Raw genomic sequence first — 56921 nt, forward strand, 5'->3', positions numbered from 1 at the left:
TTCAGGCAAAATTAGCTGCCGATTCTAAAGCCAAAGCTGATGCAGAAGCTCTTCAGGCAAAACTAGATGCGGATGCTAAAGCGAAAGCCGATATGCAAGCTGCACAAGCTAAGTTATTGGCAGATCAAAGAGCAAAAGCGGATGCCGAAGCTACAGAAAGATTACAAGCTGAAGAAGAAACAAGACAATTGAGATTAGCAGAAGAAGCGCGTGAAGCAAAATTATTGGCCGATGCCAAAGCGAAAGCGGATGCCGAAGCACTTCAGGCAAAATTAGCCGCAGATGCAATTGCAAAAGCAGCTTCAGCTCCAAAAGACGATACAGCAAAAGCGATAGATGATTTAACACAATCTATCGAGAATTCGGTTAAAAATCAAAAAGATTTATTGTCTCAGTTCAATACCACTGTGGCTAATAAACAAAGAGATTTGAATGACTTAAAAGAAGAGAATGATTTAAGTGAAAAAGGAATCTATAAAGAGCCAAAACCTTTCAAAAGTGTTGCGGCCGAAAACAGCCAGTTAGAGGCTTTAAAAACACAACTTGCGGATGCTAACAGAATCCAAAAAGATGAAATCGCTAAGCTGACTAATTTATATAACGAAAGACTTAAAAAATTCCCGAATAAAAATGATGCTTTAAATAAGGCATATCTGGATAAGATCAACCAGTTGAAAGCAGCACAATTAAAAATGGAAGAAGACAGTGCCACTTTACTTTCGAATTTAGAACGTATTAAAGCTGAAACTGAAATTGAGAAAAAACGTAGAATCAAACGTGCAGCGTACGAAAATGATCAGGGAAGATATGCGCAGGACGTTGCCGCTCTTAAACGCATTAAAGAAACGACTAAGATAAGCAGTACACCATTAACCGCAAGTGATTTTGATTTTGGTGAAGACCAGTCGAATATGCAGATTATCAAGAATATTAAAAATTCTGATAGCGGTTATTATTTAATTATTGCAGTTCACAATAGTGTAGAAAAACGTGATCAGTTCCTTGCAAAAGCAGTTGCAGCAGGACGTTCAGATGTTAATTTCTTTTACAATGTAACAACAAGTAAATATTATATCTATTACGAGAAATTCGAAGGTTTATCTGAAGCAACTAAGGCATTAGAAGCAAAAGGAACCAAGCCATATAACGGGAAAATGGCCATCGTAAAAGTGGAGAATTAATTGAAAATATATAATTAAAAATTTCAGTCCTTCTGAATTTTCAGAAGGACAGTAAAATAAATGTTTAGAACGCTTTAATTTATTTTTTAATGCCCCTTAAAAAATTTCAGGACAAGCAAAACAAAATGAAGACTATGAAAAAACCTACTATTTTTAAAGTATTTATTGCAGCGGTACTTGTATTGCTAAGTATCTCTTCTCACGCCCAGTTAAGAAAGGGTTTTACTCCAAGAAAAACAACCAGTTTAAATGGAGATATTTTAGTTATTGGAAACAATATTCTCAATAGAGATAATGGAAATGGTGAGCGTCCTAAAGATCCTTACGATGTAATTGGTGAAGACAGTAAGTTAAATGACGATTTCACTATGAAATATATTGATATTGATAATAATACTGATACATATAATTCAAGTTCTGCAAAATTAACAATTCCGCAAGCTAGTAAAACTTGTTATGAAATTGTGTATGCTGCTTTATATTGGGGCGGAACTTATCGTGGTACGGATAGGAGTAAGATTAATCAAGTCAAATTTAAGAGTCCCACAGCAGCTTATAAAACTATCACAGGAGAATTGCTTTTTGATGAAGGTGGTGCTGGTGTATCAAATCCATACGTAGCCAAACCATATGCTTGTTTTAAAGAAATTACAAATGAAGTTATTGCTGCTAAAGAGGGAGATTATACTGTAGGAGATATAGTTTGTACTGAAGGGAAATTTGCTCCGGGAGCCAGTGCAGCAGGTTGGTCTATTTTTATAATCTATAAAGATCCTTTACTGCCTAATAAATATATTACTAGTTTTGATGGTTTTAGTATTATTAGAAGTAGTGATGGTCCATTAGATATTCCTATTTCAGGTTTTAGAACGAATCCTTTTGGAGATGTAAATGTAAAATTAGCTTTTAGCGCTTTAGAGGGCGATAACCCATTAGAGGGCGACGGTCTGGAAATTAAAGGAGCAAAATCTGCTGCATTTGGAGCTATATCATCACTGGTAAGACCAATTAGAGTTACAACCGGAAGAAATCCTAAGTCTATACCGAACTTTTTTAATAGTAGTATTTCAGATGGAGATACTTATATGATGGATCGTAATCCTAAAAGTATAAATACACTTGGTTATGATGCTGGTGTTGTAAAAATAGATAACAAAAATAATTCAATAATACAGAACGACGAAACTAATGCAACTCTTAGAATTAGTACTTCTTCAGATTCTTATTATATGTTTTTTAATGCGTTAGCAGTAGAGATTATTGCTCCAAAAATAGTACTTAGGAAGAATGTGCTAGATAAAGACAATAAGAATATTAATGGGAAGCCTGTAACACTAAGTCAGGATCTACAATACGAGATTAATTTTAGGAATGAAGGAAATGATGATGCTAAAAATTTTACAATTACAGACAACCTTCCTAAAAATGTAATTTTCGGAGGTCTTAATAGTATTACGATGGACTCCAGAATTACCGCAGCTTATGACCCTGTGGCAAGAAGACTCGTTTTTACTATACCTGATGCGTTGGTTGTTGCAAATGGTCCACTAATACCTTACTCAATTAAATTTAAAGTAAAAGTGGTAGATGATTGTAATGAGCTGATTGATGCTTGTGCCAACAAAATTGAAAATATAGCATTTTCTAAATATTATGGTGTAAAAAATACCACTCCTGAAGGATTTGGAGAAGGAAGTTACTCTACGATTTCGGAATGTAATGTTGGAGAACCAACAGCAACAAACTTTTTAGTAGGTATAGATAAATGTTTGTTTAGTAGAGATGTTTCGCTTTGTGGTACCACAACTTTAACGGCTGCTTTGGGCTATAATACTTATGTATGGAAAGATCCAAACGGAGTTGTTTTTGGTGGTAACAACAGAACAGTTACAATTAACAAACCTGGAAAGTATACGGTTGACAATAGTGGCGCAGCCAATTGTGAGCCAATACAACAAACATTTAATGTAACAGATTATCTTGCTTCAACTATTAAAAATCCGATCAAAGGAGACAATATTGATCCGGCTACAGGAGAAGCTTTCACATGTGTTAGGGATAAAAAACCGTTTCCTAAAATTTTCTTATGTGGACTTAATGACAAGAGAGACATTGATACACAGATTACCGGAGCTACAAAAGTAACGTGGCAGGAAACAACAGATGTGCCTTCAAAAGATGAGCCTAATCCGGAGAGCTGTCCTTATGAAGGAGCAACAAATTGGACAACAATTGTTGAAAATAGTACTAAATTTACTGCTGACAGACCGGGAGTTTTTAGAGTTGTTGTAAATTATGGGAACACTTGTGTGGTGACACATTATTTTAATGTTTACCAAAACAAACTGGATTCTAAAGCTGAAAAGCAAGATATCATTTGTAATACCAAAGGATGGATTAAAGTTACAAATCCACCTGAAAATACAGGTTATAATTATAGCCTTGATGGGGTTAATTATCAACCTGAAAGTACTTTCTATAATGTTCCGAAAGGAAGTTATAAAGTTCAGATTAGACAGACTGTATTAATAGATGGTCAAATCTCAGCATGTCCTTTCTTTGTGGATGTTAATGTTGAAGAACTTGAATTTAAAACAGATCTTAAAGCCACTAACCCAATTTGTACAGGAGATTTAGGAACTATAACTGCAACTATAAGTAATGTTCCAGGAAATTATAAATTTATTCTTAGAAAAAAAGGAACTACAGCTGAAATTCAAAATACAGGATTAATAACAGATAATTACAAGGTATTTACTGGTGTTGAACCAGGTTTTGTATATGAGGTAATTATGTCTACTGCCAATAATGGCTGTAGTGTAATTAAAGAAGTAGAAGTTTTTGATTATCGTTTAACAGCTGAAGCTAAAGTTACTAAAACACTATCAGAATGTGGTGCGGGAGAAATTCTGGTAACGGTAAAAGGAGGAACTCCAAGACCGGGACCACCACCATATTATATGTATTATATAAACGGGAATGTTAATTATGTTACAAATCCTAAAATAGTTGTTACAGCGGAAACTTTACCTGCAGATGGTATCTTCAATATAGAGGTTGTCGATGACAAAGGATGTAAAGTTATGGCGCTTCCGGTAAAAATGGTTATGGTTCCAAAACCTACTATTACAGTTACACCTAGTAATGTTGATTGTTACGGAACTAACGGAGGTCAGATTAAAATTGATGTTTCACCTGCAGACTCTGGTTATGCCGTTTCATACAGCCTTAATAACGGAGCGTTTAATTCTATTTCACCAATAACTAATCTTGCACCGGGAAGTTATTCACTTGTTGTAAAATATGTTTATGAGGGTGCAGAATGTTTAGATGAGCCAAGAATAATAAAAATTACAGGTCCAGAAAATGCATTAAGTGCTTCTGCAGGAGTCTCTGAACTGGCTGGTTGTGGTCTGCCAGGATTTGAACATCAGGGAAAAATCAGAATTACAAATGTACAAGGAGGAACACCTCTTTATACTTATAGTTTTGATGATCAAAAAACCTGGATAAATGAGAACGAAGCTTTTGTGGATCCGGGAAAATATACTGTATACGTTAAAGACAGTAAAGATTGTGTTTACGCAATGAAAGATATTGTTTTAGATCCTAAACCAGCAGATCCTTCTATTGAGCCAAACCCTAAAGTAGTTTACAATTGCAACGGAACCGGAAATGCAACTATTGTAGTAAACAATACAGGTGGAGCAAATTATACTTATGAGTACTATATTGATACCAAACCAAATACCCCTATTACCAGCAATGTATTTAATAATGTTCCTGTAGGGAAACATGTAATATCAGTAAAATACAAAGCTGTTTCGGCAGCAACATATAGTAACTTATTACAAGAAGATTTTGGACAAGGAGGATATACTACAACTCCTGGAATCAGCCCGAAATATTGTTTTGAAGATGAAACGACTCCACATCCGGCAACTTTTCCATCGATATGTGGTAACATCAATGATTATCAGATAAACGATGGTAAATATGCTGTTGCAAGTAGTATAAAAACAACTTTTGGAGGTACTTGGGTAGTTGCAAAAGATCACACTTTACCTGCTGATAAATTTGGAAGATTTTTATGTGTTAATATCGGAAGTTCAGCTGGAGTTGGAGGTATTATTTACAGTAAACCTATTAAAGATGTTATTGTAGATCAACCTGTAATTATTTCATTATGGGCAGAAAATTTAATGAAGAGTACTACTGGATCCAATTATTACGATCCTGAATTAACTATACAATTAGTTAATGACCTGGGCGGACCAGGAGAAACTATCGTTGCAACAACCGATACGGCAAATCCTTGGAAAGTACCAAGAAATGAAATTTGGAATTATAAAGAATTGTCTTTAAATCCTGGTGCATACAATAATCTTAGTTTTGTAATTCGTTCTTATAATAATAAATTCAGCGGAAATGATTTACTTGTAGATGATATTTGGGTTCGTCAATTACCTAAATCTTGTATAACAGAGAAGAAATTTGATGTTATTATCGAAACCAACAAAGCATTTAAAGTTTCAGAACCTGTAATTGACAATGCCACTTGTAGTGATAAAAACGATGGTAAGATCACACTTACTGTTGAAAATTTTGATGCAAAAGATGGATTTAAATATTCTCTTGATAATGGTGGAACCTGGAATACAGCAACAACCTCACCATTTACCATTTCTGGATTAGCCAAAGGAAATTATAAAATTATCGTTAAGAATGATGATGCTGGATTATGTCAAAGTTCTTTCGAAAAAGAAATAACAGCGCCAACAACGATTACCACAACAGCAAGTGTTACAAAACCTTCTACATGTATTTTGGGAGCGTCAATTACGGCTATTCCGGTAGGAGGTTCGCCTAAATATACTTACGAACTTTATCATGCAAATGGTACGATTTACAGAACCAGTGACAAAGCTACATTTGATGATGTACCAGAGGGATCCTATTTTGTAGTAGTTAAAGATAAAAACTCTTGTGCTTCTTCAGCTTCAGATCCTGTAGAAGTAAAAGATCCGACTAAACCAAAAATAACCTTGGACGAGTCTTCTGACTTATGTTATGATGCTGCCAATAAAGCCACTATTGTTGTTAAAGTAGAGGGAGGAATAGCGCCTTTCTATTACAGCTTGAACGGAGCAACAGCTCAAAAAGATAATAATAAATTTGAAGTTGGGCCAGGAACATACTCAGTTGTAGTAACAGACGGTAACGGATGTATTGCTGATGCAATTACAGGAATTCAAATTGGAAAACAAATTATTGCAAGTCCTCGTATAACTAAATTAATAGACTGTACATTAACACCGGAAGCTGAAATCACAATTGTTGCTTCAGAAGGAATTGCGCCTTATACTTATAAAGTATCAGAAGACGGTGGAACTACTTTTGCTGATATGACTAGTAATATCTATAAAACATCTAAAGTAGGTAGTTATGTATTTAAAGTTACAGATTCAAAAGGATGTTCTGTAGTTACTGCTGCTGCAAAAGTAGATACAAAACTAACTCCAACAGCTTCAATAGCAAGCCAGACAAATCCAAAATGTAATAATGACTCAAATGGTTCATTTACAGTTTTACCAGCAGGAGGATCAGGGCCAACTTACCAATTTAAATTTAATGGTGGTAGTTATGGTACATCTGCTACGTATTCAAACTTAAATGCGTTTGTAGGTGCAGTAAATACCAGAAAATATACGTATCAGGTAAAAGACAGCAAAGGTTGTGAATCAATAGTTTATGAAGTTACTTTAACTAACCCGACAAAAGTTGCAGTTAAAGGTAGTTTCCCGGCTAATACAACTTGCAGCACCAGCACGGTAATCACTATTATCGGTGAAGGTGGAGCAGGCGGTTACAAATATAATTTTGATGGTGGCACAAGTTATAATGATGTAACTACCAAAACAGTTACAAATACAACTTCTGAGCAAACGATTAAATTTTATGTAAAAGATGCTAACGGATGTACAGCCGAAAATGAAATTAAAGTTCCGGCATTTAATCCGCCAACTTTAATTAATTTTTCTGTACCGGCAGCAATTACTTGTAATAAAAACAACACAAGTCTAACGCTTACAACAACTGGCGGAATTGCTCCAATTACTTATGAAGTAACAGGAGGACCAACTTCACCACCTTCAAACACTACAGGTATTTTTACAGGATTAGTGGCAGGTGAGTATTCATTTAAAGCAACAGATGCGAGAGGATGTAGTGTAAATGATAAGAAAACTATTGACCAAGCAGTTAAAATTAAAGCTGAAGGTTCAAAAGTAGATGAAGTATGTTATGATGCTAAAAATGGTAAAGCTTCATTTACAGTGTCTGACATAAGCAGTACAGGTAACTTTAGCTATACTTTTTCTCCAAATACTGGTACTCCAAACGTCAACGGAAATGTAGTAACCTATACTAATTTAGCTCCGGGAACCTATACTTTTGTTGCAACTGATCTTGCAACAGGATGTAGTTCAGATAGCAAACAGGTAACTGTGGGTACTGCAACTGCAATTAATTTTACTGTTAATGCATCAAAAATTAGTTGTAATAATAAATTTGCAACTCTTACAATAACAGGTATATCAGGAGGTAGCGGTAACTATACTTATGCTTATGCAAAAAGTCCGTCTACTGCTCCAAGTACCCCTTACGGAACAATTTTAACAGTTGATACAGCTGTTTTAACAACTAGTATAGATGTTTATGTAAAAGATGTAAATAATTGTGCGGTTAAGAAAACAATTGCAATACTAACAGAAGATCTTCCAACTATCAATCCTATTGCAGCGCAATGTTATCCGGGAAGTCCTGTTTCTGTAACAATTACAGGAACTTTTGCAACACCGGCAACATTTAGTAAAAATGGTACTGATTTTGGAGACTCAGCTACATTTAGCTTAACTCCTGGAAATTATAAATTAACAGTAAAAGATAAATTTGGCTGTGAAGCTTTTATCAATTATAAAGTTGCTGATCAGTTAACAATTACCCCAACAGTTGTACCAGATGTTTCTTGTACAACAGAAACGAAAATTAGTTTAACTTCTGCCGGTGGTACCGGAACTCATACTTACGCAGTTTCAACAGACGGTGGAAATACTTATGCAACAACTACAAGTCCTTATACCGCTACTGCATCTGGAACTTACAGATTTAGAGTTAGTGATAGTGCAACCCCAGTTTGTTACGCATATACAGTAGATATTCCTGTAACGCTTAAACCAATTGTGTTAACACTTAGCACAGGTAAGACTAATGTTAAATGTAATGGGGGGGCTACAGGATCTATTTCTATTACAGCAACATCTGGTAAAGCTCCTTTTACATACAGTGTAACTAAAGGAGGGGTAGCAGCTTCAGTAACAGTTTCTGCAACGACTACGAGCGCTTCAGCTACTGGCTTGTCGGCTGGAATTTATGATATTGTTCTTAAAGATATTCTAGGTTGCGAAGGTACCGCGCAAGTGACTATTGCTGAGCCAACTAAATTAGTAGCATCAGCATCGGCGACTAAATTTTCATGTAATGCTGCGAATACTAAACAATCTGCATTAGTAACAATAAATCCTGTAACTACGGGAACTGGACCTGATTATCAATATAGTTTTAATGGAGGTTCTTTTACTGGTACAAATACATTTCCTGTTACTGATAACGGATCAGATCAAACGATCAAGTACATAGTTATGGATAGTAACGGTTGTACTACACCTGAACAATCAATAACATTATTAAAATTAAATCCACCACAGGTACTTTCTGTTAGTGCAAGCCCTATTTATTGTGCACCAGCTGTAACATCAAGTGATGTTAGTATTAAAATAAAACCATTAACAGGTGTTGCTCCTCTTAAATATGAAATTTTTTCAGGTCCAACAACAACAAATACTTCGGGAGCAGCTGATGGAAATTTCAAAGGATTGCCAGCTGGTAACTATGTTTTTAAAATTACAGATGATAATGGTTGTTATGTATATGCCAATAAAACAATCCAGAATGTAGTGCCAATGACAGCAATTGCAACAAAAGTAAATGATGCATATTGTCATAATGGAGCTACAGGTAATATCAGCTATGAAGTAAATGGATTTGTTTCTACATACAGCTATACTGTAAATGGAGTAAGTACTGTGAGCGGACAAACTGCAAACACTTTTACACTGCCTAATCTTGCAGCTGGTGTTTACAAAGTTGACTTTATTGATGAAACTTCATTATGTACCGTTTCTACATCAATCACAATTACAGAACCAATAGCAGATTTAACTTTAGGCTTAGTTTCTAATGTGAATGCGAACTGCGGAAAACCTTCCTCTACTGTTACAGTGTTAGGTGCTGGTGGTACACAAAATGCAACCCCTACGAAATATGAGTATGCCATTTTAGATGCTGACAACCCAACAGGAACACCATTGTATGGTCCAAGTCCTATATTTAACATAAATTCTAACGGAGGAGCTGATAAAAATTGGACTATCTTTGTAAAAGATGCAAAAGGTTGTACTGCAACTTTACCAGTAACAATTGATACTGATCCAATTCCAACAGTAAGCGCTTCGGTTACGAATCAATGTAGTGCTTCTGGAAGTTCATTCACAATTAAAGCTACTGGTAATGGAGGAGTTGGTCCTTATACCTATACAATAAATACAGGTGTGGCTCCTAGCCCTGCCGATACATTTACAGTGGCAGCAGGAAATTATACGATTACGGTTACAGATGCTAATAATTGTACCAATATAACATCAGTTGTTGTAAGTGATGCATTAAATCCACTAGCGGTTTTAACTAATGATATATGTCCTGCAGTTCTTCCTGCTTTACCAACTCCGGCGAAAATCACATTTACAATTAATGGAGGAAAATCGCCTTATGGTTATAGAGTAAAAGTGGGAGCGGGATCTTATAGCGGTTTACCAATTGCTTTTACAACACCTCCATTTGAATATCAAACATTAACACCAGGTGTTTATCAATTTGAGATTTCAGATGCTAATGGTTGTACTAAAGAGACAAACCCAATAACAGTAACAAATGTTGGTGTTACCTCTTCTTATGATCCAATAAGCCCAACCTGTAACGGAGACACTGATGGTTCAGTAACCATTAAAGCACTTACAGGAGTGGCGCCATTTACTTATAACTTTAATAATAAGGGATTTAGCAACATTACTGTTTATGGTGGTTTAGCTGCGGGAACTTATCCTTATAGGGTAAAAGACAGTAGAGGTTGTGTGCAAAATGGAACAATTGTTATTGCGCCAACACCTAAAATCGATGTTAAAATTGGAGTGAATGGAATTACTTGTAATTCTACACAACCAGGTAGCTTAGATCTTAGTGTATTGTCTGGAGGTACTGCACCATATACTTATTATGTTTATGATAATAAAATGAATCAAGTACCGGGTTCACCATTTACGGAAACTTCTAATGCTCCAACTGCGGTAATTAATGTCCCAAATTTAGCTTTCGGTGATTATTATGTTACGGTAGTAGATTCTAAAGGCTGTAAATTTGAAAGTACCGCACTAAGAATAGCACCACCTCCATATTTAGAATTTGGAGTTGAAGTTATAGGAAAGACTTGTGCTGATGGTATTTCTATTGAAATAAAAGTTAAACCATTAACGGGTACTCCTAATTTTACTTATTCTATCTATGGTACTAGTACAACATCAGGATCTATTCCTGATTACTCTTATATTTTTAAGAACTTAGACCAAAATACGCACTACATTTTTGAAGTAATAGATTCTAAGGGTTGTCCAACGTATTTAGATTATACTACCCCTACCATTTCGCCTATTACAATTACAGCAAAAACAACAGATGTTACTTGTTTTGGTTCTGCAAATGGTAAGATTGATTTTGAAGTGACAGGTTATGACGGTTTGGTTACGCAAATTGATTATGAATTAAGAGATAACCTGACGAATCAACCAGTGCCACCTGGTAATATTAGTGGTCCTTTAACTTATAAAGCAACACCTGCTCCTCATTTTGAAGGAGCAATTACAAGCTTAAAACCGGGTAATTATACGTTGTATGTAAAAGAAGTAGATGGAACACAGTGTTCAACTTCGTTTGTTTTCCAAATCAAACAACCAGCTTCTGCACTTCAGGCGAAAATAAGCAAAGTGTTAAATGCAAATTGTCACAGAGGTGCTTTGGTAACTATTACTGCTGGTGGTGGTACAGGTCCTTTTAAATATGTAGCATATCCTACTGGAGATCCGGTACCAGCTTTTGTTGATGAAAACGTACTAGAACTGGATCCTGCAAAAGGAAACGACTGGAGTTTTATTGTTAGAGATGCGAAAGGCTGTGAAGTTCCTTTAGGTCAAATTATTACTACTGATCCAAGTCCGCTTCTTGATCCTTTGACGATAGTGAATAAATGCGTTGCCGAAAATACTTTTGGAATTATTGTTTCTGGTGTAAAAGGAACAGGTGCTCCGGTAACGGGTGCTGTTTCTATCAGTGTTGACAGTGACAATGCTTATACATCTATTTCGACTTGGCCTTATACAGTAACCGGTCTTAGTTCTGGTCTACATACTATTTATATAAAAGACGCTAACGATTGTATTGATTCAAAAACAGTTACCATTGCTAAGCCTCTTAGTTTAACAATCGATCCGGTTATACAACCTAGCTGTATCGTTAACGATGGTTCAGTTACATTAAATCCAAAAGGTGGTTCAGGTACTTACAGCTATACTATCTCGCCAACTTATATTGGTCAGGTAATTTCAGGAAATACCATAACAGGTCTTAAAGCAGGTACTCATACCGTTACTATAACTGATGGTGGAGCTGCAGGAACGCAGTGTACAACTACGGCTGAATTTACATTGAAAGTGGGAACTCCGGTTGATTTTGATGTTGAAATTACTAATATATTGTGTAGTAGTTTTAATGTTGGAGATCTTGTCGATAACGATAATAGTGGTAAACTTGTGGTTGTATTGAAACCAGGAAGTGATAATCCAAATTATACCTATACGCTTACAGGAACTGAAACTTTTGGTAACGTTGCTGTTAGCAGACCAGCTCAGCCAACACCTGAGTTTACAAATCTTAAAGCAGGAGTTTATGATATTTTAGTAACTTCAGGAAAAGGTTGTTTCCTTAAAAAGACAAACTTTACCATTACGAAACCAACAAAATTAACAACTACAGCTAAAGTTACAGAATTTACATGTAACCCATCTACTAATATAGTTCAAGCAGTAGTTGTGACTATCGATGTGCCAACTACAGGTACATCTCCTTACCAATATAATTTTGATGGTTCGTCAACATATAACGACGACAATAAATTAACAGTATATAACAATACAGTTCCATTAGTGGGACGTGATATTTCGTACTATGTAATTGATAAAAACGGATGTAAATTTACTGGTACTGTTCATGTTGATCCATATAAAGAGCTTACAGATATTAAATTTGTGGCAACAGCACCGGTTTGTCCAACCAATGTTTCTGATGTTACTTTAAATGTAATTGGCGGCTATACAACAGCGGCAAGTGGAAATACATTAATGGCAAAATATGAGATTATTTCTCCTTTTACTTTAAATAATGGCCCTTCAAATGTGTTTCCAGGTTTAGCACCGGGTACTTATACATTTAGAGCTACTGATGACCACGGTTGTTCTATCGAGAGAGATTTGATCATAGATGATGTTGTTCCAATTGATATCAAATTGACGTCTTCAACTAATATTACTTGTAATGCTGCAAATGGTCTTACAAATAATGGTAAAGCTATTTTCCAGGTTTCTGACTTTAGCGCATCTGGAAATTATACAATTGCAGTAACAAGCGTACCACCAAGTGTACCGGCTGTAGTAGTTCCAACTCCTGTTGCTGATGTTATTACATTGCAAAATTTACAAGCAGGAACTCATACGATAACAGTTACAGACAATACAACAAATTGTTCTAAATCTGCTGTAGTGACTATTACTGTGCCAAATCCAATAACATTTACTGCATCGGCAACTAATGTAAATTGTAATTTGGAAGAATCTACAATTACGGTTGCAAATGTAGCTGGCGGAACTGGACTAATAGGAAATTATACTTATGCAGCTGTTCCGGCACTTTCGGGTACTACACCAAGTTTTGGCAGCAATCCTATAAAAGTTGATACTAATCTAACCATTCTTTCTTGGGATGTGTATGTAAAAGATGCTAATGGTTGTATTTCTGCTAAAGTGAATGTTCCGGTTATCCGTGATGCAGCTCCAGTTCTTAATCAACCAGCACAGCAGTGTTTTGTAGATGCAGCGATTACAATTAATTTTGCTGCCCCTGCAATATCTACAACTTACAATGGTAACAAAACATTTACTGTAAATGGTTTACCAACAACTAATAACATAACATTTACAAAAGCAGGAAAATACAAGATTGTATTAACTGATGATCACGGATGTACTGATGAAATAGAGTACATTATAGAAGAGCGTTTAATAGCTAACGCAACACTAGAGAAAGATCTTTACTGTGAAGTAGGTAATGAAGCTGCAAAAATCGTTGTTGAGGTTAAAGGTGGTAAGACAACTCCAGCTCCAAATTATACATACCAAATGTATTTGGACGGAACTCCAGTTAATGGTCCAAAACCAACTACGGGTAATTTTACAGAATTTGTAACTGCCGAAGGAGATTATACTTTCTTGATCTCAGATAGTAATGTACCATGTACATTTACAACCGCTGCTGTAACAGTTAAAAAACCTGGGACAATTGTTCTTACACCATCAAAAACTGATGTGATCTGTTGGAATGAAAGCAATGGAAGTTTAACAGTTGTACCAAGTGGAGGTGTTGCTCCTTATAAATTTGTGCTTTCAGGAGCAACTAATACAACAGGAGATAAAAGCGGTATTTATACTAGTTTAGCCCAAGGTGATTATACAGTTACAGTAACAGATGCTAAAGGTTGTTCAACTACTTCAGCTAATATTACAATTACTCAGCCACCTTTATTAGAGGCAGATCATTCAGTTACACCAAATACATCTTGTAGCACATTTACAGAAATAGTGGTAGAAGGTAAAGGTGGTACTGGAACAGGAACATATCAGTATAACTTTGATGGTAAAGGATATGATTCAGTAGATCGTATTTCGGTAAGTAATGATGGTTCAATTGCATCAGTTACCTATACAGTTAGAGATGCTAATGGATGTGAAACAAGTCCGGTAACAGTTCCGATTGTTCCGTTAAACAAGCCAAGTGCTTTAACATTCTCACCAACAGCTATTACTTGTGCTGCTGTAAATAGTAATGTTACAGTGAAAGCTACAAATGGTGTAGGTGCATTAGAATTTAAAATTATAGAATTCAATGGAGTACCAACAACACTTTATGCACCAATCACAACATCAGGAAGTGCGGTTCCGGCTGTATTCAGCGGATTACCATTTGGTGATTATAAATTTGAGGTAACTGATAATAATAAGTGTTCATTCAGTGATGTATTAACTATAAAAGATGTAGTTAGAATCATTGTAGATGGTGAGTCTTTCGCTAAGACTTGTATTGGTAATAATGATGGTAAAGCAATATTTACGGTTTCTAATTTCAAAGGAACTTATACTTATACAATAACTAAAGACACTGATGCTCCTTCGGCACCAGTTACAACTTCTAATGCTGTAGTTACTTTATCTAACTTAGCTACGGGATCTTACAAAATTGATATCCTTGATGATATCACAAGTTGTCCAACAACTTTCACAGTTGTTATAAACGATCCTGTTGTTGTTACAGTTACAGAAGAAGATAATGATAATGCTAATTGTACAACTGGAGCTCTTGTTACAGTTGCAGGTCACGGTGGAACACCTGATTATACCTATTCATTTGTTCCTGTAAGTCCAACAGCAACACCTGGAGTATTCTTGCCAGATGCTACAAGAGAGTTAGATCCTGCAACACCAGCATGGTATGTTTATGCAAAAGATCAAAACGGATGTATTTCTGTTCCGATAATTGTAAACATTCAAAAAGATCCGTTACCAGCAGGATTTACTGCTAGTGTAACATCACAATGTGCTGATGCTTTAGGAAATTATGAAATTGTAATAGATGATTCTGCTGCAGTTGGAGTAGGACCATTTACTTACAGTGTTGGAGACGGATTCCAATCTGGTTTGAAGTTCAGTGTAAAAGCGGCTAAAACTTATGACATAGTTGTAAGAGATAAATTTGGTTGCGAAACTACATTCCCGGCATTGATCACTATTTTACAACCTGTAATTTTAGAGGTGAAAAAAGATATCTACCCAACATGTGCAGACGGTGACGGACAAGTTACTGCAAGTGCAACTGGAGGATCAGGTAACTTTAGTTTTACTATTGATGGGGTTAGAACAATAACAGGAACACCTGCAGTATTTGATAAGTTATTTGCTGGTTCACATACTATTATTGTTACTGATTTAGGAACACCAAGTAATTGCACAGATGAAGTTGTATTTGTTTTAGATGCAGCAACAAAAGTTACCGGATTTGATGCAATTCCTACTATGGTTTCTTGTAATGGTGGAAATGATGGAACAATTACAGCAAGTCTTGCTCCAACAAGTCCTGGAGTAAACGATAACCCTAAATACATGTACAGTCTAAATGGTGGAACACCACAAGAGAGTCCTGTATTTAAAGGATTAATAGCAGGAACATATACAGTTTCTGTACTTTCAGGAAGAGGTTGTCCTGCTGATAAAACTGTTGAAGTGAAGCAACCATTGGAAATTAAGGTACCAAACCCAGTTGTAACTCCTTATGGTTGTACTACTGATAACATTAGTAACTATGCAACTATAACGGTTAATGGTGTTACAGGTGGTACAGGAGAGTATACTTATGAGTTTATAAATGGTGTAACACAGGTTTATAAAGGACCAAGAAATGTCTTTATAGAAAAAGACTACAAAGGTGGTTCTTATACAATAAACGTTTATGATGAAAACGAATGTATTGGTACTGCGGTTGGAACATATGAAATCGTTCCATTTACTGCAATGGATAATGTGGTTATCAAAGTTGATAATGCGATTACTTGCGTAGACAATGAAGATATCACAGTAACAGTAAAATCAGTAACAGGAGCTGTTATTACCGGATTAAACTATAGTTTAAGCGGAACAAACGGAACTGTTTATGGTCCGACTCCTAGTACAGACGGAATCTTTACAGATTTAGGAATTGGTAATTATATCGTGACAGTAACGAATCCTGCTACAAATTGTACGATTCAGGCAGTTCACTTTATCAATAATCCAAACACATTCGATATCATCGCTAAACCTGAAAATGAGAATATTTGTTTTGGAACAACTACAAGAGTACAATTAACTTTCGTAGACAATCAGTTAATTCCAGATAATGATGCAGGTCCGTTCGAGTATACAATTACGGGTGGAGTTTTACCAATCACAGGTACAACAACAAGTGCAGGTCCAATTTGGGTTGATAACCTGGCAGCAGGTCAGTACAAAATTGTAGCTAAACTGGTAAACAAACCAGAATGTACAGTTGAGACAACATTTACAATCAACCAGCCAACAGCTGCATTAACGGTTACTAAAACGCAGTCAGAAATTACTTGTATTAAAGATAATAATGATGGTGTAATCGTTGCTACAGCAACTGGAGGATGGCCAGGTGAGTACTTATACGAATTAAGATCAGGTACAACTATTATTAAAGCATATAGCGACTCGCCAATTTTTGACAAGTTAACAGCTGGAGATTACAGAATATATGCTAAAGATGCCCTGGGTTGTGAAAGTTTTGTTGATGCTAAATTAGAAAACCCAACACCAATTAGTATTACAATTAGCGCTACACCAATGCTTACTTGTTTCGACAATGAAGATGGCGTAATAACGATTAATACAATTAACGGAGGTTCAGGAAACTATAGCTATACATTACATGGTGTATTAACTGACGGAACTGTTACAGTTGAGCAATCACAAGGAGGAAACCAGTTTAGAGGTCTAAAAGCAGGAACATATTATGTTACTGTAAATGATACCTGGACTTGTACAAGTGACTCTAATAAAGTGACAATTGATCAGCCAGAAATTGTAAAAGCAAATTTAGAAATTCAAAAAACTGAAAGTTGTAAACAAGTTCCGGTTGTGAGGTTAACAGCTACTGGAGGAAATGCTCCGTACTATTATAGTGCAGATGGAATTAATTACACAGGACCATTTAACTCTTTTGTAGATATTACATTACCTGTAACAACAGCAAAAACGGAATACAAATATTTTGTAAAAGATGCTAACGATTGTAAGAGCTACGTGTCTAATACTAGTGAATTCTCACCAGTTCCTGCATTAGGATTTGAGCGCTCTAGCGAAATTGATATTAAGTGTAAAGGTGGCGCTACGGGTTCTATCAGTGTGTTAGCAAATGGAGGTTTAGGAAACTATGTTTATACCTTACAAAATGCTGCAGGTGTTGATATTACTCCAGCTCCGGCACAGGTTATTCCAGGTACATTTACACAATTGCCAATTGGAACTTATATCGTAAAAATTACAAGCTTAGATTGTGATACAGTATCTACTTTGTTCGAGTTAACAGAACCGGATACTTCATTGACAGCTGATGCTATTGCAACACCTTTAACTTGTAATGGTTATAACAATGGTAAAATTACTGTAAACGCAACTGGTGGTGTAGGAGCATATAAATATGCAATCGAACCAGAATTTAAACAGTTCTTTGACAAAAATGTATTCGAAAACCTTAAACCAGGTTTCTACGATGTATTAGTTCAGGATGAAAACGAATGTTATGTATTCCTTAAAGACGTAGAAGTAAAAGAACCAGCACCGCTTTCGGCCGTGGAGATTCCAAATTCTATGATTCCAGAGGTTTGTGTAGGAGACAAAAATGGTGTATTTGCGATTCAGATTATTGGAGGAACAGCGCCTTATACAGCAAGTCTTGATAATGACAAAGGTCCATTCCTTCCGGTTGATGGAGATACAGAAGATTATAATGGATTATCAGGAGGTAAGCATATAGTTTACATTATCGATAACAGCGGATGTATGACTGAAGTTACAATCGATATGCCGGAACCAGTAATGCTTGATCCAACTGTAGAGGTAAATTACGATTGTGTAAACAATTCACAATCTAATATGGTTACAGTAACAGTTGATGAGAGTAATACAGATCTTACACAAGTAGATTATGCACTTGATAGTGATGTAGGTCCTTTCCAGCCAGGTAACATCTTTACAAATGTTGCTCCTGGAAAACACTTTATCGTGGCAAGACATACTAACGGATGTAAAGTGCCAACGGCTAGTTTTGATATCAAAGCATACGATCCGTTAACACTTATAAAAACTCCAGGTCAGGAAGAAATGAATATCCTTTCAGTTACTGCCGCTGGTGGAGCTCCTGGTTACGAGTATAGCTTCAACGGAGAGCCGTTTACATCTTCAAACAAATACAAATACTACAAAACTGCAGATTATGTTGTAATTGTGAGAGATAGAAACGGATGTACAGCGACCATAACTCTTCCTGGAATTTACACAGACGTTTGTCTTGATAATTACTTTACTCCTGGTGGTGCTACAAACACAACATGGGGTCCTGGTTGTACGAATATTTACAACAACCTTGAGTTCTCTATCTTCGACAGATACGGTCGTGTAATTGCTAAGTATCACTACGGTCAAAAATGGGATGGTAGATACAACGGTGCCGAATTACCTTCAGGAGATTACTGGTATGTTCTTAAACTGAACGATGCTAAAGATGACAGAGAGTTTGTAGGACATTTCACTTTATACAGATAACAAAATAAGAGCCCCTAATGATGTTGTCTAAAAAATTAATTACAATGAAAAAGTTTATTTTATCTTTAGTACTCATGGCTGTAACAACAAGTTACAGCCAAGAGTTAAACCTACCAGTATTTACACAATATTTAGCAGACAATCCTTTTGTTATTTCACCTGCCTTTGCCGGTATCGGGGATAACCTTAGAATTAGAGCCAACGGTCTTACACAATGGGTGGGTATTAAAGATGCACCGCAAAACCAGTCACTTTATGCTGATTTTAGAATTCTCGATCGTTCCGGAGTGGGTATTTCGCTTTATAATGACAGAAACGGTTATACGCGTCAAACGGGAGCTAAAGTTTCCTTTGCGCACCATATCATTTTAGATTATTATTCAAAGCAATATCTTTCTTTTGGACTTTCATACAACTTCAATACATTTCGTATCGATACAGACGAGTTCAATACTACAATCGAGCATCCGGTTATAGATCCATCTGTAACAGACAATCGTTATAATGCCAATAACAACTTTGATATTAGTGCTTTGTATCGTAATAAAAGCTTCTATATAAGTTTTAATGCCAATAACGTTTTAAAGAAAAACACCGATAAATACAGAGGAGTAGAACCTAATTTACTTTCAAACTATCAGGTATATACCGGATATGTTTTTAGAGATGGAGAAAACAGCCGAATCGAATATGAACCATCTGTTTACTACCAGTATTTTGCAAGTGATAAACGTTCTACAACCGATTTTAACTTCAAGTACAGACGTTACAACCGTTACGAAGATTACTATTGGGTAGGAGTTTCATATCGCTTCTTAAACGACCAGTTCCCAAAACCATTATCAGTTGGGCCAATGGTAGGTTTCATGAAATCTAAATTTTACTTTGGGTATTCGTATCAGGTAATGTTCAACGATTTAGGAAACTATAACACAGGAACGCACTCGGTAACTATTGGTTTCGATTTCTTACAATCCATCAGTAACTGTCCTTGTACGCAAAGTCCGGTTCACGATTAAGGAGTATTTTTATCATTTTAGAGGCAAATTTGTTTTTTTTCTTAACTTATAACGTTTTCGCTGTTATAGATAGGTTATTTTTATATTTATGATACTTTAAAAGTTCTATATTTGTTTTTCTTTCAAAAAAAACTAAAAAACTATATAATGAAAACTTTAAACGATTTCGATTTTAAGAATAAAAAAGCAATTATCCGTGTTGACTTTAATGTACCATTGGATGAAAATTTTAATGTAACTGATGCTACACGTATCGAAGCTGCAAAACCAACAATTGATGCTATTTTAGCACAAGGCGGAAGTGTAATTTTGATGTCGCATTTAGGAAGACCAAAAGGAGTAGAAGAAAAATATTCTTTAAAACATATTTTAAAAACAGCTTCAGAAATTTTAGGACTTAAGGTTAAGTTTGCCGAAAACTGTGTTGGAGAAGTTGCTCAGGCTGCAGCCCAAGATTTAAAACCAGGAGAAGTTTTATTGCTTGAAAATTTACGTTTTCATGCTGAAGAAGAAGCAGGAGAAGTTGCTTTTGCAAAAGAATTAGCATCACTTGCAGACATCTATGTAAACGATGCTTTTGGTACTGCTCACAGAGCACATGCTTCAACAACTATTATTGCACAATTCTTTCCAACAGAAAAATGTTTCGGAACATTGTTGGCAAAAGAAATAGAAAGCTTAAACAAAGTACTTAAAAATAGCGAAAAACCGGTAACAGCAGTTCTTGGAGGATCTAAGGTATCATCTAAAATTACCGTTATCGAAAATATCTTAGACAAAGTAGATCACATGATCATTGGAGGCGGAATGACTTTTACATTCATTAAAGCACAAGGTGGTAAAATTGGAGATTCTATTTGCGAGGATGACAAACAAGAATTAGCACTTGAAATTTTAAGATTGGCGAAAGAAAAAGGAGTTCAGATTCATATTCCGGTTGATGTAATTGCTGCAGATGATTTCTCAAACACAGCAAATACTAAAGTGGTAGATGTAAGAGAAATTCCTGACGGATGGCAAGGTCTTGATGCAGGTCCTAAATCTTTAGAGAACTTCAAAAAAGTAATTTTAGAGTCAAAAACTATTTTATGGAATGGTCCATTAGGAGTTTTCGAAATGGAATCATTCGCAAAAGGAACAATTGCTTTAGGTGATTATATCGCCGAAGCTACAGAAAATGGAGCGTTTTCATTAGTAGGTGGTGGAGATTCAGTTGCTGCTGTAAAACAATTCGGATTCGAAGATAAAATGAGTTATGTATCCACTGGTGGTGGGGCTATGCTTGAAATGTTAGAAGGAAAAGTTTTGCCTGGAATCGCTGCGATTTTAGACTAAAAAATCACAATTAACATTTTTTTAGATAGTTTACATGCATAAACTGGTTAAGTTTGCAAAAGTAAGGTTTCTGTAATTGTTTGAATTATAGAATTTTAAAAAAATGTTATATGATTGTAAAAAAAATATCAATAGTAGTTTCGGTGTTTTTTTCTATGTCGATCTTTGCGCAGGATATTGCAAAGACAGATGTTGAAATTAAGCCAATTGTAAAGATATCGTATTTAGATTCTGTTAAAAATACTTTCAAAAGAGATGTAATGGCAACCCGCGTTGACAGTCTCTGGATGAACGAATTAGTAAGTTTAGATATTTACGATGATCTTACAAAAGACATTCAAACCATCAATACAGATGTTACTGTAGATGAAGAACTGCCAACAGAATTGCTTAAACAGCGTCTTCAGGCAATGAATGAGAAATCACCTTTTGACATTGAATACAATCAGGGTTTAGAAAACATAATAAAGTCATTTCTTAAAAATCGTAAAAAATCGTTTTCAAGATTAATGTCTTTATCAGAATATTATTTTCCCATTTTCGAAGACGCTTTTGCCAGACAAAACGTGCCTTTAGAAATTAAATATTTAGCCGTTGTAGAATCTGCTTTAAATCCTAAAGCAGTTTCTAAAATGGGCGCCACCGGACTTTGGCAATTCATGTACGGAACCGGTAAACAATATGCCTTGAAAATCGATTCCTATATCGATGAGCGCAGTGATCCTCTTAAAGCTACAGCCGCTGCATCAGAATACATGAGCAAGATGTTCAATATTTTTGGCGATTGGGAGTTAGTTTTGGCATCATACAATTCAGGACCTGGAAATGTTACCAAAGCAATTCGTCGCTCTGGCGGAAAAACAAAATACTGGGACATTCGTAACCATCTTCCAAAAGAAACTCAAGGTTATGTTCCCGCTTTTTTAGCTACAATGTATCTTTTTGAATACCATAAAGAACACGGAATAAATCCGCAAAGAGCAGTAGTTAAAAACTTTGAAACAGATACAGTACAGATCAAAAATCAAATGTCATTCAAGCAAATTGCAGATTTGTTAGACATGCCGCAATCTCAGATTCAGCTTTTAAATCCTTCGTATAAATTAAACGTAGTTCCTTTTTATCAAGGCGAACCGCATTACCTGCGTTTGCCAAAAGATAAAATCGCCACATTTGTTTCAAACGAAGACAAGATTTATGACTACGTAGCGTATCAATCACGAAATAAAACAATGCCTACACAGTTGGCTTTGAAAGTTACGCCTAAAGCAAAAGCAAAACTGGAGAGAACAATTGAGCCAGTGGATACCGATCTTAAATGGTATAAAGTTCGAAAAGGAGATAATTTAGGTGCTATTGCTGCCAGGTACAATGTAAATGTGATTGACTTAAAAAAATGGAATAATCTTAAAACAAACTCGGTTGCACTGGGCAGAAATTTAAAGATTAAATCAGATATCGATGCCGTTGTTAAAAATCCAAAAGAAGTAAAAGCAACTCTTGCAATAGAGAAAAAAGCTGAAGAAGCCGTTGCAGTTGTCGATGATAAAGATAAAGCTTCCAAAGTATACGATGTATATGTAGTAGCAAATGGAGATAACTTAGGAAGCATTGCAAAAAAATTCGGTATGAATATTGCTGAATTAAAAGAGCTTAATAGTTTAACTTCAAATAATATTGGTTTAGGAAAATCTTTAACAGTTTCTAAAATTGCACCGGATATTATTGATGAACATGCTGTAAATACTGCAGTAGCTTCAAATTCTTCGATTGATTCATTCAAGAAAAAAGCAACTTCAACCAAAGATCTTGGAGAAGACTATTACGTTAAAAAAGGGGATTCGTTATATAGTATTTCTAAAAAATATCCAGGTGTTACCATTTCGGATATTAAAAAATGGAATAATATTAAAGACGGAGACATTAAACCAGGAATGAAACTTAAAATAAACGGATAGTTAAAAAATCTTACATAAATTTGGGTTTTATTTCATAAATTAAGAAAATGAATAAAACCCATTTTTTATTGCTGTTAATTCCGTTTCTCTTGATTTCTTGTTTAAAAAACGAGAAACCCCAGCCCGTATCGGGTAAAACCAACTCGATTTCTATTATTATAGACGATCAGTTGTGGTATGGAGAAGTAGGAGATAGTATTCGAAATAAATTTGCATCACCCGTTTTGGGCCTCACCCAGGAGGAACCTTTATTTACCATAAATCAATATCCCGCACGTTTGCTTGAAGGTTTTGTTACCGATAGCCGAAGCATTATTGTAGTTAAAAAAGCAACTACAGAAAAATTCGAAATTACCCACAGTAAATCCTTACCCCATAACACATTTCGTATTTACGGAAAATCAGTCGATGATATTATTTGCAGTATTGAACTCAATTCGGCACAAATTATTAAAATCATTCGCGATGCCGAAATTCAGAAAATCCAGGAAGATAATAGCAAATCACTATTGAACCCGACCGTTATAAAAAACAAATTCCATATCGATTTGCAAATCCCGACCGGTTATGAATACATGCTTCACAAAAAGAATTTTATCTGGCTTAAAAAAGACATTATAAGCGGTAATACAAGTTTACTCATTTACCAGATTCCCATACGTAGTTTTAAGAAAAGCTCAGATCTTGTAGATAATATTATCAAAATGCGCGATTCGGTTGGTTTTTATATCAAAGGTCGCGAACCCAATACCCGAATGATAACAGGTGAAGCTTACGCGCCTTATTTTTCGACTATAATGTTAGACGGCAAACAAGCCTATGAAACCAAAGGAAACTGGGAGCTAAAAAATGACTTCATGGCCGGACCATTTATTAATTACGCCATTGTAGACAAAATGTACAATCGAATTTTGGTCATCGAAGGATTTTGTTATTCGCCATCTAATCAGGAAAGAGATTTAATGTTCGATTTAGAAGCCATTATAAAATCAGTAAAAATTGATAAACGATAAAAGTCTAAATGGTTAGATCACTTTTTGAAATAAAATAATCAATAGGAACAAGGGATAAATACAGAATGGAATTAAAATGGAAAATAAAGCCGTTTGAAGCATTAACGGTTCATGAGTTATATGATTTACTCAAACTAAGAAGTGAGATCTTTGTATTGGAGCAAAATTGCGTCTATTTAGACCTTGACGGAAAAGATAAGAAAGCATTACACCTAATTGGCGAATACGATGGTAAAACGGTCGCTTATGTACGTTTATTCGATGCCGGAATTAGTTTCGACAATGCCTCGATTGGCAGAGTCGTAGTCGATGCCAATTATCGCGACAGAAAATGGGGACATGACCTGATGCGTGAAGCTATTGCTGCCATAAAATCGAATTTCGATAAAGATAAAATTACCATAGGTGCACAACTGTATTTAAAGAAATTCTATGAAAGCCACGGATTTGTGCAAAGCAGCGAAATGTATCTTGAAGATGATATTCCGCATATCGAGATGGTTCGCGGTTAATTTCTAAAAGAGATAAAATCAGGTTTTTAAGTTTCTAAAACCTTTTAAATTTCAATTAAGCCTTCATTTGTTTTGTAAACAAATGAAGGCTTTGTTATTTTTTGCACATTTATGATTACAATAACATTTTCTAAAAGACAGTTTCTTTATTTTAGTTTTTTTGAAATTTTAAGAAAAAGTCTAATAAATGGGTAGATTAAAATGGGTTTTAGTGTTTTGTATTTGTGGTTTTGTGACTTTTGGTCAGAATCATTCGGTTACTAAAGTAGATGATAAAAAAAGTGAAAATCTGGCAAGTCTGGCGAAAGTTTGGGGATTTTTAAAATATTATCACCCCAATGTTGCAAAAGGAAATTTTAATTGGGATGAACAATTAATTCAAATGATTCCAAAAGTCGAACAAGCTCAAAACAAAGACGATTTATCCAGAATATATTTAGAATGGATTGCTGCTTTAGGCGTTGTAAAAGAATGTAAATCCTGCAAAGAAACTTCAAAAGAGAAATCTTTCGATAAAAACTTTGATCTCTCCTGGATAAATAATTCAATTATTTTTACCAGTGAACTTTCTCATAAATTGAAATACATTGAAGAAAACAGGTTCCGGGGAGAAAATTACTATGTTACCAAAAGTTCGGTAGGAAATATTAAAGTGAGAAATGAAATCAATTATACTGATTTTGATTATCCTGATCAAAATCATAGGTTATTGAGCTTGTTTCGATATTGGAATACCGTTGAATATTTCTTTCCATACAAATATTTAACAGATCAAAATTGGGATTCTGTTTTAATCGAAATGATTCCGAAATTTAAAAACGCAAATGATGCATTAGAATATCAATTACTAATGCAGGAAACGGTTGTTAAACTCGATGATACTCATGCAAGCTTTTATTCAGATAAGAATTTTGATTTTTTTGGGCGGAAGTATATTCCTGCATTCAGTAATGTAATTGAAGATAAAGTTGTTATTGCGGGATTTTATAATGATTCTTTGGCAAAATTAAATGATATCAAAAAGGGTGATATTATTGAAGAAGTTGACGGTAAAAGTGCTTTAGAAATAATGTCAGAAAGAAAAAAATATGTAAATGGTTCAAATAACAATACCAAGGCTAAAAATTACGATTATTTTATATTTAATGGTTCAACAGATTCTGTAAAAGTTAAAATTAGAAGAGATAATCTTATTTTCGTAAAAACTATAAAACGTTATTCTGGAATTGATTTTCAACCAAAAGGATTGTATAACAAGGAAAAATTTAATGTTGATCAAAATAATATTGCATATATTAATTTGGATAATTTAGAAATGAAGGATCAGAATATAATAATGCAAAAGATAAATAAAACCAAAGGCCTAATTATTGATTTTAGAAATTATCCTGATTTTATGCCGTATTTAATCGCCAGAAGATTAATTAAAGAGGATAAGGAGTATGCGCGGCTTATAGAACCAGATTTGACTTTTCCCGGCAAATTTAATTGGAAAAAAACAAAAGTTCTTGATCCTATTAAAAATGAGTATTATGCCGGAAAAGTAGTTGTTTTGGTAAACGAAGAAACTCAAAGTATGGCTGAATATTGTACAATGTTTTTGCAAACAGGAGATAATGTGGTAACTATTGGAAGTCAGACTGCTGGAGCTGATGGTGATATATCTAGAATTGAATTTTTAACTTTTAAATCAGCAATTAGTGGTCTGGGAGTTTTCTATCCGGATGGAACGCCAACACAAAGAGTAGGAGTTAAAGTTGATATTCTTGTTCGTCCTACAATTAAAGGAATTCAGGAAGGTCGAGATGAGTTGCTTGAAAAAGCAAAAGAATATCTGGTAAAATAAATAACGACATAAAACTTCAAAAGACAACAGAATTCAATATTAATTTCGAAATAAAAAAGCCTTTACTGACATTGAAATCAATAAAGGCTTTTCTGTATATTAGAAATATTTTCTAATTACATTTTCAAAATCGTTTTATACTCAGTTTGATTGTTTAAAACACTTACGGCTTTCTTAATCTCAGAGTTGTTTTTGATGTAATATTGATACAAACCTTCCTGATACTGATATCTTTTTATTAATTCCTCCTGAATCAGGTTTCTAATCTCCTTTTGGTTTTTATCGAGCAAAGTCGTTTCGCTTTTTTCAAGAGCGGCCAGTAATTGCTGATATTCCGGAGCGATAGTTTCATCTATTTTTTCATTTTTGGCTGCAGCCAAAGTATTCTTCAAAGCGACTTCCGTTTCAGTATCGAAACTGATTTTGTTGGCTTTCAGGTATTGCTTGAAACTAGCATAGTCGGCATCAGAAACTGTTGGAATTTTATCTCCTAAATTTGGATTCTTGTAGTAATACGTTGTGGCGTAATCAAAAATTCCGTCATTTTTTAATAATGCAGTCGTAATAGGGCTCATTTTAGATTCGTCTAATTCGATATCCGGCAAAACACCGCCACCATCATACACTGTTCTTCCTTTTCTGGTCTTAAAAGCATTAAAGTTTTTGGCATCTGTTTTTTGAGCAACACCATTTTTATCCTTATGTGCATAATCCAAAGCCTGAATACAACGGCCCGATGGAGTGTAGTAGCGGGAAATAGTCACTTTTAGCTGAGTTCCGTAAGTCAAATCAACAGAACGTTGTACCAGACCTTTCCCGAAACTGCGGGTTCCTAAAATCACCGCGCGATCTAAATCCTGCAAAGCACCCGAAACAATTTCAGAGGCAGAAGCACTTCTTCCGTTTACTAAAATAGCCAGCGGAATTTGAGTATCTACAGGTTCTTTGGTCGTTTTATAAGTATTGTTGTGTTTCTCGATTCTTGATTTTGTAGTTACAATAACTTCATTTTTTGGTACAAACAAATTACAAATATCAATAGCTTCGTTAAGCAAACCACCAGGGTTTCCTCTTAAATCAAGAACAATTTGTGTAGCGCCATCCGCTTTTAGTTTTTCAAGAGCTTCTTTTACTTCATTTGATGCCTTTCGGCTAAAGTGAGCCAAAACAATATAACCCGTTTTGTCGTCGATTTTCCCATAAAAAGGAACCGATTTAATATCCACTTCATCCAAAATCAGCTCCGTTGTAAAGGTTTTTCCCTGACGAAGGTATTTAATCTGGATTTTGGTATTTTTTGTTCCTTTCAATAATTGCGAAGCATCATCTTTAAAGTCAGCAATCAAAACATCGCCAATCTGAATAATTTCGTCACCTGCTTTTAGTCCGGCTTTATCAGCAGGATAATTTTTATAAGGTTCACGCACAATTAAGCGGTCTTTTTTTCTGGAGATCAAAGCGCCAATTCCGGTATATTCTCCGGTATTATTGATCTTGAAATTTACAACATCCTGTTCGTTAAAGTAAACCGTGTAAGGATCTAAACTTCCCAACATGCTTTTAATGGCTTTGTCCATCAAATCACCCGGATTGGTTTCATCGACATAATTGGTGTTAACAGCTTTAAACAATGTCGTAAAGATTTCGATTTGTTTGGCAATTTCAAAAAAGTCGTCTTTGAAACTGGTTCCAATAAATAAAAATCCTGCCGCAACAGTGGGTATGATGAATTTCTTTTTGAAATAAGGATACATGATTATAATTTTTTTCTTTTAAATCTTCTTCTAATAAAATAGGCAATTACACAAAATAGTATAATAAATGGCCAAAGGCTAATAATGGAAATTAAAAATTCTGAAAGGCTAAAAAATCCGGATTGAATCGCTGCCCAGATTTTAGATCCGTACGAAGCTTTGACTCCTTCTTTTTGAGCAATGGTTTTGTAAAATTCAATGCTTACAGTACTTTCCGAAACACGATTTTCCAGATATTTCAATTGCCCTTCCTTAGCTTCAATTTCTTCGCGAATGGCTGAAATCTGTTTTTCGATTTCTAAAATCTCACTTATTTTGGTTGCTTTTTGTAATATCTCTAAGTAACGTGCTTCAAGTTTTCGTTTCGTTTTTAGTCTTGTCGTTAAATCAATATATTCTTCGGTTACATTTTGCGAAGTAATATCTTTTCTTTCAAAATAAGAAACCCCTTTTGAAATAGCATTTATAAAAGCATCAAAATTTTGACTAGGAACACGAACAGTTAAATTTCTATAAACATTGTTGTAATCTTTTCCTTCAGAATCATTTTGTATGCTAGCCTTATTCGCTGCAATTGCAGTTTGAATTTGATTGAAAGTATCTTGCAGATCATTAGTCTCAAATCTAAGGGAAGCTTCTTTAATAATTTTTTGAGGAATTTGAGGAGAAGCAGGGTCGGCCATGTCATCTTTTAGATTTGAACTGGCAGCAGATTCATTTTTTGGAGGTAGTTTAACGGCACTAACCATTATATTAGCTGGTTCCTCGTGTTTACTACAACCTGAAAAGGTCAAAAGGACAAAGAATAAAAAGAAAAAATATTTCATATCTATTTCAAATTAAATCTAAAACTACAATTTTTTTATAATTCTTGGTCTAATTTGATCAATAAAGTTGTCATCGAAGGATTACAAATCAATTTTATCTTCAGAATCATTGGTTTTGTTTACTTGCAGAAGGAATTTCTCGAACAACTGAATCGTTTTGGTATTGATTTCTTGGTAAGATAATTTGTCTTTAGTCTGATAAAAAAACATCACAGAATAAGGTTCCTGAATATTATCTAAAAGCAAATGTTTATTCAATCGGTACGTTTCCCTTAAAACACGTTTGAAGTAATTGCGATCAACCGCTTTTTTAAAATATTTCTTAGAAACCGAAACACCCATTTTAATTTTTTCGTCTGAACCTTCTTCCGTTTGACGGTAAACCAAACGCAACGGATATTTAGAAACTGATTTTCCTTCAGAAAATAGTAAACCTATTGTCGTTTTGCTCTTTAAGCGTTCCTTTTTTGGGTAAGTGAAGTTCATTTAATTCAGAAAAAAATTGCAATTATGTGGCAAAGGTACAATTGTATTGCAAAAGCAAACGAATATTAGGCAATTACTTTGTATTCAAATTTGTGCCAGGCTATAAATAATAAAGGATTTACTGGTACAAATGTGGTTTTTATAACTTAAAGATGATTTTCTATAAACAATAAGGCCCATGTCATGCGTATATTTGTAAAATTCAATATAAAAAGCCATTATAAGCGTGTAAATTTGTACGATTTGTAATCGATTTATTTTGGTAACTAGCATATTTATTGGTAGTTATATAATTTTTATATAGCTAAAAATTTATTTATTACTTTTGGGCATTAATTTTTTAAGCATGCAAAAAATAATTTCCTATCCAATATCTGTCATATACTACATAATTTTTAGTTTGTGCCTGCTTGTATTTCATCCAATACAATGGATTTGCCTAAATGTTTTTGGCTATCAGACTCATAAAAAAAGTGTCGATTATTTAAATTTTTTCCTTTTAAGATGTACCAATCTTGTGGGAACAACTTATAAAATCGAAAACAGAGAAACAATCCCAACAGGAGTGCCAATTATTTTTGTTTGTAATCACCAAAGTATGTATGATATCATTGCAATGATTTGGTATTTTAGACGTTTTCATTGTAAATTTGTAAGCAAGAAAGAGTTAGGTAGCGGAATCCCGAGTGTGTCTTATAATTTGAAACATGGAGGATCAGTGCTAATTGACCGTAAAGACCCTAAACAAGCTATTCCGGCAATTAAAGGTTTGTCTGAATATATTGAAAAATACAAAAGAGCAGCTGTTATTTTTCCTGAAGGAACGCGTAGTAAAACAGGAAAACCTAAAGAATTTGCTCAAAATGGTGTGAAAATTCTATGTAAATACGCACCTTCTGCCTACGTAGTACCGGTGAGTATCAACAATTCATGGAAAATGGTAAGATTTGGTTTTTTTCCTGTAGGTTTAGGAAATCGCCTTACCTTTACCGTTCATAAAGCTTTGGCTGTAAAAGACTATAATTTTGCCGATTTAATGGAGATGACAGAGAAGGCAGTTGTAGAAGGAGTAAACGAGTATAAATAGATTTTTGATTTCAGCAATATAACTGAAACAGAAATCCCAATCTTAAATAAGTAATGTCTATAAAAAACATTAGATTAGAAGTAATGCAGTTTTTGGAAAAAAACGTGGATAGCTTCGTTGAACAGTATTTAATTCCGGTAGAAAAAATTTGGCAGCCGTCAGACTTTTTACCTAATTCTGAAGGAGAAAATTTCTTTGAGGAGGTAAAAGAGTTACGTGAAATTGCCAAAGAATTACCATATGATTTCTGGGTTACGCTTGTAGGTGATACCATCACTGAGGAGGCTTTGCCAACATACGAATCATGGTTAATGGATGTAGAGGGTATAAATCAGATAGAAAATGGTGGAAATGGCTGGTCGAAATGGATCAGACAATGGACCGGAGAGGAAAACCGCCACGGTGATTTGCTTAATAAATACTTGTATTTGTCTGGTCGTGTAAACATGCGTGAAATCGAAATGACAACACAGCATTTAATCAACGACGGTTTTGATATTGGAACTGGATCTGACCCATACAAAAACTTTGTATACACAAGTTTCCAGGAATTAGCAACTTATGTTTCGCACAATAGAGTAGCTCAAATGGCTAAAAAATTTGGTGATAACAAGTTGTCTAAAATGTGTAAAATGATTGCTGGTGACGAAATGCGTCATCACCATGCGTATAGCGAGTTTGTTACCCGCATTTTTGCAGTAGATCCTAGCGAAATGATGTTGGCTTTTCAGTACATGATGAAACAAAAAATCGTTATGCCGGCACATTTCTTAAGAGAATCTGGCCAAAAAATCAGTTCTGCTTTCGAACAATTTTCTGATTCAGCACAACGTATTGGGGTGTATACCGCAAGCGATTATGTAGATATCATGCAGAAATTAATGGACAAGTGGGAAATTGATAAAATGACCGGTTTAACAGATGAAGCTGAAAAAGCACGTGATTATTTAATGAAATTACCAGCTCGTATGGCAAGAATCTCAGAAAGATTAGTAATTCCGCAGGAATCACACATCTTTAAATGGGTAGAACCAGCGAGATTGTAAAAATTTTAGATTGCAGATTTCTGATTTTAGATTAAAATTGATTTTTGTAATTAATATTTGATATTGACATTTAAAACATATTGTTGATTGTTGAGGTTGAAAAACTTTGACAATCAACATTTTTTATTCAATAAGGATTTTCGAAAGACGCAATTAAAAAATAATCTGCGTAAATCCGTTTAATCCGCAAAATCTGTGTGCCATTAACTATGCAGATAAACACATAACAAACTATGAAGAATTCTGAACTGATAAACAAAACAATTGCTTTTGTAAAAGAAAAACTAAATGATGCCGAAGGAGGACACGATTGGTTTCATATCGAACGCGTCTATAAAAATGCGCTATTAATCGCAAAAGATACTGATTGTGATCTTACGGTTGTTCAATTAGGAGCTTTACTTCACGATATTGCCGATAGTAAATTTCATAACGGAGATGAAACGATTGGCCCAAAAACCGCACGTTTGTTTTTAGAATCAGAAAATGCTTCAGAAGAAATTATTCAGCATGTAGTGAATATCATCGAAAACATCTCATATAAAGGCGGAAATTTTGAAAAGAAGTTCTCCTCGATAGAATTGGATATAGTTCAGGACGCGGATCGTTTAGACGCAATAGGAGCGATTGGAGTTGCAAGAGCGTTCCATTATGGCGGATTTAAAAATAGAACCCTTCATGATCCTGAAATTGCACCAGTAACCAATATGACCAAAGAAGATTATAAAAAGAATAATGCGCCAACGATAAATCATTTTTACGAAAAGCTTTTACTCTTAAAAGATAAAATGAATACCGAAACCGGAAAACAAATCGCCGCCGAAAGACATCGTTTTATGGAGTTATTCCTGGCTCAGTTCTACGCAGAGTGGGAGGGGATTAAGTAAGTTTTCAGTCTCAGTCTCAGTTTTCAGTAATAAAAAAAGGCTTCATAATTGAAGCCTTTTTTTTATGTTTTAATTCTAATTCTACCTTTAGGGATAGCTTTGTGAGCTTCTCGCGTAGCGGGGATTATGCAGAATCAATAGAAATCTTTGTAGAACTTTGTGAGTCTCTGTGAAACCTCCGTGAATCTCTGTGATACAAAAAACTAATCCACTTAGAATCTCAGCAACTGAGAACCTTCGTCTAAGAACACCCACAATTCCCTTCACCGCAATCTTTCTTCTTCTTAGATTTCCAAAAGAACTTTTTGATCAAAAAACCAACGGCGATAAATAATATGACAAAGGCAATAATTTCTTGTACCATGATCGTTTATTTTAAAAGTTGATACGCAAAAAGCGCTACAAAGTAAGCAAGCCCACTCATCAGGAAAAGCTGCATTGCAGGCCATTTCCATGAATTTGTTTCTTTTTTGGTAATTGCCAATGTACTGGCACATTGCATCGCAAAAGCGTAGAATAATAGTAATGAAATTCCCGAAGCAAAATTGAAGATCTTCTGACCCGTTTCAGGATTTATTTCTTCCTGCATTTTACTTTTTATAGTGGCTTCGTTATCACTGCTTCCTACACTGTAAATTGTCGCAAGAGTTCCTACGAAAACTTCACGCGCCGCAAACGAACTGATAATCGCAATACCTATTTTCCAGTCGTAACCCAAAGGAGAAATAGCAGGTTCAATAGCTTTACCCATAATCCCGATATACGAATTCTCTAATTTCTGAGAAGCCACTTCGTTTTCGAATTCAGTTTCGTCAAGTGGAGTATCCACAAATCTTTCTTTTACGATAGATTCAGCTTCGTTAAAATCTTTTCCGGGACCGTACGACGCTAAAAACCATAAAATAACAGATATCGCTAAGATGATTTTACCGGCTCCAACAACGAAAGCTTTTGTTTTTTCGACAACATTAATGGCAACATTCTTGAAAAGAGGTAATTTATAACTCGGCATTTCGACAACGAAATACGTTTTGGCACTTATTTTTAATATTTTGTTTAAGATATAAGCTGATAAAATGGCTGTTCCAAAACCTAATAAATATAACAACATCAAGGCCAAACCTTGTACATTTAAAAATCCAAACAAACGTTCTTCTGGAATTACCAATGAAATGATAATAGTATAAACCGGTAATCTCGCGGAACAAGTCGTGAATGGTGTTACTAATATCGTAATAAGACGTTCTTTCCAGTTTTCGATATTTCTGGTCGCCATAATTGCGGGAATCGCACAGGCAGTTCCAGAAATCAAAGGCACAACACTTTTCCCGGAAAGACCAAACTTACGCATGATTTTATCCATCAAAAAGACCACACGACTCATATAACCGCTTTCTTCCAGAATCGAAATAAACAAGAACAGAAAGGCAATTTGCGGAATAAAAATAATAACACCGCCAATTCCCGGTACAATTCCCTGCGAAAGTAAATCAGTTAGAATACCGCTCGGTAATTCCTGAGCTACCCAGCTGCTTAAAGAAGCAAAAGTGGTGTCGATAAAATCCATTGGGATGGTTGACCAACTGAAAATAGATTGGAAAATCAAAAATAAAATGGTCAGGAAAATAACATAACCCCAAACTTTGTGGGTTAAAACACGATCAAGTTTAGCTCTAAAATCTTTTGCCATCGAGGCATCAACTTTTAAACCTTCTTTCAAAACATCATTGATGAATTGGTAACGTTTAATAGTTTCTTTTTGCTGTAAACGCTTTAATTCAGAATGCGATTTGGTAAAAGTACTTCTGATTTCGTTTCGCTCTAAGTTCAAAAAGTTCACGTCCTGCGTAATGACCAACCATAATTTATATAATAACTGGTTAGGAAAAGCTTGCTGTAATTTTTCAAAATATTCTTCGTCAATAACCGAAGCATTCATACAAGGTTCATGCGGAATCGTTTTGTAAGAAACAATTAGTTCCTTTAATTCCTCAATTCCCAAGCCTTTGCGTGAGCTTACCAAAGCAATTTTGGTTTTTAATTTTTCTTCAAGATACGGAATATCTAAAGTTATCCCTTTGCTTTCCATACGATCCGACATATTAATGACTAAAATCGTCGGAATTTCAAGGTCTTTTATTTGCGTGTAAATCAGTAAATTTCGTTTTAGATTTTCAACATCTGTAACCACTACTGCTACATCCGGATATAATTTATCGTTTTTGTTTAATAAAAGTTCAATAACCACACTTTCATCCATAGAACTTGCGTTTAGGCTATAAGTTCCAGGTAAATCCAGAATATTGGCTTTGATGTTGTGTGGTAATTTACAGAACCCTATTTTTTTCTCAACCGTAATTCCGGGATAATTCCCCACTTGCTGATTTAGTCCTGTAAGCTGATTAAAAACGGAAGTTTTTCCTGTGTTAGGATTCCCAATAAGGGCAACATTGATATTTTGAATGCTCATTACAAATTGGTTTTGATAAGTTCAACTTCAATTTCACGAGCAGTTTCAACACGGATGGCTACGTGTGAACCATTAATATCTAAATATAATGGATCTCCAAAAGGAGCAATTTGAAGCAATTCAACTAAGTTGCCTGGCAAGCAGCCCATTTCTAATAATTTTAGAGGAATAAGATCGATATCAAAATCTTTGATAATGGCTTTCTCGCCTTTTTTTAGAGTGTGGATAGTATTTTGCAAAGCTTATTTAGATTGAATTTAGATTGCAAAAGTAGGCAATTATTCTTTATTTCAAGGCATTTAACACTTTTGTAAATGCTAAATGTTTCTAAAAATAAGGGATTTTACTCCTGACACAAGAAATTGATGTCCTCTAAAAGGCGCTGAATTTCCTCTTTGTTCGTTCCGTCATAAAAACCACGAACACGTCGTTTTTGATCGACCAAAACAAAATTCTCTGTATGTACCATATCGTACAATTGATCAGGGCGACCCAACTTTACCGCCAGATAGGATTTTCGGGCCATAGAGTAGATTTCTTTTTTGTCTCCGGTAACCAAATTCCATTTACTGTCAACAACATGATGTTTGACAGCATATTCTTTGAGAACCGGAATACTGTCAACTTCAGGAAAAACGGTATGCGAAAGCAACATTACTTTAGGGTTGTTTAAAATGGCCTTTTGAACATCTTCAAGATTCGTCGTCATTTTTGGACAAATCGAACCGCAAGTCGTAAAGAAAAAGTCGGCTACGTAAATTTTACCTTCATAATTCTTTTGGGTAATCGTATCTCCATTTTGATTTACAAATTTAAAATCTGCTATGGTATGGTATTTACTTTTGTACTGCACCGTACTATCTACCAATTCAGGATTTACATCAGCCGGATTATAAATTGGCAATGTTTTTTGTGGCTTTAAAGCCGAATAAAATAAAGATATGGTTACAGCTGAAAATACAATGAGAACAATAAAAAATTTGCGGTATTTATAAAGAAACGATTTCATAAAAATAATTTGGCGCAAAAATACAAAAAGCACATTTTAAAAAGCGAATAATGTGTTGTTTTTAACAGGATAGTGGAAGTAAATCGCCACGAATTCACGAAATATTTTTTTATTTTAATTCGTGAATTTGTGGCAGAAATCGTATTTGATCTACTTCTTAACCTTTCTAATAGATTTATTGACCAAATAAACTCCGGTTAATGTGACAACTGCACCAATTGCAACTGCCTTTGTAAGTATTTCTCCAAAAATAAAAGACCCTAAAACCATAGCCACAATCGGGTTGATATAAACATAAATACTGCTAATTTCTGTTGGAAGGTTTTTCAATGAATAGATAAAAGCGATAAAAGTTAAAACCGAACCAATAATAACTAAATAAGCAATTGCCCACCATGAAGGCATTGGGATTTCAGCAAATGGAATATTAATTCCTGCAGCTTCAGTAATTCCAAATAAAAATATACTGGAGATCAGCATCTGTAATCCTAAACTAAAATAAGGGTTAAAACTTGCTGCTTTTTTCTTTGTTTGTAAAATTCCAAAAGCCCATGTAATAGTAGATATAGTCATTAAAACAATCCCGAATTGAAATTCTGGTTTTAATATATCAGCAATATAATCGATGAAAAGAATACAAATACCTCCAAAACTAATTAAAATTCCAAGCAAAGCCATTCTTGCAATTTTGTAGCCGTTAAAAAAATTAATAATAATGATAAAGATGGGGAAAAGCGCAGTAATTATGGCACCTAATCCGCTACTCATATATTTAACACCCCAGGTACTTAAGCCATTACTAAGCATAAAGTTTAAAATTGCTAATACGAATATTGTTCGCCATTCTTTTCCTTTTGGCCAGGGTTCTTTCTTAATTAAAAAATAACCTATATATAAAATTCCACCTAAAAACTGACGGATGGTTACCAATTGCAAAGCTGGCATATATCTAACACCCTCTTTTGAGGCAAGCCAGGTTGTACCCCAAAAAAAACTTACCCAACATAACGCCAATATCGGTAATCCGATGGCATCGATTCTTCCGGAAACAGCATTTTGTATTTTGGCTTTCACTTTTATTTGAATTATTTGTAACAAATATTCCAAAAACTATTCTAATATTCAGTTAGAAACCGGTAATAAATACATGAAAATATTTGATGATATCTATTAAAATGTTAGAATAACCTGCTTTTTTGCGATTATTTCAATAATTTTAACATAGTGTTTCAGATATTAGGAATACGTTTGTATAACGACCAAAAACTTAAATATAAATGAAAAAACAACTTAGCAGACCATTGTTCTGCGCTTTTTTTGCAGCGGTTTCATTTACAGCTGTTAAAGCTCAAAATGCAAATCCAAAGGAACCCGGTATTAATGTGTCATACATGAATACTAAAATTAGTCCAAGTCAGGACTTTTTTCAATATGTAAACGGGACCTGGCTTAATCAAACTGAAATTCCAAGTGATCGTACCACATGGGGGAGTTTTAATGAATTGATTAAGAAAACCGACAAAGATGCAATGTCTATTCTGAAAGAAGCATCTAAAAATCCAAAGTACAAATCAAATACAGAACAGGGAAAAGCGGTTAATTTATTTTCAACGATTTTAGATACAGTTGGAAGAAATAAAGCCGGAATTGCTCCTTTGCACCCTTACTTTAAAAAGATTGACGCTATTAAAAACGTGGCTGATCTGCAAAAGTATTTAGTTGAGGTTGAACCGGAAGGTACAGCTGCTTTTTTCGGAATCTATATTGGTGCCGATGAAAAAAACAGTTCTAAAAACTCCGTAACCCTTGGCGTAAGTCAATTAGGTTTACCGGACAAAGATTACTATACATCTGAAGATAAAGATTCTAAAGAAAAAAGAGCAAAATATGAGCTTCATGTAGCGAAGATGATGCAGTTTATTGGCGAATCTCCGGAAAAAGCAAAACAAAGCGCAGCCACAATTTTAGCTTTGGAAACAGAATTGTCTAAGCCAAGATTAGATCGCGTAGAAAGCAGAGACAGCCGTTTGCAATACAACCCGATGACAATTGCTGAACTTCAAAAAATAACACCGGCAATAAAGTGGGATGCTTATTTTACAGGTCTTGGACTGGCGAAGTTAGATACAGTGGTAGTTATGGAGCCAAAGTATATGAAAGCTTTGCAAACTATTTTTACTCAAAATAAAGTTGCACAGTGGAAAGAATACTTAAAATGGGATTTATTAAATACCGTTGCTACAAAATTATCAACAGATATCGAAACGGCTAATTTTAATTTTTACAGTAAAACTTTAAGAGGAGCTATAAAACAATTACCACGCGAAGAAAAAGCATTACAGGTAGTAAACACAACTGTTGGTGAGGCACTTGGTAAATTATATGTAGAAAAAGTATTTCCAGCAGAAGCAAAAGCCAAAGCTGTAGATATGATTCATAATATTATTTTGGCGTACCAAAATCGTATTAACAATTTAACCTGGATGTCTGCGGCAACTAAAGTAAAAGCTATCGAAAAGTTAAACAAGATTACCATAAAAGTAGGTTATCCGGACAAATGGAAAGATTATTCAGCACTTGAAATTAAAAGTGTAGCCGAAGGCGGAAGTTATTTTGATAATGCCCGTAACCTGAGCAAATGGAATTTCAAAAAAGGAATCGAAAAACTAAATAAACCGGTTGATAAAACAGAGTGGGGAATGTCTCCTCAAACTGTAAATGCTTATTACAACCCATCTTATAACGAAATTGTATTCCCTGCAGCAATTTTACAGCCGCCTTTCTACAACTACCAGGCTGATGAAGCGGTTAATTATGGTGGAATTGGAGCTGTTATTGGTCATGAAATCTCTCATGGTTTTGATGATTCAGGAGCACGTTATAATGCCGAAGGAAATTTGGTAGACTGGTGGACACCAGAAGATTTAACGCAATTTACAGCATTAGGTAAAGCTTTAGCAGATCAATATAGTGCTTTAGAGCCATTGCCAGGAATTCACGTAGACGGTAATTTTACTTTAGGTGAAAATATTGGAGATTTAGGTGGTATCAATGCTGCTTACGATGGTTTGCAATTGTACCTAAAATCACATCCAAATCCGGGATTAATTGACGGATTTACTCCACAACAACGTTTCTTTATTTCATGGGCAACCGTATGGAGAACTAAAACGAGAGACGAAGCGATTAAAAATCAGGTAAAAACAGATCCGCATTCTCCTGGAATGTACAGAGCTTATGTTCCGCTTCAAAATGTTGATGCTTTTTATGATGCTTTCGGTATCAAAAAAGGTGATAAAATGTATGTTGATACGGATAAGAGAGTTAAAATCTGGTAATTTATAAATAAGAAACGACGCTGATAAAGCGTCGTTTTTTGTTTAAGTTGATTTTTTAAAGTTTAAACTTTTTAAAGATTTTAGAAGACATTTTTGATTAAAATATCTTTTTTAATTGCATCAGAATTCTTCAAATTAATTATTGATAAAATTTAACATAGAATTCAAAATAATAACAATATGTTTGTATATATACTAATACTATAAATAAAAATGATAAAACAGCTTAACAAATCTGTGTTTTGTGCATTTTCAGCAATGCTTTGTTGTGTGACAATCGAGGCACAAAATGCGAAACCAAAAGAACCGGGTATCAACCTTTCTAATATGGATACGAAGGTAAGTCCAGGTCAGGATTTTTTCCGTTACGTCAACGGAGCCTGGTTAGATAAAACTGAAATTCCAAGTGACAGAAATTCATGGGGAAGTTTTAATGAACTGCGTCAAAAGACAGATAATGACGCTCTTGCTATTTTAAAAGAAGCTTCAAAAGATCCTAAGTACAAATCAAATACAGATCAGGGTAAAGCAATTGCTTTATTCAATACGATTATGGATACTGTAGGACGTAATAAAAATGGTATCAAACCACTTCAGCCTTACTTAAAGAAAATCGATGCGATTAAAAACGTAACTGATTTGCAAAATTTCTTTATCGAAATGCAGCCTCAGGGCGGAATTGGATTTTTTGCAGTATATGTTGGAGCTGATGCAAAAAACAGTAACAAAAACTCAGTGAACTTAAGCCCGGGTGGTTTAGGATTATCTGACAAAGATTACTACAATGCAGATGATAAAGATTCGAAAGAAAAACGTGAAAAATACGAAGTACACGTAGCAAGAATGTTGCAGTATCTTGGAGAATCTCCTGCAAAAGCAAAAGAAAGTGCAAAACAAATCCTGGCTTTAGAAGTTGAATTGTCTGCTCCGAGATTAGACCGTGTTGAGCGTAGAGATCGCAGAAAACAATACAATCCAACTGCTGTTGCTGATTTAAAAAAGAATACACCTTCAATTCAATGGGATAAATATTTCGCAGGAATTGGTATGACGAAACTGGATACAGTAAATGTAGCGCAACCACGTTATATGATTGCTTTAGAAAAAACGTTAACAGAAAAGAAAGTAGAAGCCTGGAAAGAATACCTTAAATGGACTTTATTAAACAGAACAGCTTCAACTTTAACGACTGATATTGAAAATGCTAATTTCGATTTCTACGGAAAAACATTAACAGGAGCGTTAAAACAACGTCCGCGTGAAGAAGTAGCTTTACAAGTAATCAACGGTGCAACCGGAGAAGCCTTAGGAAAACTGTATGTAGAGAAATTATTCCCTGCTGAAGCAAAAGACAAAGCAAAGAACATGATTGCTAATGTAATGTTGGCATACGAAAACAGAATCAATGCATTGCCTTGGATGTCTGCAGAGACTAAGACAAAAGCAATCGAAAAGTTGAAAAAACTGACCATTAAAATTGGATATCCTGATAAATGGAAAGATTACTCTAAATTAGAACTTAAAAATGTTAACGAAGGCGGAACTTATTTTGATAATTCAAGAAATATATCAAAATGGGCTTACGCAGAAAACTTAGCAAAATTGGGTAAACCAGTTGATAAAACAGAATGGGGAATGTCTCCGCAAACTGTAAATGCTTATTTCAACCCATCTTACAACGAGATTGTTTTCCCTGCTGCGATTTTACAACCTCCTTTCTACAATTACCAAGCTGATGAAGCAGTTAATTATGGCGGAATTGGTGCTGTAATCGGACACGAGATTTCTCACGGATTTGATGATTCTGGTGCACGTTACAACGCAGACGGAAACCTTGTTGACTGGTGGACAGCTGATGATTTGAAACAATTTACTGCATTAGGTACAAAATTGGCAGATCAGTATAGCGCTTTAGAGCCTTTGCCGGGAATTCACGTAGATGGTAAATTTACTTTAGGTGAAAACATTGGTGATTTAGGTGGAATTAACGCTGCTTACGACGGTTTGCAATTGTATTTAAAAGCAAATGGAAATCCAGGATTAATCGATGGATTTACGCCGGAACAACGTTTCTTTATTTCATGGGCGACAGTTTGGAGAACTAAATCAAGAGATGAGGCTATTAAAAGTCAGGTTAAAACCGATCCGCATTCACCAGGAATGTACAGAGCGGTTGTGCCAATACAAAACGTAGATGCTTTTTACCAAGCTTTTGGAATCAAAAAAGGAGATGCAATGTATGTTGAACCTGAGAAGAGAGTTAAAATCTGGTAATATCAAACCATAAAAAAACGGCGCTAAATTTAGCGCCGTTTTTGGTTCTATATTTTATTGCAGTGCGATATAGATATCAACTTCTGCATTTTCCGGGTTTTGGGTTTTCTCACCATAAACCTCAAAATCTGCGGTAAAACTTCTATCTAAATCTGAATTCCAGATTTCCAGCCATTTATTATAAACAATACCTTCGGCTAAATTTCCTTTGGCAATCAATTCTTCATAATTTGCTGATTCAATTGTTTTACCAATCATGTTTTCAGGTACAACATCCAGACTTTTAACTTTACAACCTAAAATAGTGGTGTAAGGTTTGGTATGATCTTTTTCGTAATCTGTATAAATACAAAAAATATCCTCCGAAACTTTATTTGGAATTTTACGCTGAATTTCTTCGCTCATAAATTTGTTCCAAAGAGCCGGAATGTCTTCTCCGGACTTGCCATTTTCGTTTGTAGTTCTTACCGAAATACCAATTACACTGAATTTTTGAATGATCATTTTACTTCATTTATGTTAAGCTGTAAATGTAAAACCATGCAATGACAACAGCATGTCAGCAGAAATGATAATATTACTTTAAATGGCTGTAAATATAAGTCTCAATAGCTTTTAACTCATCATCAGACATTGCCTGAGTGATTGGTAAATTGGTTTTCATAACCGCAAACTGACTTGGGTCTACAATTGGTTCGGCATTTCCTTTTAAGAAAGTAACCATATCGCCTTTTTTGTCTTTGTAAATTTTGGCAATTTCCTTAATACTTGGACCAATTACTTTTTGATCAGCCTGATGGCACGAGGTACAATTTCCTGGTCCTTCAAAAATTTGTTTTCCTAAAGCTTCCGGAGTTTTGGCTTCCGCCGAATGTCCTTCAGAATACGTTTCTGTTGTTGGATCCTGAACCGGATCTTCTGTTGCTTCTTTTTTACATGAAGTCAACGCTAAAAGGACTGATAAGAATAATACGTTTTTCATCATTATTTATTTAATAGTAAAGCTGCTTCTTTTGCAAAATAAGTAGAGATAATACTGGCACCTGCACGCTTAATGCAATACAGTTGCTCTATCATAATTTTATCATGATCTAACCATCCTCTTTCTGCTGCGGCCTTTACCATAGCGTACTCACCAGATACTTGGTAAACGGCAACTGGAACGTGAACGGCATTTTTTACCTCACGAACAATGTCTAAATAGGCAATTCCCGGCTTTACCATAACGATATCTGCGCCTTCTTCTACATCTAATAATGCTTCGCGAATTCCCTCAATTCGGTTCGCATAATCCATCTGGTATGTCTTTTTATCTTTAGGAATATTTTGAGAATCTACCGGAGCAGAATCTAAAGCATCGCGAAAAGGGCCGTAAAATGCCGAAGCATATTTAGCACTATAACTCATGATTCCCACATTGTGATGTCCGTTTTCTTCTAATGCTTTTCTGATCGCTAAAACACGTCCGTCCATCATGTCGCTTGGTGCCACAAAATCGGCTCCGGCTTCAGCATGGCTTAAACTCATTCTGGTTAAAGCATCAACAGTTGCATCATTGATCAATTGACCATTTTCGATAATTCCGTCATGGCCGTAAATAGAATACGGATCTAAAGCTACATCCGGCATTACAATCATTTCAGGAACTGCATCTTTGATGGCGCGAATCGTTTGTTGCATCAAACCATCCTTGTTCCAGGCTTCAACACCTTTATTATCTTTTAGACTGTCACTAACTTTTACATAAATATTCACCGCTTTGATTCCTAAATCCCAGGCCTCTTTTACTTCTTTGATGGTGTTGTCTAATGAATGACGGTAGATTCCGGGCATTGACGGAATAGCTACTTTTACATCTTTTCCTTCGGCAACAAACATAGGAAGCATAAAATCCTGTGGACTCAAACTTGTTTCACGAACTAAAGAACGAATAGATTCATTGGTTCTTAAACGGCGGTTTCTTTGTAGTGGGAACATATAATTTTAGATTTTTAGATTTTAGATTTCAGATTGTAACCTAATTTTTTTGAAAGCAGATTGGTTAAGTCCTGTTCTAAAAGCTACAGTTGTTTTTTTGTTTTTTTTGAAGATTGTTTTACTTTTATGAAGCAGTGCAAAGTTAAAGAAAAATGAACAGAATAAGGCTGTTAGCTCAGTATAGAATGCGTTAATATTATCTGAAAATTTACTGATTTTTTAGTTTTAGACTTTAATTTTTAAAACTTCTCAAAACGTCCTTGTGTTTTTCATTTTATAAATAAGTTTCAGGAATTTTGTAATGTCATGGTTTTTAAAAATTTTCCAGTTAAATTTGTCTAATGAAGAAATTTCTCGCTTTATGCTGTTGTTTGCTTTTAACAAGTTGCTTTGAAATAACAGAAAGAATCAAACATCACGACGATCAAAGTGGTGAATATACTCTGATGGTCGACTTTTCGAAATCCTGGTTTAAGACCAAATCGGCAATTTGGCTGGAAGAAGTCGATGGCGTAAAAATCCCTAACGAACAGGAAATCACCAAAAAACTCGAAGATTTTAAAATAAAAGCTTCAAAAATCAACGGAATTACAAATGTAACGACCAAGACTGATTTTGAAAATTATGTTTTCATCATCAAACTTAATTATGCCAATTTAAAAGCACTCAATGCGGTTGTTAATACGATAAACAATCAGCACGATCAGATTCACTTTAGCGGAAGCGGAAAAAATTTCGAAAGAATTGCCTCTTATCCGATTCCTGAAAAATTGGTTAAGGACCCCAAGAAAAAGAAAGATCTTGAAGAGGCGAATATTATTGCCATTTATACATTCGATAAAGATGTTCAGGCGGTGCAAAACCCAAACAGTAAAATTTCACAAAATAAAAAGACCGTATTTTTAAAACAAAGTATGTACAGCGTACTTAAAAAATCGGCCCTAATGAACAATACAATCCAATTAACTCTCTGATTTATGAAGCACTTTTATACTTTATTTTTATTATTCGCCACTTATTTAACTTTTGGACAAATCAATAAAAACGAATACGATTATTTTGTTCAGTTTAACGGAAACCAGCTTTCTAAAAAAGTAAGCGTTGCCGAAATCCTGAATCATCCCATCATAACCAAATACAGCGCTAAAAAGCCTGACTTAGATTTTACAAAATATACCGAGCTTATTCAGTTAGATCAAAAAATAACCATTCACGGAAAATTCTCAGACAGTATTCCGTATTATCAGGTTACAATTCCCGTAAAGAGCAGAGAAGCGGTTAAACAATTTATAATAAAGGAATTTGGGAATGGTTCAGCCGAAAATGTACAGATTCAGGATGCAGGTAAATATGCTGTTTTTAATACAAAAGGTAAAAACAAAACTTTGGCATGGAATGATAACTACCTGGTTATTCTGGAACTGACACAAAGACTTCCTTCGAGGTTTTATACAACCGAAAGTCAAACTGTTTGGCAAGATTCTGTTGCTGTTGATGAGGTTTACGAAGAAACAAAAACGGAAGAGCCTTCTATCATAATCGATACCCCAATAAATGATGCTCCCGTTGCGGTTGAAGAAGCTCCGGTTCCGTACAATGGAGAACAAGAGTATACCGCAAACGCACCGTACACGATTCAGGAAGCTACTTTTAATCTGGAACAAACAGAAAAGCTGAATAAGATTATAAAATCGCTATTCGAAAATGGATTTACTGCACCAAGTTCAGAAAAAATAAACGCTAATGCCGATATTTCGTCCTGGATAAATTATAGCGCTGCAATGACAAGTTTATATTCTATGTCCAATTATCCAATGGCCATTTTTGGAGGTTATGATAAGTTTTTGCCTATGCAGAAAAGCTTTGGAAATTTTATAAAAGGCATCAATCTTGATTTTTATTTTGATAATAATAATGCACGTGTAGAAGAGGTTGTCGAATATTCGTCAGAGCTTGCTGAAGTTGTGAGTAAAATCACGAATAGAAAAATAAACAAGAATGTTTTTAATTATTTCCCTGCACAAAAGCCTTTGGGGTATATGTCTTATCATGTTAATACAAAAGGGGCGCTGGAAAATTTCCCGTCTCTAATACCAGATATATTTCAGAGTCCAAAACTGGTAAAAGAGGATATTGCTGTTGTTACCGATTTAATTTCGACAATTGTTGATGAAGAAGCCACCGCAACACTTTTTGATGGTGATTTAAGCGCATTTCTATACGGTTTCAAGGAAATTGAAGTTATGACCAAATCATACGAATACGATGAAAACTATGAAGAGAAAATAATTGATAAAAAGACTAAGAAATCAGTTCCGTTATTTTCTGTAATTTTTACTTCGACACATCCTACTTTTGCTGATAAATTGATGCAGTTAGGGGTTCGCAAAAAAGTACTGTTGCAAAAAGACAATTATTATGTTATTACCGGAACCAAAGAATACGGAGATATCTTCATCAAAAAAGACAAAGATGTTATTGTAATAGCCAATACATTTGACTATTTTAATGCTGGTAACGGTACATTTTCTGGCGAAGCCAAAAAGGATTTGAAGAAAAACTATATGTTCGGAAAACTGAATATGGCTGAGCTAATCAATGCATTTGGAAAATCAGGTGAAGCTAACCCTGCGGATTTAGGAAAATTCAGCAAGTTTTCGGAGCAATTTTCAGACATCACATTTGAATCTCCTAAAAAGTTAATCAACAATAAATTGGTTTTTGGATTTAAGTTAAACTCGTTGAAATCTGATAAAAATATTATTCTGCAAACTTTAGATTTAACTCAGGAATTAACCTCTAAATAGTTTTAAAATTATAAAAAAGCAAATCCCCGAAAATTGAAACTTTCGGGGATTTTTTTTATGTAGTAAAGAGTATTCGATTATGTGATCGAAGCGGCATAAATTTCTTTGATGGTTTTGCCCAGTTTAGTATTAAAATCATCATCAGACTGACCAGCTGCAAGGCCTTCGGATAATGCTCTTGAGAAACTGGCGATCAATCCGTGGTTTTGCGAAAGCTTATCATTGGCTTCATCCTGACCGTATCCGCCGGATAATGCCACAACACGTACCACATGTGGATCTGACATCAATTCTTTGTAAAAATCATTTACAGTTGGAAGAGACAATTTCAGCATTACTTTTACGTCTTTTCCCAATAAATCAAGTTGTTTTTTGATTTCTTCTTTCAAAATTTCTTCTGATTTTTCTTTGTCAGGGCTGTAAATATCAACCTCAGGTTCTATAATTGGTATAAGCCCTTTTTCGAAGATTTGTAAACCTACCGCAAATTGCTGCTCGACTACTTCGCGAATTCCTGTTGCATTGGCTTCTTTTATTACAGAACGCATCTTAGTTCCAAATACATTTCGTTCTACGGCACGAGTCAGCAATTCGTCTAAATTAGCAATAGGTTTCATCAATTGTACGCCATTGGCAATGTCAGCAAGTCCTTTGTCGACTTTTAGAAAAGGAACTATGTTTTTTTTCTCCCACAAATAATCGGCTGTCCATTGATCGTCGATTTTACGGTCCATGGTGTTTTCAAACAAAATAGCACCCAGTATATATTCGCGATCAAATGCAGGACTTTTTATAATGCGGGTTCTCATTTCATGCACAAGTGTATACATTTCTTCGTCATTCGTAAAACTGCTTTCTTCTACACCGTATTGCGCTAAGGCTTTTGGGGTACTTCCACCACTTTGATCCAGGGCAGCAATAAATCCTTTTCCGGAATGCATACGGTTTAATTGTGCTATGTATCTTTCTCTATTTTTCATATGTGTTGTTTTAAATTTAATGACTATTACAAACCTATTTTCTGATTTACTTTATTATAAACCTCTTTTACTTTTTTTGGTGGATCAAATCGGTAACCTGCAGAAAGTTTTAAAGTGGCAATATTATCATTCAAGCGGGGATTGACTTTCTCGTCCTGAGCAAAACTTACAGCGTTAATACTTGCAAAGGCAAAGAAACGATCGTTATTATACGCCAATTTTAAATTGAAATCGGCTTGATATAAGGCAGATGTGTCTCCGTTGATATCATTAATTCCAACGCCTAAAGCAACTCCGGCACCAATTAAAACCCTGTCACTAATTACAAAATTATAGTAGTAGGATGGAGCCAAAGTAAATACATAAATATCTCCGGGTGGTGTATCGGGAGTGTTTAAGTCGATATTGGTGTAGTAAAATGAAAAAGTTGGGATAAAGCTTCCGGAGCTTTTGGTCTGCCATTCGTTTTGACTAACCAAGGTTTTAAAAGAGAATTTATTATTGAAAACATAAGATGTTGATCCGCCAATTTTCATAGTACGCATATCCGGCAATTGTGCCGTTATATTATCATCACTGATATAAAATCCCTTTTGATTGATGAAAGTAAACGATTGCATCCATTTTTTATAGTAGAAACGGGTATTGAAATTAAAATGTTTGGAATGATAATCGCCTTTGTTCTGACTTAGAAATTTTGGTGCAAAACCAACAGAAATATCAATAATTTTATAATTCAGATTAAAACCAATCTGTTCTCTTCTATTTGGTATAAGATTAACAAATGTTTCCGAATCCTGAGTGCCTGAAGCAATCTGAAAACTGTTTGAAGTATCTAAATAATAAATACTTCCAGTAATTTTATCATTATACGATTTAAAATAGGGATTTTGCAGCGAATCATTCTGGGCAAAACACCCAAAAATGCTGGCAAAAAATGCTATGTAAATCAGTTTGAAATTCATTCGTTTATTTTTAATACCCAAAAACAAGCCTAAATTACAATTTTAAATCTATGTTTTTAGGTATTAAAATAAAATATTGGGATCAATATATTAAATCCAATCAACAGGATTTTCTAACACATTCACCAATTTTTCTTCGTCACTTCCGGCTTCTGCATGATGATCGTAAACCCATTGTACGTGCGGAGGTAAACTCATCAAAATACTTTCAATTCTCCCGTTGGTTTTTAAACCGAATAAAGTGCCTTTGTCATGAACCAAATTAAATTCGACATAACGACCACGACGGATTTCCTGCCATGTTCTGTTTTCAGGAGTGTATTCCAAATTTTTTCTTTTTTCCACAATTGGAACATAGGCTTCTAAGAAACTATCGCCAACTTCGGTAACAAAATTGTACCAATCCTCCATAGACATTTGCTCATTTGCTTTGCAATAATCAAAGAATAAACCGCCAATTCCGCGCGCTTCGTTTCTATGTGCATTCCAGAAATAAGCATCACATTGTTTTTTATATTTTGGATAAAACTCCGGATTGTGTTTATCGCAAGCCGTTTTACAGGTTTGATGAAAGTGTTTTGCATCTTCTTCAAACAAATAATAAGGCGTTAAATCCTGTCCTCCACCAAACCATTGTTCGATTACTTTTCCGGATTCGTTGTACATTTCAAAATAACGCCAATTGGCATGAACCGTTGGCGTCATTGGATTTTTAGGATGTAAAACCAAACTTAATCCGCAGGCAAAAAAATCAGCTTCACCAACGCCAAACATCTTTTGCATCGCTTCCGGTAATTTCCCATGAACGGCCGAAATGTTGACACCGCCTTTTTCGAAAACATTTCCGTTTTCAATAACGCGCGTTCTTCCGCCGCCGCCCTCTGGGCGTTTCCAAAGATCTTCACGAAATTTCGTTGTTCCGTCAACGGCTTCTAATCCGGTGCAAATCTGATCTTGCAATTTTTGTATGTATGCGTAAAATTTATCTTTCATTGTTATTGTAATTCTTTTTTATTCTCCAAATAATCAATAGCATTTAATTTATTGACTACTTTTTTACCTATTTTCTTTTAAGATTTCAGTTAGTTACAATTTGTAACCCACTAATTTTCCATGTTTTTAATAAGCTTACTTTTTATTATATTCTGATTTAAGCAGTCCAAAGTAAACAGTATTTTGCAATTCGCCGTCACCATTTCTAAATTCGTCTCGTAAAATTCCTTCTTGTTTAAAATTATGTTTTAATGCAATTCGCTGGCTTGCTAAATTGATTTCTGAAGTACATATAAAAACCTTGTTCAATATTAATTTATTGAAACAAAAATCAAGCGCATCCGAAACCATTTTTGATGTAATTCCTTTTCCTTGATAATCTTCATCAACAAAATAACCTAATTCACATTTTGAAATGCGGTAATCAATGGTTTTTACACACAAATAACCAATTAAATTGTTGGTTTGGATATCTCTTGCGTAAAAATAAAAACCTTCCTTGGTTTTTTCTTTATTACTACTGACTTCCAAAAAATCTTCTGCTTTTTTTAATGAATCGGAATTGACCAGAGTTACTGGGAAAGTTTTTCCAATATGATTGCTGTTTTTATCTACTAAATTGTAAAATTCTTTAGGCAAAACATGTTCAATTCGGTCTATTTTCCAATCTGTAAAACTCATGTCTATTTGTTTTTAGCCGAAGCAATTTTAGTATTTATTCCAAAAGAAAAAACTTTGCTTTCTTTTTGGATATATTGGTAAATAGCAAGTGCTTTTCCGAAAAAATCAAATTGTTTTTCCTGAGACAAACCTATTAAAATATCTGCAAATTGTTCCTGCTGATTCCAGTCGAGATGACATTGTTGTAAAAGAAGAATCAGTTCTTCCTCCGGTATTTCGATTGTTCTTTCTAAGCTTAATCCAAAACCCTTAAGTTGTTCATCTATCAGACTTGTATCTTCGGCGTTCCAAAACTTTGGAACAAAAATTAACGCATGCAAGGTTCTTAGAGTATTCTCTATTCTGATACTTTCCTCATCTCTTAAGCCTTTGTTGAGCATGATTTCTTATCTTTTATCCGATTTTAACTTCTGATTGTATGTTGTTTTGCTAAAGATTAATCTCTCTTCCTGAAAAGTATCGTTATTATTTTTGCCAAAGCTTTTAATGGTTCGGTAGATAAAATACAAAACTGGTAAAGAGTAGTATATAAAACCCATACATATTGGTACATAAGGTTTTTCAATAAACAATCCGCTTGATTTTACAGTGTCAAAATACTTGGATTTTTCTAAAAATTCATCTGTTAATCCAAATTTAGGAATTATACTATTTCCAAAACAAACTGCAAAAATTAAAAAGAAATACAACATTGCCTTCGCAACAGATTTGCCAATTTGCACTGCCCGAACTTCCGGACTTACATCAGAAAAAGCAAATCGCATTCGGTTTAAAACCGTTAGCAAGTAAATATATAAAATATTGGTATTAATAACAGAATGATGAAAAGCCATTGCAAACAATCCATACATGGGAAAAAACACAAAAAGAGATAATTTTTTGGGCATAACCGCCATAAAAACTCCAGAGTGCACCATGATAAATTCGAAAGCCATTAAAATAGCCAGGTCATTTATCATACTCACATTGTGTTCTTCCGGATGCAGCCAAACCATCAAAAATACAGTCGCATAATACGCCTGAAATCCATATTCTACAAAAGAAAATGGTGAGTTTTTGGTGAAGTTTAGGTTTGCAAACATCTAAGGTTTTTTTTAGTTTTCAGTCTCAGTCGCAATTTTCAGCTTAAAATGAGACTGAAAACTGCGACTGAAAACCGAATACTATATTTAGTTTCCGTATTCCTTCACTGCGTCAATAAACGCTTTTGCGTGGTCTACAGGTATATTTGGTAAAATTCCGTGACCTAAATTTACAACATATTTATCTTTTCCGAACTCGTCGATCATTTCGTGAACCATTTTTTTGATGGTTGGAATTGGTGAAAGTAATCTTGACGGATCAAAATTTCCTTGTAAAGTGATGTTTCCACCAGATAAATAACGCGCATTTCTAGCTGAACAAGTCCAGTCTACTCCAAGAGCCGAAGCTCTACTTTTACCCATCTCGCCAAGAGCAAACCAACATCCTTTTCCGAAAACAATAACCGGAGCGTGATCAGCCAAAGCTTCAACGATTTGGTTGATGTATTTCCATGAGAATTCCTGATAATCAACCGGAGAAAGCATTCCTCCCCATGAATCAAAAATCTGAACGGCATCAACTCCAGCTTTTACTTTTTCTTTTAAGTATAAAATAGTAGTGTCTGTAATTTTTTGTAATAAAGTATGTGCTGCAGCAGGATTTGAAAAGCAAAAACCTTTAGCCGTATCAAAACTTTTAGATCCTTTTCCTTCAACAGCATAACAAAAGATTGTCCAAGGTGAACCAGCGAAACCAATTAAAGGCACTTCATCGTTCAGCATTTCTTTAGTCAATTTAATGGCGTCCATTACATAACCTAAACTTTCCTGAATGTCCGGAACATAAACTCTATGAACATCTGCTAAAGAACGAATTGGATTTGGTAAAAACGGACCAAAATTTTCTTTCATTAAAACTTCAATTCCCATTGCTTGCGGAACAACCAAAATATCCGAGAATAAAATTGCAGCATCCGGCGCAATTCTGCGAATAGGCTGAACTGTGATTTCCGCAGCCAACTCAGGAGTCTGACAACGGGTGAAAAAATCGTATTTATCACGCAAAGCGATAAATTCCGGTAAATATCTTCCGGCTTGACGCATCATCCATACTGGCGGACGCTGAACTGTTTCTCCTTTTAATGCTTTTAAAAATAAGTCGTTTTTTAACATTTTTTTATGGCTTTAGGCTTTAAGCTTTAGGCTTTAAGCGTTTGTTTGTGTTATTTTTTTGCTTATTGCCTAAGGCTTAAAGCGTATTGCTATATTCAACAATTACATCTTCAATTACGTCTTCAACCGTTGGCTGATCTGCAATAATGATGTTTTTTGTAATTTTATGTAAAGCTTCTGCGGTTGTTTCTCCAATGCAAAAGCACTTTTCTTTCTTGATTGTGTTGTCTTTCAAATAACTTTCAACGCCCGAAGGACTAAAAAATAAGATTCCGTCAACAGTAGCTTTTATTTTTTGTGGCGTTAATGACGTATCATAAACCTGAATTTCATTGAATTTCACATCAGCATCTTTTAGAGCTTGTGGTAAAGTTTCTCTACGAAGATTTCCGCTAAAGAAAGTATAACTTTCATTACGGTAAATCAAAGTAATGATTTCGGCTAAATCTGTTGCATAACCGGTATAAGCTACAACGTTGAAACCGTTTTCAGATAAAAGAATTTTGGTTTTTAAACCAACACAAAAAACATTTTTGGTTTTCAGTGCTTCAGATTTTGGATCAGATAAAACGCTATGAACCGCATTCTGACTAGTGAAAATCAGATTCTCGTTGAGGTCTTTAAGTTCGAAAGGTTTGTTTTGGGTTTGAATAAAATCAGATTCGGTTACTTCAATATTGGCTTTTACCAATGCTTGTTTTTGTTCGCCCGATAGCTTTTTTGTAGATAGTATTTGAATTGATTTCGCCATTATTTTTTTAGAGATTCTTTAATAGATGCCATCAATTCTGCTCCGCCATTGTTTAAAATTTCCTGAGCGGCGAAGAAACCTAGTTTCTTCCATTCTGAAATATCAACGGTTTTGTCGATTTCCAGTTTTTGTTTTCCATCAACCGAAAGTAAAACGCCTTGAAAATGCAATGTGTCTTCCTCTTCATTATATTTCACCAAAGCTCCAATTGGCGCCGTACAGCCACCTTCAAGAGTTCTCAAAAACTGACGTTCGATATAGGTACAGATTTCAGTTTCGATATGATTCAATTGCGAAAGTGCATCAAGCGTATAATTGTCGTTTTCCATTGCTACAACCAGCATTGCACCTTGTGCCGGAGCCGGAATCATCCAATCAAGATCGATATAATTTCCTGGTTTCAGGTTAATGCGCTCTAAACCTGCAGCAGCAAAAACAGCTCCGTCCCAGTTATTGTCTTGTAGTTTTTGCATACGGGTGTTTACGTTTCCGCGTAAATCAACCACAGTATGATTAGGGTATTTATTGAACCATTGCGCCTGACGACGTAAACTTCCGGTTGCAATAGTACTTGGATTTGCAAAATCAGGATTACCTTTATGCACTAAAATGTCCAGAACATTAGCTCTCTCCAAAACTGCTGCCTGAACAATCCCTTTTGGTAAAGCCGTTGGAACATCTTTCATAGAATGCACTGCAATATCAATACTGCCATTGATCATGGCAATGTCTAAGGTTTTAGTAAATATTCCGGTGATTCCCAGTTCGTATAGCGGTTTGTCAAGAATAATATCGCCTGTAGATTTTACCGCAACAATTTCGGTTTTATAACCTAAATCATTTAGTTTTTTTTCGACAGTATGTGCTTGCCAAAGTGCTAGTTCGCTATCGCGAGTTCCAATTCTGATTGTTTTTTCAGCCATTTTGTTGAATTTCACCATATAAGTTATATAAGATAATTTAAGCAGTTAGGTTAAGGTTGAAAAAGAATTAACCGTTTGCTATTAAATGAACTTATATAACTTATATGGTTTAAATTTTATTTAAGATGCTTTTATTTTAAAGACTTTCTCGATCCATTCGATGCTTTCATCGACCATGGTGTCGTCGTCTTTTAAGTGGTTTGCGAAATGCGTAGTGATTTTCTGGATGATTCTGTTGCTGATGATTTCAGCCTGAGCTTCATTAAAATCTGCAATTTTTTTACTTTGAAAATCTAATTCTGAAACTTTAATAGCATTCAGTTTTTCTTTTAAAGCATTTATGGTTGGAGCAAATTTTCTTCCTTTTGTCCAGGTGATGAATTCCTCTTTTACTTCTTCGATAATCGCTTCGGCAGCAGGAATGTGTAATTTTCTATTTTCAAGAGTTTCATCTGTCAGTTGAGACAAATAATCCATGTGAATCAAAGTTACACCTTCTAATTCCTCTACGTTTTCATTCACGTTTTTTGGAATCGATAAATCTAAAATCAATAAAGGTTTCTTTAGATTTAAAATCGCTTTATCAACTGTTGGGTTTTGAGCACCTGTAGCGACAACAACAACATCGGCTTTTTGAAGTTCTAAGTGTAACTCAGAATAATCTTTAACAATCAAATTGAGTTTTCCGGCCAATTTCTCAGCTTTGTCTTTCGTTCTGTTGATTAAAGTAATGTGTTCGTTTTTGGTATGTTTTACAAGATTCTCGCAAGTATTTCTTCCGATTTTTCCTGTTCCGAAAAGTAAAATATTTTTATTGCCAATATCCTCTACATTTTTAAGAATGTATTGTACCGATGCAAAAGACACCGAAGTCGCTCCAGAACTAATTTCTGTTTCGTTCTTAATTTTTTTGCTGGCCTGGATTACAGCATTTACCAATCTTTCTAAAAAAGCATTGGCCAAACCTAAAGATTTTGAATGTGCAAAACTGGTCTTGATTTGAGAAATAATCTCAAAATCGCCTAAGATCTGACTGTCTAAACCAGTTCCTACACGAAACATATGACCAATAGCTTCCTGATTTTTGTAAACAAAACCAACTTTCTGAAAAGCATCAACTGAACCGTTGCTGTTATCACAAATTAGTTTTATCAATTGAAACGGATGTTCTGCAAAACCATAAATCTCGGTTCTGTTGCAGGTCGAAGTGACAATCAAACTTTCAATTCCTTCTTCTTTAGCTTGTTCCAGCAAACGCGTTTTTGCAATTGCATCCAAACTAAATTTACCTCTTACCTCAGCATCAGCTTTTTTATAACTCAAACCAACTGAGTAAAAATAAAGATGTTTAGGTACGTTATTGTTTTCCATAAATTCACTTTCATAAAAGTGCAACAAAATTATCACTATAGTCTTTATAAAAGTAACGCTCAAAGTACTTTTTGTATCGCTATGTGATTTTTTGTTTCTAAACGACTGTTTTTATGCAAAAAGAAGTATTTTTGTAGCAAAATCAATTGGTTAGAAATGTTTTGTTTAGAGTGATTCTAAATAACAAAATGGAATTATCTTGATTTTTGTACTAAAAAAATATCGCTATGAGTTCTCAGGAAATTATTAAAATTGAAGACGACTTTACGCTTATTCGTTTTCAAAATGACAGTTCAGAGCCCTTTTTCGGACAGCACGAAGTAGGTAGTGGCCTGATACAGTTTCATTTCGGGATAAAAGGCAATGCCAAATTCTTATTCAATCAGGGCAGCTATGCTTTAGATTTGAAAGAAGAAAAATCACTGCTTTTATACAATCCGCAGAAAGAATTACCATTGAATTTAGAGTTGGCTCCAAATTCCTGGGTGATCTCCGTGATTGTTTCGATTAAGAAATTTCACGCGTTGTTTTCTGCCGAAGCCGACTATATTACTTTCCTGAGTCCGGATAATAAGGACAAAAAGTATTATAACGAAGGAAATATTAGTCCGTCGATGGCGATTGTTTTAAGTCAACTGTTTCATTATAACTTACATCCGTCGATAAAGAATCTTTATTATAAGGGAAAAGGATACGAATTGTTAAGCTTGTATTTTAATAGAACTGAAGATCCAAACGCAGAACAATGTCCGTTTTTGATTGATGAAGATAACGTTTTGAAGATTAGAAAAGCCAAGGAAATCATCATCGCCAATATGGCCGAACCACCGGGATTACAAGAACTGGCAGATGAAATTGGTTTGAATTTGAAGAAACTCAAAATGGGTTTCAAACAAATTTACGGCGATACCGTTTATGGATTTCTATTTGATTATAAAATGGATTTCGCCAGAAAACTATTAGACAGTGGATCATATAATGTAAACGAAGTAGGGTTGAAGATTGGTTACAGTACTGGAAGTCACTTTATAGCGGCTTTCAAGAAAAAGTTTGCGACAACTCCAAAGAAGTATTTGATGTCGATAAATACGAATGTTTAGAGTTTTATCAAACACTAATTTCATGAATTAGCACGAATCAATTATCTGCGAAAACCAGCTTAACCCATTTAATCCGTGTGCCAATAGCTAGCAAATTGATTTTCTATATTCAACAATAAATAAAAAATAATAATTATCATATTTCTAAGAAGTGGCTAGTGCTACTTTTGACGAAAATTTAAACAAATGCTTAAAGCCTAAAGCTTAAAGCCTAAAGCAAGAAAATTATAATGAAAGGCGTATTATTAGTAAACTTAGGATCTCCA

Annotated in this window: 36 protein-coding genes and 1 pseudogene; 16 read left to right on the plus strand and 21 right to left on the minus strand. The window is 34.8% G+C overall.

Features of this window, described 5'->3' with window-relative positions:
* The 8 genes and pseudogenes from IRZ78_RS24235 to IRZ78_RS24270 all read left to right on the plus strand — a co-directional run.
* A pseudogene (locus IRZ78_RS24235) lies at positions 1–1181 on the plus strand (hypothetical protein); the annotation flags it as partial.
* Between the two features lie 134 nt (positions 1182–1315).
* Entirely contained in the window at positions 1316–19051 is a 17736-nt protein-coding gene (locus tag IRZ78_RS24240; protein ID WP_194619830.1) for a T9SS type B sorting domain-containing protein, read from the plus strand.
* Between the two features lie 44 nt (positions 19052–19095).
* Positions 19096–20070 carry a type IX secretion system membrane protein PorP/SprF gene (locus IRZ78_RS24245; RefSeq protein WP_194619832.1) on the plus strand — a complete coding sequence of 325 codons (975 nt, stop codon included), beginning with the start codon at positions 19096–19098 and terminating at the stop codon, positions 20068–20070.
* A gap of 147 nt (positions 20071–20217) precedes the next feature.
* The gene (locus IRZ78_RS24250; protein ID WP_194619834.1) at positions 20218–21405 is read left to right on the plus strand and encodes a phosphoglycerate kinase; all 1188 of its coding nucleotides are present in this window, start codon (positions 20218–20220) and stop codon (positions 21403–21405) included.
* Between the two features lie 110 nt (positions 21406–21515).
* Positions 21516–23363, plus strand: a complete 1848-nt coding sequence (locus tag IRZ78_RS24255; protein ID WP_194619835.1) for a LysM peptidoglycan-binding domain-containing protein — start codon at positions 21516–21518, stop codon at positions 23361–23363.
* A gap of 47 nt (positions 23364–23410) precedes the next feature.
* Entirely contained in the window at positions 23411–24376 is a 966-nt protein-coding gene (locus IRZ78_RS24260) for a DUF4837 family protein (RefSeq protein ID WP_194619837.1), read from the plus strand.
* A 65-nt stretch (positions 24377–24441) separates the two neighbouring features.
* Positions 24442–24888: a GNAT family N-acetyltransferase gene (locus tag IRZ78_RS24265; RefSeq protein WP_194619839.1), complete on the plus strand. Its 447-nt coding sequence runs from the start codon at positions 24442–24444 to the stop codon at positions 24886–24888.
* 187 nt (positions 24889–25075) lie between these two features.
* Positions 25076–26734, plus strand: a complete 1659-nt coding sequence (locus IRZ78_RS24270; protein WP_194619841.1) for a S41 family peptidase — start codon at positions 25076–25078, stop codon at positions 26732–26734.
* A gap of 116 nt (positions 26735–26850) precedes the next feature.
* Here IRZ78_RS24270 and IRZ78_RS24275 read toward each other — a convergent pair whose 3' ends face one another.
* The 3 genes from IRZ78_RS24275 to rnpA all read right to left on the minus strand — a co-directional run bounded on the left by IRZ78_RS24275 (position 26851) and on the right by rnpA (position 29801).
* Positions 26851–28488, minus strand: a complete 1638-nt coding sequence (locus IRZ78_RS24275) for a S41 family peptidase (protein WP_194619843.1) — start codon at positions 28486–28488, stop codon at positions 26851–26853.
* Positions 28489–28490: 2 nt separating this feature from the next.
* Positions 28491–29315: a DUF4349 domain-containing protein gene (locus IRZ78_RS24280; protein ID WP_194619845.1), complete on the minus strand. Its 825-nt coding sequence runs from the start codon at positions 29313–29315 to the stop codon at positions 28491–28493.
* A gap of 81 nt (positions 29316–29396) precedes the next feature.
* A complete protein-coding gene (gene rnpA, locus IRZ78_RS24285; protein WP_194619847.1) occupies positions 29397–29801 on the minus strand; it encodes a ribonuclease P protein component in 405 nt (134 codons plus the stop codon).
* A 346-nt stretch (positions 29802–30147) separates the two neighbouring features.
* On the opposite strand from rnpA, the gene IRZ78_RS24290 reads away from it, so the two are divergent.
* The 3 genes from IRZ78_RS24290 to IRZ78_RS24300 all read left to right on the plus strand — a co-directional run bounded on the left by IRZ78_RS24290 (position 30148) and on the right by IRZ78_RS24300 (position 32821).
* Positions 30148–30888, plus strand: coding sequence for a lysophospholipid acyltransferase family protein (locus tag IRZ78_RS24290; protein ID WP_194619849.1), 741 nt, complete (start codon positions 30148–30150; stop codon positions 30886–30888).
* Between the two features lie 53 nt (positions 30889–30941).
* On the plus strand, positions 30942–31934 hold the full coding sequence (locus IRZ78_RS24295) for an acyl-ACP desaturase (protein ID WP_194619851.1): 993 nt from the start codon (positions 30942–30944) through the stop codon (positions 31932–31934).
* A 233-nt stretch (positions 31935–32167) separates the two neighbouring features.
* The gene (locus IRZ78_RS24300) at positions 32168–32821 is read left to right on the plus strand and encodes an HD domain-containing protein (protein ID WP_194619853.1); all 654 of its coding nucleotides are present in this window, start codon (positions 32168–32170) and stop codon (positions 32819–32821) included.
* Between the two features lie 241 nt (positions 32822–33062).
* On the opposite strand, the gene IRZ78_RS24305 is transcribed toward IRZ78_RS24300, so the two are convergent.
* The 5 genes from IRZ78_RS24305 to IRZ78_RS24325 all read right to left on the minus strand — a co-directional run bounded on the left by IRZ78_RS24305 (position 33063) and on the right by IRZ78_RS24325 (position 37374).
* On the minus strand, positions 33063–33185 hold the full coding sequence (locus IRZ78_RS24305) for a FeoB-associated Cys-rich membrane protein (RefSeq protein WP_078006651.1): 123 nt from the start codon (positions 33183–33185) through the stop codon (positions 33063–33065).
* Between the two features lie 6 nt (positions 33186–33191).
* A complete protein-coding gene (gene feoB / locus IRZ78_RS24310) occupies positions 33192–35291 on the minus strand; it encodes a ferrous iron transport protein B (RefSeq protein ID WP_194619855.1) in 2100 nt (699 codons plus the stop codon).
* Positions 35291–35530 carry a FeoA family protein gene (locus tag IRZ78_RS24315; RefSeq protein ID WP_017495803.1) on the minus strand — a complete coding sequence of 80 codons (240 nt, stop codon included), beginning with the start codon at positions 35528–35530 and terminating at the stop codon, positions 35291–35293. The genes feoB and IRZ78_RS24315 overlap by 1 nt, the downstream gene beginning before the upstream one ends.
* Before the next feature lie 104 nt (positions 35531–35634).
* Positions 35635–36300 carry an SCO family protein gene (locus IRZ78_RS24320; RefSeq protein ID WP_194619857.1) on the minus strand — a complete coding sequence of 222 codons (666 nt, stop codon included), beginning with the start codon at positions 36298–36300 and terminating at the stop codon, positions 35635–35637.
* 150 nt (positions 36301–36450) lie between these two features.
* Positions 36451–37374, minus strand: coding sequence for an EamA family transporter (locus IRZ78_RS24325; protein ID WP_194619859.1), 924 nt, complete (start codon positions 37372–37374; stop codon positions 36451–36453).
* 203 nt (positions 37375–37577) lie between these two features.
* Here IRZ78_RS24325 and IRZ78_RS24330 point away from each other — a divergent pair, with 203 nt between their 5' ends.
* Together IRZ78_RS24330 and IRZ78_RS24335 are read left to right on the plus strand one after the other, a co-directional pair.
* A complete protein-coding gene (locus IRZ78_RS24330) occupies positions 37578–39638 on the plus strand; it encodes a M13 family metallopeptidase (RefSeq protein ID WP_194619861.1) in 2061 nt (686 codons plus the stop codon).
* Between the two features lie 213 nt (positions 39639–39851).
* Entirely contained in the window at positions 39852–41912 is a 2061-nt protein-coding gene (locus tag IRZ78_RS24335) for a M13 family metallopeptidase (RefSeq protein ID WP_194619863.1), read from the plus strand.
* Between the two features lie 54 nt (positions 41913–41966).
* On the opposite strand, the gene IRZ78_RS24340 is transcribed toward IRZ78_RS24335, so the two are convergent.
* The 3 genes from IRZ78_RS24340 to hemB all read right to left on the minus strand — a co-directional run bounded on the left by IRZ78_RS24340 (position 41967) and on the right by hemB (position 43889).
* Positions 41967–42416, minus strand: coding sequence for a GyrI-like domain-containing protein (locus tag IRZ78_RS24340; RefSeq protein WP_194619865.1), 450 nt, complete (start codon positions 42414–42416; stop codon positions 41967–41969).
* 73 nt (positions 42417–42489) lie between these two features.
* Positions 42490–42894 carry a c-type cytochrome gene (locus IRZ78_RS24345; protein ID WP_194619867.1) on the minus strand — a complete coding sequence of 135 codons (405 nt, stop codon included), beginning with the start codon at positions 42892–42894 and terminating at the stop codon, positions 42490–42492.
* Between the two features lie 2 nt (positions 42895–42896).
* Entirely contained in the window at positions 42897–43889 is a 993-nt protein-coding gene (gene hemB / locus IRZ78_RS24350; protein WP_194619869.1) for a porphobilinogen synthase, read from the minus strand.
* A gap of 341 nt (positions 43890–44230) precedes the next feature.
* Between hemB and IRZ78_RS24355 the strand changes: the two genes are divergently transcribed.
* Both IRZ78_RS24355 and IRZ78_RS24360 read left to right on the plus strand, forming a co-directional pair.
* Positions 44231–44863 (plus strand): hypothetical protein, encoded by a 633-nt coding sequence (locus IRZ78_RS24355; RefSeq protein ID WP_194619871.1) that lies wholly within the window; start codon positions 44231–44233, stop codon positions 44861–44863.
* Positions 44864–44866: 3 nt separating this feature from the next.
* Complete coding sequence (locus IRZ78_RS24360; RefSeq protein WP_194619873.1) at positions 44867–46696, plus strand: hypothetical protein; 1830 nt, start codon at positions 44867–44869, stop codon at positions 46694–46696.
* 77 nt (positions 46697–46773) lie between these two features.
* Here the strand turns inward: IRZ78_RS24360 and IRZ78_RS24365 are convergent, their stop codons facing one another.
* The 10 genes from IRZ78_RS24365 to hemA all read right to left on the minus strand — a co-directional run bounded on the left by IRZ78_RS24365 (position 46774) and on the right by hemA (position 55555).
* Complete coding sequence (locus IRZ78_RS24365) at positions 46774–47676, minus strand: fructose bisphosphate aldolase (protein ID WP_194619875.1); 903 nt, start codon at positions 47674–47676, stop codon at positions 46774–46776.
* Between the two features lie 26 nt (positions 47677–47702).
* Complete coding sequence (locus tag IRZ78_RS24370) at positions 47703–48641, minus strand: DUF4421 family protein (RefSeq protein WP_194619877.1); 939 nt, start codon at positions 48639–48641, stop codon at positions 47703–47705.
* A gap of 90 nt (positions 48642–48731) precedes the next feature.
* Positions 48732–49634, minus strand: a complete 903-nt coding sequence (gene hemF / locus IRZ78_RS24375) for an oxygen-dependent coproporphyrinogen oxidase (protein WP_194619879.1) — start codon at positions 49632–49634, stop codon at positions 48732–48734.
* Between the two features lie 135 nt (positions 49635–49769).
* Positions 49770–50315, minus strand: a complete 546-nt coding sequence (locus tag IRZ78_RS24380) for a GNAT family protein (protein WP_194619881.1) — start codon at positions 50313–50315, stop codon at positions 49770–49772.
* Between the two features lie 2 nt (positions 50316–50317).
* Complete coding sequence (locus IRZ78_RS24385) at positions 50318–50695, minus strand: hypothetical protein (protein ID WP_194619883.1); 378 nt, start codon at positions 50693–50695, stop codon at positions 50318–50320.
* 6 nt (positions 50696–50701) lie between these two features.
* On the minus strand, positions 50702–51397 hold the full coding sequence (locus IRZ78_RS24390) for a hypothetical protein (RefSeq protein WP_194619885.1): 696 nt from the start codon (positions 51395–51397) through the stop codon (positions 50702–50704).
* A gap of 87 nt (positions 51398–51484) precedes the next feature.
* Positions 51485–52510 (minus strand): uroporphyrinogen decarboxylase, encoded by a 1026-nt coding sequence (gene hemE, locus IRZ78_RS24395; RefSeq protein WP_041520396.1) that lies wholly within the window; start codon positions 52508–52510, stop codon positions 51485–51487.
* 76 nt (positions 52511–52586) lie between these two features.
* Entirely contained in the window at positions 52587–53261 is a 675-nt protein-coding gene (locus tag IRZ78_RS24400; protein ID WP_194619887.1) for a uroporphyrinogen-III synthase, read from the minus strand.
* Positions 53261–54184 carry a hydroxymethylbilane synthase gene (gene hemC, locus IRZ78_RS24405; protein ID WP_194619889.1) on the minus strand — a complete coding sequence of 308 codons (924 nt, stop codon included), beginning with the start codon at positions 54182–54184 and terminating at the stop codon, positions 53261–53263. The genes IRZ78_RS24400 and hemC overlap by 1 nt, the downstream gene beginning before the upstream one ends.
* A gap of 120 nt (positions 54185–54304) precedes the next feature.
* On the minus strand, positions 54305–55555 hold the full coding sequence (hemA, locus tag IRZ78_RS24410) for a glutamyl-tRNA reductase (RefSeq protein WP_194619891.1): 1251 nt from the start codon (positions 55553–55555) through the stop codon (positions 54305–54307).
* Positions 55556–55782: 227 nt separating this feature from the next.
* Here hemA and IRZ78_RS24415 point away from each other — a divergent pair, with 227 nt between their 5' ends.
* Positions 55783–56655, plus strand: coding sequence for an AraC family transcriptional regulator (locus IRZ78_RS24415; protein ID WP_056247889.1), 873 nt, complete (start codon positions 55783–55785; stop codon positions 56653–56655).
* Positions 56656–56921 lie beyond the last annotated feature (266 nt).

Origin of the sequence: Flavobacterium sp. CSZ, from assembly GCF_015350725.1 — a bacterium.
Classification (GTDB): domain Bacteria; phylum Bacteroidota; class Bacteroidia; order Flavobacteriales; family Flavobacteriaceae; genus Flavobacterium.

What these genes read in the sequence shown, in the direction of transcription:
- IRZ78_RS24260 (WP_194619837.1), top strand. Translation starts at nt 23,411, where the DNA reads ATGAATAAAACCCATTTTTTATTGCTGTTAATTCCGTTTCTCTTGATT.
- hemA (WP_194619891.1), bottom strand. Translation starts at nt 55,555, where the DNA reads ATGGAAAACAATAACGTACCTAAACATCTTTATTTTTACTCAGTTGGT.
- IRZ78_RS24380 (WP_194619881.1), bottom strand. Translation starts at nt 50,315, where the DNA reads ATGAGTTTTACAGATTGGAAAATAGACCGAATTGAACATGTTTTGCCT.
- IRZ78_RS24385 (WP_194619883.1), bottom strand. Translation starts at nt 50,695, where the DNA reads ATGCTCAACAAAGGCTTAAGAGATGAGGAAAGTATCAGAATAGAGAAT.
- rnpA (WP_194619847.1), bottom strand. Translation starts at nt 29,801, where the DNA reads ATGAACTTCACTTACCCAAAAAAGGAACGCTTAAAGAGCAAAACGACA.
- IRZ78_RS24390 (WP_194619885.1), bottom strand. Translation starts at nt 51,397, where the DNA reads ATGTTTGCAAACCTAAACTTCACCAAAAACTCACCATTTTCTTTTGTA.
- IRZ78_RS24300 (WP_194619853.1), top strand. Translation starts at nt 32,168, where the DNA reads ATGAAGAATTCTGAACTGATAAACAAAACAATTGCTTTTGTAAAAGAA.
- IRZ78_RS24370 (WP_194619877.1), bottom strand. Translation starts at nt 48,641, where the DNA reads ATGAATTTCAAACTGATTTACATAGCATTTTTTGCCAGCATTTTTGGG.
- IRZ78_RS24355 (WP_194619871.1), top strand. Translation starts at nt 44,231, where the DNA reads ATGAAGAAATTTCTCGCTTTATGCTGTTGTTTGCTTTTAACAAGTTGC.
- hemB (WP_194619869.1), bottom strand. Translation starts at nt 43,889, where the DNA reads ATGTTCCCACTACAAAGAAACCGCCGTTTAAGAACCAATGAATCTATT.
- IRZ78_RS24415 (WP_056247889.1), top strand. Translation starts at nt 55,783, where the DNA reads ATGAGTTCTCAGGAAATTATTAAAATTGAAGACGACTTTACGCTTATT.
- IRZ78_RS24245 (WP_194619832.1), top strand. Translation starts at nt 19,096, where the DNA reads ATGAAAAAGTTTATTTTATCTTTAGTACTCATGGCTGTAACAACAAGT.
- hemE (WP_041520396.1), bottom strand. Translation starts at nt 52,510, where the DNA reads ATGTTAAAAAACGACTTATTTTTAAAAGCATTAAAAGGAGAAACAGTT.
- IRZ78_RS24280 (WP_194619845.1), bottom strand. Translation starts at nt 29,315, where the DNA reads ATGAAATATTTTTTCTTTTTATTCTTTGTCCTTTTGACCTTTTCAGGT.
- feoB (WP_194619855.1), bottom strand. Translation starts at nt 35,291, where the DNA reads ATGAGCATTCAAAATATCAATGTTGCCCTTATTGGGAATCCTAACACA.
- IRZ78_RS24360 (WP_194619873.1), top strand. Translation starts at nt 44,867, where the DNA reads ATGAAGCACTTTTATACTTTATTTTTATTATTCGCCACTTATTTAACT.
- IRZ78_RS24305 (WP_078006651.1), bottom strand. Translation starts at nt 33,185, where the DNA reads ATGGTACAAGAAATTATTGCCTTTGTCATATTATTTATCGCCGTTGGT.
- IRZ78_RS24400 (WP_194619887.1), bottom strand. Translation starts at nt 53,261, where the DNA reads ATGGCGAAATCAATTCAAATACTATCTACAAAAAAGCTATCGGGCGAA.
- IRZ78_RS24330 (WP_194619861.1), top strand. Translation starts at nt 37,578, where the DNA reads ATGAAAAAACAACTTAGCAGACCATTGTTCTGCGCTTTTTTTGCAGCG.
- IRZ78_RS24255 (WP_194619835.1), top strand. Translation starts at nt 21,516, where the DNA reads ATGATTGTAAAAAAAATATCAATAGTAGTTTCGGTGTTTTTTTCTATG.
- IRZ78_RS24345 (WP_194619867.1), bottom strand. Translation starts at nt 42,894, where the DNA reads ATGAAAAACGTATTATTCTTATCAGTCCTTTTAGCGTTGACTTCATGT.
- hemF (WP_194619879.1), bottom strand. Translation starts at nt 49,634, where the DNA reads ATGAAAGATAAATTTTACGCATACATACAAAAATTGCAAGATCAGATT.
- IRZ78_RS24335 (WP_194619863.1), top strand. Translation starts at nt 39,852, where the DNA reads ATGATAAAACAGCTTAACAAATCTGTGTTTTGTGCATTTTCAGCAATG.
- IRZ78_RS24270 (WP_194619841.1), top strand. Translation starts at nt 25,076, where the DNA reads ATGGGTAGATTAAAATGGGTTTTAGTGTTTTGTATTTGTGGTTTTGTG.
- IRZ78_RS24275 (WP_194619843.1), bottom strand. Translation starts at nt 28,488, where the DNA reads ATGTATCCTTATTTCAAAAAGAAATTCATCATACCCACTGTTGCGGCA.
- IRZ78_RS24250 (WP_194619834.1), top strand. Translation starts at nt 20,218, where the DNA reads ATGAAAACTTTAAACGATTTCGATTTTAAGAATAAAAAAGCAATTATC.
- IRZ78_RS24295 (WP_194619851.1), top strand. Translation starts at nt 30,942, where the DNA reads ATGTCTATAAAAAACATTAGATTAGAAGTAATGCAGTTTTTGGAAAAA.
- IRZ78_RS24365 (WP_194619875.1), bottom strand. Translation starts at nt 47,676, where the DNA reads ATGAAAAATAGAGAAAGATACATAGCACAATTAAACCGTATGCATTCC.
- IRZ78_RS24290 (WP_194619849.1), top strand. Translation starts at nt 30,148, where the DNA reads ATGCAAAAAATAATTTCCTATCCAATATCTGTCATATACTACATAATT.
- IRZ78_RS24240 (WP_194619830.1), top strand. Translation starts at nt 1,316, where the DNA reads ATGAAAAAACCTACTATTTTTAAAGTATTTATTGCAGCGGTACTTGTA.
- hemC (WP_194619889.1), bottom strand. Translation starts at nt 54,184, where the DNA reads ATGGCTGAAAAAACAATCAGAATTGGAACTCGCGATAGCGAACTAGCA.
- IRZ78_RS24265 (WP_194619839.1), top strand. Translation starts at nt 24,442, where the DNA reads ATGGAATTAAAATGGAAAATAAAGCCGTTTGAAGCATTAACGGTTCAT.
- IRZ78_RS24340 (WP_194619865.1), bottom strand. Translation starts at nt 42,416, where the DNA reads ATGATCATTCAAAAATTCAGTGTAATTGGTATTTCGGTAAGAACTACA.
- IRZ78_RS24320 (WP_194619857.1), bottom strand. Translation starts at nt 36,300, where the DNA reads ATGAAATCGTTTCTTTATAAATACCGCAAATTTTTTATTGTTCTCATT.